The sequence below is a fragment of the Streptomyces sp. NPDC104381 genome (assembly GCF_055583745.1).
In genome coordinates, this window is sequence record NZ_JBVJNK010000002.1 from 1,022,918 (window position 1) to 1,080,588 (window position 57,671).

Consider the following 57,671-nt stretch of genomic DNA (forward strand, 5'->3'; position numbering starts at 1 on the left):
GCGCGAGGACGGCCATGTGTGGCTGCTCCCGCACAACTCCGCCTATCAGCCGATTCCCGGTGACGAGGCGACGATCCTGGGCAAGGTCGTGGCGGTGCTGCGGCGGGTGTGAGCTCCGCCGGTTCGGACTGGGCCCCGGGATCCCTGCGCCGATCTCGGGGCCCTGACGCGTCCGCCGGCTGAGCGTGGGACACCGGCGGGCCGCTCGCGCTCCCCCGGCGGCCCGCCCCCGCTCACTGCGCGGCTTTGGCCGCAGCGTCGATGGCCGCGAGCGAGCGCCGCGCCTGATTACGGTCCGTGGTGTACCAGAAGTCGGGCAGCGAGGCGCGGAGATAGCTCCCGTACCGGGCATTGGCCAGACGGGGGTCGAGCACGGCGACCACGCCCTTGTCGCCCATGGCCCGGACGAGCCGGCCGGCGCCCTGGGCCATCAGCAGTGCCGCATGGGTCGCCGCCACCGCCATGAACCCGTTACCGCCGGCGTCCTCGACGGCCTTCTGCCGGGCGCTCATCAGCGGGTCGTCCGGCCGGGGGAACGGAATCCGGTCCATGACCACCAGCTGACAGCTCGGGCCGGGGACGTCGACGCCTTGCCAGAGCGACAGCGTCCCGAACAGGCAGGTCTCGGGGTCCGCCGCGAAGTTCTTGATCAGCTCCCCGAGCGTCTCCTCGCCCTGCAGCAGGATCGGCTTGTCCTGGCGGCCACGCAGCTCCTCGGCCGCCGCCTGGGCGGCCCGCATCGACGAGAACAGCCCCAGGGTGCGCCCGCCCGCCGCGTCCACCAGCTCGGCGAGCTCGTCGAGCATGTCCGTACGGGAGCCCTCCCGGCCGGGCAGAGCCAGGTGCCGGGCGACGTACAGGATGCCCTGCCTCGGGTAGTCGAACGGCGAGCCGACGTCGAGGCCCTTCCACTGCGGGATGTCGTCGCCCGCCGTGCCCTCGGGCGCGAGCCCCAGGGACGCGCCCACCCCGTTGAAGTCGCCGCCGAGCTTCAGCGTCGCCGAGGTCAGCACCACCGAGCGGTCGGCGAAGAGCTTCTCCCGCAGCAGCCCGGACACGGACAGGGGCGCGACCCGGACCGACGCCCCGAAGCGGTCGTGACGCTCGTACCAGACGACGTCGTACTCGGAGCCCTGGGTGATGCGCTCCGCGACACCGTGGATGGACTCGACCGACGCCATGGCCTGCTTACGGACCGCGTCCTCGTCCTGGACGGCCTTGTCCCGGGTGCCGCCGAGGGCGGAGATCACCGTACGCGCGGCGTCGCGCAGGGCCATCAGCGCGTAGCCGAGGTCTTCCGGCACCTCTTCGAGGCGTCCCGGGAGCGCCAGCTCCATGACCCGCTCGAACCCCTCCGACGCGGTCAGCAGGGCGTCGGCCGCCTTCTCGTTGACCAGCTTCGCCGCGCGGCGCACCGCCCGGTTCACCTGGCCGGGGGTGAGCTCGCCGGTGGCCACCCCGGTGACCCGGGAGACCAGCTCATGGGCCTCGTCGACGATGAGCACCTCGTGCTTGGGGAGCACCGGGGCGCCCTCGATCGCGTCGATGGCGAGCAGGGCGTGGTTGGTGACGACGACATCGGCGAGCTTGGCCCTCTCCCGGGCCGCCTCCGCGAAGCACTCGGCGCCGTACGCGCACTTCGTGGCGCCGAGGCACTCCCGCGAGGACACCGAGATCTGGGACCAGGCCCGGTCCGAGACGCCGGGCGTCAGGTCGTCCCGGTCACCGCTCTCCGTCTCGTCCGACCAGTCACGCAGACGCAGCAGGTCCTGGCCCAGCTTGCTGGACGGCGCGGCCGCCTCGAACTGGTCGAAGAGCCCCTCCTCCTCGTCCTGCGGCGCCCCCTCGTGGAGCCGGTGCAGACAGAGGTAGTTCGACCGGCCCTTGAGCATCGCGAACTGCGGGCGCCGCCGCAGCAGCGGGTGCAGCGCGTCGACCGTACGCGGAAGGTCCCGCTCGACCAGCTGGCGCTGGAGGGCCAGCGTCGCCGTGGCCACCACGACCCGCTCGCCGTGGGCCAGCGCGGGCACCAGGTAGCCGAGGGACTTGCCGGTGCCGGTGCCGGCCTGGACGAGCAGATGGGCGTTGTCGTCCACGGCGTCGGCGACGGCCTCGGCCATGGAGACCTGGCCGGGGCGCTCCGTACCGCCGACGGCGGTGACGGCGGCGTGGAGGAGCTCGGGGAGAGATGGCTTCGTCATAGCCCGACCACCCTACGGCGCCCCACTGACAGCATCGATCGGTCCCGGACTCACGCGGAGGGGTGCAGCGGGTTGGGGACGGTGCCGTGGACGGCGGCGTGCGGGCGGTTCGGCCGGTCGCGGTAGCCGTCCAGATGCAGACGGTTGCGGTTGAGACACAGGCGCTCGATCCTCGGCGTCAGCATGTCGAAGATCTCGAAGCGCTCCTTGAGATCGGGAAAGCGTGCGTGGTGCCGCAGGATCTCGGCACGGACGAGTGACCAGAATTCACCCTCCGGTACGTCCAGCTGTTCCTCGCACAGGGGGGACAGATAGCGGAACACGCCCACGAAGAGCCCCGAGTGGATGAACTGGGTGAGGAAGGAGGGCTCCTCCGTGAGCAGGATGTCCCGGACGTCCTGCGGCATCGTGTCGTGTTCGGGCAGCCGCCTGGCGCTGACGTTCACGTCGTCGACGAAGTCCTTGATCGCGAGCCGCACCGGCACGTCGTTCTCGTCGAAGACGACGATGGCGTTCTCGCCGTGCGGGGAGAAGACGGTGCCGTAGCGGTACAGGAAGTGCAGCAGCGGCGGCAGCAGGGCGGTGAAGAGCCGGGTCAGCCAGGCCGTCGGGGTCAGCCCGGAGCGGGCGACGAGCTCCGCCGTGAAGGAACGGCCCTCGGGATCCGTGTGCAGCAGCGAGGCCAGGGTGCGGGCGCGTTCGCCGGGGGCGAGCCGCGGCTGGAGCGGCTCCCGCCAGATCGCTCCGAGGATCTCCTTGAACTGGTACGGCGTCTCCGGGAGGTGGTCGTAGAGCGGGTGCTCGACGGCCACCGACGCGACCTCGCCGAGCAGGATGACCCCGCAGGTGTCCCGGAGGAAGGGGTCGCCGTCGCACAGTCCCTGGACCCACGCGGTGACGGCCGGGGCGGCGAGCGTGCGCTCGGTCGGAAGGCCCCGCCAGACCAGGGTGTTGAGGATCGACAGCGGCAGCTTGACCGTGTGCCGGTCGGGCCGGCCCACGTTGGTGAAGGTGCGGATGGACTGCTGCGGCAGCCGGAGGTCGTCGTCCTCGTGCAGGGGCACGATCTCGCCGTCGGCGATCGCGGGGGCGAAGAGCGGGACGATCCACTCGTCCCACTGCCACGGGTGCACGGGGAGGAACAGGTAGTCGGCCGGTTCGAGGCCCCGTCCGCGCAGGACCTCGTCGAACGACTCCCGGACGCCCGGGTCGAGTTCCTGGTCGTAGAGGTCTCCCGGGGTGGCGACACGGCCCACTCCCCGGTACCCCGCTATGCGGGTGCTGACAGCGATCCAGGGCAGGGGGGCGGCGGACCTGGCCTCCGGTGTGAAGCGGGCGGCGTCGGCGGCGGAGAACCCGAGCCGGCCCTTGTTCGCCACGAGCCAGGGGTGCCCGGTCTGATGGCCTTCGAGCTCGGCGTACGGCAGCTCGGCGAGCTGCGCGGCGGTGAGCGCGGTGCGGTCGAGGCGGGCGTCGGCGGCGAGGGTGGCGGTGAGCTCCCGGACGAGGTGGCCGAGCGTGGCGCCGTCGAGCCCGAGGAGTCGGCGGCCACGGGCGAGGAAGCGCAACGGGTCGCGGAAGGGTGTGCCGCCGGCGCCGGGCTTCCCGTGCGCGTCCCCGTCGTCCGCGGCGGTGGTCTCCCGGATCGTCGCGGGGTCGACGCGCCAGCTGCCGTAGACGCCGCGCCTGGCGTGGAAGCTCAGGATGGCGCCGTCGTCGAGCGGCAGGGTGTAGTCGCCGGTCCGCCCCGCGCCGCCGTCCGCCCGGGGCACGGGTTCGACGACTTCCTCGTAGGCGAACTCACCGAGCATCTTGGCGAGGAGTTTCGCCGCCACCCGGTCCCAGAGGGTCCGGTCGAGTTCCGGGGTGTCGAGCGGCGTATGGGGCTTCGCCGGATGATGGCTCGCAGGATATGTCGGCACGGGGACTCCTCCGGGTGGGACCGATGGGGTTCGAGCGGGCGGTGCGGTGCGGCGAGTGGTTCACAGGCGGTCACGGTGTGCTCGGTCGCGGACCATCAGGGCGGCCCGCTTGTCGGGAAGGTCCACTTCCGCGCAGAAGCGGAAACCGGCGCTCAGGAAGGCGGACACGGACGGGGTGTTGCGCAGGTCCGGCTCCGCGACGACCCGTCCGCAGAGCGGCCGGTTGTCGAGGACGAGGTCGGAGACGGCTCGGAGCAGCACGGTGCCGATGCCACGGCCCCTGTTCCCCACACCGCCGATGAGGAGGTGGAGCCCCATGTCGTGGGGCCGCGCCGGGTAGTGGCGGGAGAGAGGGTCCAGATCGGCGCGGTAGATCTCCCAGTAGCTCATGGGTTTTCCGTCGAGGAGCCCGAGGCAGGGGACGCTGCGGCCGTCCCCCGTGAGCTGGCGACGGAGGTGCTCCGCGGTGACCTGCTCCGGTCCGGCGAGCTCCCAGAAGGCGGCGACCGCGGGATCGTTCATCCAGCGGCTGATCACCCCCAGATCGCGTCCGGGATCCACGGCGACGAGCTGGAACGGCCCGGCGGGGGTGGCGACCGGGCGCCATGCGCCGGGGTCGCCCACGAGGGCGGAGGGGTCGGCCTCCGCGGCGGTCACCGCGGGGCCGTCACCGAGCAGGGCGAGGAGCTCCTCGGTGAGCCGAAGCTCCAGGGTGTCCTCGGTGCCGGTGTCGTCGGACGGGACGGCACCGGCCCCGGTGGGGGCATCGGCTTGATGCACCGTGGCGCTCTCCTCTCGTGGGTTCGGACGGTCAGGCCCGGTCGCTGCGGAGGGGGTTGGCGATGGTGACGTACACGGACTGGGTGTCGACCGGTCCGACGAGCTCGTCGAGGCCGTGCATGCGGGTCAGCAGGTTGGCCTTGCAGCGGAGCTGGCCGGTCTCCAGGAGGTAGCCGGGCAGGGAGGAGCCCAGTCCGACGGCACCTTCGAGGAAGCGGCGGAACGCGGCGAGCAGCAGCTGTTCGTCGGCGAGCCGCTGGGAGCCGAAGGCCCCGATCAGCCCGAACACGTTGTTGATGCCGAGGTAGTAGGCGAGGCGCTCGTCCGTGACGGCGTCGGAGACGAAGGTGTCGCTCACGGCGCCGATGCCCGGGAGACGGCGTTCCAGCGCCTCGCGGTGGGACTCCCGGAAGTAGTAGCCCTGGTTGTCGCGGTACCTGCCGCCGACGGGCCAGCCGTCCGGGTCGAGGAGGACGAGCGTGTTCTGCTGGTGGGCCTCCAGGGCGACACCGGCGTGGGCGTCGAGCCAGAGGACGGGCAGCACCACACGGTCGAGGTAGCGCAGGAACCACTCGGCGCACACCGCCCCGGTCGTCCTGCCGGTGCGGGAGGCCAGCGAGGAGATCGTGTCGGCGAGCCGCGAGTGCGTGCCGGGGCGGCCGGGCCACGGGCGCGGGGCGGTGAGACCGGCGATGCAGACCGCGTCGTCGGCCGGGCCGAACGGGTTGTGACGGAGCATCACGTCCAGGCCGGGTACGGGGCTGCCGTCCGGCTGGTCGACGGCCAGCCAGGCGGGGTCCCGGACGATGTCGAAGCCCGGGTGCGCCGCCCGCCACCGGTCGGCCAGGCCCGTGCGCAGCAGCCGGTGGACCTCGGCGCCGCGGTGGAGCTCCTTGCGGAGGTTCTCCCGGCGGGAGTTGGTGATGCGGACGCCCAGGGACAGCTTCAGCATCAGGTCGGAGCCGGGCCGGTGCACGGTGCGGACGGAGGAGGTGGGGTGCCAGTTCCGGCCGTACGGTCCGAGGTCGTGCAGGAGTCCCTTCTCGCAGAGGGCGACGACCTCGGGGCGGCGCAGGACCTCCGCGGCCTGCCACGGGTGCAGCGGCAGGGCCGTGGTCCCCTCGGGGAGGCTCAGCCCTTCGGCGTGGGGTGCGAGGAGCGCCTCCGCGGGGACCGGCCTGCCTGCCTTCGTCCACGCGGAGTCGGTGGCCAGGACGGAACGGTCCACGGCCATCCAGTGGAGCGGGAACGAGCCCCGCAACTCGGGTGAGTAGAGGAGCGCTTCGGACTCGGAGAGGCCTTCGCGGCTCTTGGGCGTGGGGTGCAGGGGGTGGCCGAGGACGAGGGACTGCTCGGCGGTGAGGAAGAGATCCGCCTCGGACGACGCGGTGGGGGTGCGCCGCCTGGCCGCGATGAAGGCCGCCGTGTGCCGTACGGAGTCGGCCACCCTGGCCACCAGGTCGACCGCGGTGTCGCGCTCGCTCTCGCGGCTCAGCAGCGCGGCCACGGTGACGGCGTCGGCTCCCGGGGCGCCCTCGGGGGCGTTCTCCAGGGCCGGTGTCCCGAAGCGGTGCCAGCCCGTCGCGGACCAGTGGGTGACCGGGACGAGCAGGGCGGTGCCGCTCGCCGGGAGCGGGATGCGCAGGGTGTCTCCCTGCGGCCGGGGCAGGTCGTTCTCCCGGGTCCAGCAGCGCAGGAGGTTCTCCGTACCGGCGGTGTCCGCGGCCCGGAGCGGGTCCGGGTGGTCCAGCGGATCCTGCTCCGTGGGGCCGGGGTGGCCCGCCGGGGCGGCGCCGGCGGGTGTGTCCGCCCCGGTACGCGGGGTTCCGTGCGGACCGGCCTTCTGGCGCGGCACGGACGTCGACTCGACGGCCAGGGGGCCCTCCGGCAGCTCATGTCCTCGCTGCTGGCTGGTGAAGGGGCCGTCGGCCTCGGGCGCAGGGGTGGGGTTCACGGCGGTCTTCCTTGTGAGGGGTCCGGGATCAGCGGGTCGGCCCGGCAGCGGCCCGGCGGTACGGAGAGAGCTCCGCCGCTCCCAGCGCGTCGGCGAGGCGGTCGACGACCGCTGTCGCCTGTTCGTCGGTGAGCGTGAGGGGAGGGAGCAGCCGGACCACGGCGTTGTGGCGTCCGCCGAGTTCGACGATGAGGCCGCGGCGCAGGCATTCCTGCTGCACCACCGCGGCGAGGGCGGGATCGGGGGGCGGGGCGGAGCCGTTCTCGGTGGTGACGGTGAGCGGCTCGGCCTCGGGGTCGACCAGTTCGATGCCGATCATCAGGCCGCGGCCGCGGACGTCACCGATGCTCGGGTGGTCCGCGGCGAGCGCCTGGAGCCTGGCGAGCATGCGGGCTCCCAGCGTCCCCGCACGCTCGGCGAGCCCGTTCTCCCGCACATGGGCGAGGGTCGCGGCGCCGGCCGCCATCGCGAGCTGGTTGCCCCGGAAGGTGCCCGCGTGGGCGCCCGGCTGCCAGAGGTCGAGCTCGGCGCGGTAGACGATCACCGCGAGGGGCAGCGAGCCGCCGATGGCTTTCGAGAGCACCATCACGTCGGGCACGATACCGCTGTGCTCGGTCGCCCAGAAAGTACCCGTCCTGCCGACGCCGGTCTGCACCTCGTCCGCGATCAGGGCGATGGACCGCTCCCGGGTGATCTCCCGCATCCGCCGCATCCAGCCGTCCGGGGCGGGATTCACCCCGCCCTCGCCCTGGACCGGCTCCAGGATCATGGCGGCGGGGGCGGGCAGGCCGCCCTTCGGGTCGTCCAGGAGGTATTCCGTCCAGCGCGCGGCGAGCTCCGCGCCCCGCTCCCCGCCGACCCCGAAGGGGCAGCGGTAGTTCTGCGGGAAGGGCAGCCGTGTCACCCGTACGTCCGTGGCGCCGCCCGAGGCGGCCAGGGCACCCGCTGTCATCCCGTGGTACGCGCCGGTGAAGGCGAGGAGTTCGCTGCGGCCGCTCGCCGCCCGGACCAGCTTGAAGGCCGCCTCGACGGCGTCGGTGCCCGCCGGACCGCAGAACTGGATCCGCGCGTTGTCGGCCAGCTCCCGGGGAAGGGTGGCGAACAGCTCGGTCGTGAAGGCGTCCTTGACGGGGGTGGCCAGATCGAGGACGTGCAGCGGTGCGCCGGAGTCGATGACCTTCCTGATCGCCTCGAGCACCACGGGGTGGTTGTGTCCGAGGGCCAGGGTGCCCGCGCCTGACAGACAGTCGAGGTAGCGCCGCCCGTCGGCTCCCTCGATGGTCATGCCCCGCGCGCGCACCGGCACGATCGGCAGGGACCGCGCATAGGTGCGGGCCGCCGACTCACGGAGCGCCTGGCGTCGCAGGATCCCCTCGTGCGCAGGGGGGAGTGCCACCGGAGCTGGTTCGGTCACGGCCACGGCTGTTCGGTCCTCCTGCGGTAACAGTTGCGTTGCGCATCGGTACGTCGACCTGGGGGCGGACTGCGCCGATGAACGCTGTCCGGGTGTCCCTCGTACGTACCAACGACGCCGAAGGCGGAAGATCACGGGTAAATCGGAAGATCCTTGCGCAGCCGGAACCGTGGCCCTGCCGCGCGCCGTCCCCATCGGCACCGGCATAGTAGGGGCCGCACTCGGGAGGAGCCGCCGCTCCGGGAGTCCGCGCCACGGTCCGCCCGGGCCGTGCCGCACACCGCTCAAGTCCGCAGTGCGGTACCGAAGTCAGTGACGAAGTCCCAGGGGGATCACCAGATGCGACCCATGCGCCCGATCGATACCGCACGCCGCGGGGGGAGCGCCCGCCGCACCCCTCGGGTGTTCGCGGCGGCCGCCCTTGCCACCGTCCTCACGCTCACCGCCGCGGCCTGCGGGCCGGAGGAGGACGGCGCGATCAGCGAGCCGAGCAGCTCCACCGGCCAGTCCTCCGACGGGAAGGTCGTGATCCCGGACGATCTCAAGGACCGGCTCAAGGAGCACGGGATCGACCTCGACGAGTGGCGGGACGGCGAGTGGAAGAACTGGGACAAGGACACCTGGCTGCGTGAGGCCAAGGACTACGTCAACCCCATCATCGAGGGCCTCTGGGACCCGGACCGGATGCGGGAGGCCGAGAAGCCCCCGGAGAACCCCGTCGACCCCGACATCTCCGGCGACGAGGGCGTGACGGACCCGACCCCCGCGCCGGTCGAAGCGGCCGGGCTGCAGACGCCGTACCACGACAGCGCGCCCGAGTCGGGCAAGCTCCTGTTCGACGGCCCCGAGGGTTCGATGGTCTGCTCGGCGACCGTGGTCCAGGACCCGGCGCACCCGGGCAAGTCCAACATGGTCTGGACGGCCGGGCACTGTGTCCACGCGGGCAAGAACGGCGGCTGGTACCGCAACATCGCCTTCGTCCCCTCGTACAACGACACCGGTCTTTCGGGCGCCGAGCTGGAGAACCCGTCGAGGGAGCAGATCGCTCCGTACGGCGTGTGGTGGGGCCAGTGGGCGCAGACCTCGGACCAGTGGATCGAGCAGGGTGCCTCGACCGGGGGCCAGGGCGCCCCGTACGACTTCGCGGTCCTGCAGGTCGCGCCCGAGAAGGGCTCCAACGGCAAGTCCCTGGAGGAGACGGTCGGTTCGGCGCTGCCCGTCGAGTTCAACGCCCCGGCCACCCCTGAGATCGACAGCATGACGGCGACGGGCTATCCGGCCGCCCCGCCGTTCGACGGCCAGAAGGCGCTCCAGTGCACCGATCAGCCGGGCCGGCTGGCCGTCTTCGAGAACCAGCCGACGATGTACCGCATCGGCTGCACGATGACCGGGGGTTCCTCCGGTGGCGGCTGGGTCGCGAAGGGCCAGGACGGTAAGCCGGCGCTGGTCTCCAACACCTCCATCGGCCCGGTGACGGCGGGCTGGCTGGCCGGCCCGCGCCTGGGCAAGGAGGCCAAGGGCATCTACGAGGCCGTCAGCAAGAAGTACGCCGGACAGTAGGGGCACGCATGTGAGGGGGCCCGGGTGGTGATCGCCGCCCGGGCCCCCTCACGTGGAACGGCACGCGCAGGAGGCCGGGTTCCCGTCACGGGGAGCCCGGCCTCCTGTGTCCTACGGCGTCAGTGGGCCACCGGCACGAAGACCGCGAGCTCCGCGGCGAGCTCCTCGTGGACCCGCGCCTTGAGGAGGGTGCCCTCCGGGGTGTGCTCCTCGGAGATCACCTCGCCCTCGGCGTGCACCCGGGAGACGAGCGCGCCCTGGATGTAGGGCACGAGCGCCTCGATCTCCACGGACGGCCGCGGCAGTTCGGCGTCGATGAGCGCGAGCAGCTCGTCGATCCCGGCGCCGGTCCGCGCCGACACCGCGATCGCGTGCTTCTCGGTGCGCAGCAGGCGCTGCAGCACCAGCGGGTCCGCCGCGTCCGCCTTGTTGATCACGACGATCTCGGGTACGTCGACCGCGCCGACCTCCCGGATCACCTGGCGTACGGCGGCGAGCTGCTCCTCCGGCACCGGGTGGGAGCCGTCCACCACGTGCAGGATCAGGTCGGACTCGCCGACCTCCTCCATCGTGGAGCGGAACGCCTCGACCAGGTGGTGGGGAAGGTGCCGCACGAACCCGACGGTGTCGGCCAGGGTGTAGATCCGGCCGCTCGGTGTCTCGGCCCGGCGCACGGTCGGGTCGAGGGTCGCGAACAGGGCGTTCTCGACGAGGACGCCCGCACCGGTGAGCCGGTTGAGCAGCGAGGACTTCCCCGCGTTGGTGTATCCGGCGATCGCCACCGAGGGCACCTTGTTGCGCTTGCGTTCCTGGCGCTTGATCTCCCGGCCGGTCTTCATCTCCGCGATCTCCCGGCGCATCTTCGCCATCTTCTCGCGGATCCGTCGCCGGTCCGTCTCGATCTTGGTCTCACCGGGACCACGGGTGGCCATTCCGCCACCGCCGCTGGAACCGCCGCCGCCCATCTGACGGGAGAGCGACTGACCCCAGCCGCGCAGGCGCGGCAGCATGTACTGCATCTGTGCCAGCGACACCTGCGCCTTGCCCTCGCGGGACTTGGCGTGCTGGGCGAAGATGTCGAGGATCAGGGCGGTCCTGTCGACCACCTTGACCTTGACGACGTCTTCCAGGTGGATCAGCTGGCCGGGGCTGAGCTCACCGTCGCAGACGACGGTGTCGGCCCCGGATTCGAGAACGATGTCACGCAGCTCCAGCGCCTTGCCCGAGCCGATGTAGGTCGCCGGGTCGGGCTTGTCGCGCCGCTGGAACACGGCGTCGAGCACCTGGGCGCCCGCCGTCTCGGCGAGGGCCGCGAGCTCCGCGAGGGAGATCTCCGCGTCGTGGACGGTCCCCGATGTCCAGACACCGACGAGCACCACGCGCTCCAGGCGCAGCTGCCGGTACTCGACCTCGGTGACGTCCTCGAGCTCGGTGGAGAGTCCCGCCACGCGACGCAGTGCCGCGCGCTCGGAACGGTCGAACTGCTCGCCGTCCCGCTCTCCGTCGATCTCGTGGCTCCAGGCGACGTCCTCTTCCATCAGGGCGTCGGCCCGAAGGCCATCGGTGAGGCTCTCGGAGGTTGCTTCCGTGGCGCTCTGCGCGTCCTGCGCGTCCTGGGGAAGGGAAGAAGAGGAGGTCATTGGATCCTTACGTCGATAGAAGTCCGATACGTCAATCACAACGCGTGATCCCGCCGGAAGATTCCCGTGGAGGGGTTCCGCCGGCCGGCCGCCGTGCCGACGGGTCGATAGTGGCATGTCCCCGCCCGGATCGTCACTCGGGTTTCGGTGCCCGTGCGGGCCCCTGCCCGCCTGCGGCGGCCCGGGGGGCCTCGGTGCGCCAGTCCGGGTGCCCCGGCATCGGCGGGGTCTTCGTGCCGTACAGCCAGCCGTCGAAGAACGCCGTCAGGTCCCGCCCCGCGATCCTCGACGCCAGGTCCGTGAACTGCCGGGTGGTCGCCGAACCGTTCCGGTGGACCCGCACCCAGGTCCGCTCCAGCCGGTCGAAGGCGGCCTCGCCGATCTCCTCGCGCAGCGCGTAGAGGATGAGCGCGCTCCCGTCGTAGACGACCGGCCTGAACAGGCTGATCTTGTGGTCGGGGGTGGGCACGTCGGGGCGGGCGGGCGGCCCGCCCGCCGCGCGCCAGGTGTCGGAGCGGGCGTAGGCCTCGCGCATCCGCCGCTCCATGGGCTTCTGCGCGTGCTCCTCGGCGTAGCGGGCCTCGTACCAGGTGGCGTGGCCCTCGTTGAGCCAGAGATCGGACCAGGACCGCGGGGAGACGCTGTTGCCGAACCACTGGTGGGCCAGCTCGTGCACCATGACCGAGTCGACGTACCACTCCGGGTAGCCGGTCCCGGTGAACAGGGAGCGTTCGAAGAGCGAGAGGGTCTGCGTCTCCAGCTCGAAACCCGTCTCGGTGTCCGCGACCAGGAGTCCGTACGTCTCGAAGGGGTACGGGCCGACCTGCTGTTCCATCCACTCCAGCTGTCCCGGGGTCTTCTTCAGCCAGGGCTCCAGCTTCTCGCGGTCGGCGGCGGGCACCACGTCGCGTACCGGCAGTCCGCGCGGACCGGTGCGGTGCAGGACGGCGGAGGTGCCGATGGACACCTGGGCGAGCTCCGTCGCCATGGGGTGCTCGGTGCGGTAGGTCCAGGTGGTCGCGTCCCCGTGGTCCCGCTTCCCGGCGGGAAGTCCGCCCGCCACGACCGTGAGGTTCTTCGGCGCGGTCACCCGGAAGGTGAAGAACGCCTTGTCGGCGGGGTGGTCGTTGCCGGGGAAGACCCGGTGCGCGGCGTCGGCCTGGTTGGCCATGGCCAGGCCGTCGGCGGTCGGTACCCAGCCCCCGTTGGCCTTGTCGCCCGAGGGGTCGCTCGTGTGCCGGACGGTGATGCGCACGGGCATCCCGGCCGGGAGCCGGGAGGGCGGCTCGACGACCAGGTCCTCGTCCGCCGTGGCGAAGTCGGCGTGCAGACCGTTGACTTCGACCGAGCGGACGGCGCCCCGCGCGAAGTCGAGGTTGATCCTCTCCAGCGGCTCCGTGGTCCGCGCGTCGATGGTGGTGACGGCGTCGAGGGGCTCGGTGTTGCGGCCCTTGTAGGTGAGCGCGATGTCGTACGAGAGGACGTCGTAGCCCGGGTTGCCGAGGTGGGGGAAGAGGCGGTCGCCGATGCCGAGCGCTTGCGGTGCGGGCAGTGTGGCGGCGACGAGGGTGACCGACGCGGTGGCCAGCAGAGCGGCACGCAGTCGGCGGGAGGTGAGCGGCATGGACTACGGCTACCAGCGCGCACGGATCACACCGGGGCGGCGCGCGCCGCACCACCCGAACGGGGTCGCCGCGAAGCGGCAGGAAGAGCCCCCGGGGCGGGGGGTCAGCCCGTGGCCGCGGGCTGCTGGGCTGAGCCCCCGGGGCGGGGGGTCAGCCCGTGGCCGCGGGCTGCTGGGCGCGGCTCACGTCGTACACCCCGGGTACGTCGCGCATCGCCCGCATGAGGCCCGGCAGGCCTGCCGCGTCCGGCAGCTGGAGCGTGTAGGTGTGCCGGACCCGCTGTTCGCTGGGCGGCTCGACCGTCGCCGAGACGATGGCGGCCTCGGCGGTCGCGATGGCCTCGGTGAGGTCGGCGAGGAGCCGGGGGCGGCCGAAGGACTCGGCGACGAGGGTGACCCGGTAGTCGGGGGTGTCGCTCCGGTCGTCCGGGGCGTTCCAGCGGGCCCCCACGGCCGCCCGGCCGATCGCCCGCATCCTGGCGACCGCGGGACACTCCTCCCGGTGCACGGTGACGGAGCCCCCGCGCACGGTGAAGCCGATGATGCCGTCCGGCGGGACGGGGGTGCAGCAGCCGGCCAGGCGGACGGGCGCGCCCGGGGTGTCGACGGCCACGATCGGGGCCCGGCCGGGCTGCCTGCCCCGGCCGGCCGAAGCGTCGTCGGCGGGCTGGGCCTGCGGCCTCGGGGCGTCGGGCCGGCTCCTCTGCGGCCCCTGTGCGCCGTCCGGGTGGGCGTCGAGCCATGCCGTGATGGCGATCCTGGCGGCCGGGGTGCGGGCGTGGTCCAGCCACTCCGGGGAGGGCCCGGAGGAGGCGTCCTGGGCGAGCAGCAGCTGCACGGTGTCGCCGTCGTTCAGCACGGTGCTCAGGGTGGCCAGCCGGCCGTTGACGCGGGCTCCGATGCAGCCGTGCGCCTCCTCGCCGTACTGCGCGTAGGCGGCGTCGACGCAGCTGGCGCCCGCGGGGAGGCCGAGCGTCCCGCCGTCGGTGCGGAAGACGGTGATCTCCCGGTCCTGCGCGAGGTCGGCGCGGAGCGTGGCCCAGAACGTGTCGGAGTCCGTCGCGGACTCCTGCCAGTCCAGGAGGCGGGAGAGCCAGCCGGGCCTGGTCGGGTCGGCGCGCTCCCCGTCCGCGGGCTCGGCCTGGTGCGCGGCGGTGGTGCCGTCCTGGGTGTACGGGTTGCCCAGTGCGACGACGCCCGCCTCGGCGACCTTGTGCATCCGGTGCGTGCGGATCAGCACTTCGGCGACCGCGCCCTCGGGACCGACGACCGCCGTGTGCAGCGACTGGTAGAGGTTGAACTTGGGCGCGGCGATGAAGTCCTTGAACTCCGAGACGACCGGGGTGAAGCAGGTGTGCAGCTCGCCCAGGACCGCGTAGCAGTCGGCGTCCTCGCCGACCAGCACCAGCAGCCGCCCGAAGTCGGTGCCCCGCATCTCGCCGCGTTTGATCCGGACCCGGTGCACCGAGACGAAGTGGCGCGGTCTGATGAGCACTTCGGCGGTGATGCCGGCGTCCCGCAGGGTCGCTCTGACGCTGTCGGCGATGTCGGTGAGCGGGTCCTGCGCGCCGCTCCAGGAGGAGATCAGGGTCTGGGTGCGCTCGTACTCGTCGGGATGGAGGATCGCGAAGACGAGGTCCTCCAGCTCCGTCTTGAGGGCCTGCACACCGAGGCGTTCGGCGAGCGGGATGAGCACGTCCCGGGTGACCTTGGCGATCCTGGCCTGTTTCTCGGGGCGCATGACGCCGAGCGTCCGCATGTTGTGCAGCCGGTCGGCCAGCTTGATCGACATCACCCGGACGTCGTTCCCGGTGGCGACGAGCATCTTGCGGAAGGTCTCGGGCTCGGCGGCGGCCCCGTAGTCGACCTTCTCCAGCTTGGTGACGCCGTCGACCAGATAGCAGACCTCGTCGCCGAACTCGTCCCGCACCTGATCGAGGGTCACCTCGGTGTCCTCGACCGTGTCGTGGAGCAGCGAGGCGGTCAGGGTCGTCGTCTCCGCGCCGAGTTCGGCGAGGATCAGGGTCACCGCGAGCGGATGGGTGATGTACGGCTCGCCGCTCTTGCGCATCTGACCGCGGTGGGAGGTCTCGGCGAGGACGTACGCCTTGCGCAGGATGGCGAGGTCGGCGTCCGGGTAGTGCGCCCGGTGGGCCTCGGCGACATGCCCGATGGCGTCGGGCAGCCGGTCACGGGAGACCGGCCCGAGCAGGGCGACACGGCCCAGCCTGCGCAGATCGATCCGTGGACGACCGCGCTTGCGAAGGGGAGCACCTGGATTGGTGGCCTCTGCGCTCATGGGGCACCTCCGGCAACGTCGACCGGCGGTGGATGCGGATACACCCCCGGGCCGGTGCTTGATGCTATCGACCCCACCACGTGGCGCAGTCCAGCTCTCGCCCAGCGTGAAACGGATCACCCATTCGAGCGAAGCTCTAACCGATCATCGTTTCGAGCCAGGCGGGGTCGATCACGCCTTCCGCGACGATGACGGCGGGCCCGGTCATGTCGATCCCGCCGTCCGGGTATTCGGTGATCACCAGGGTGCCGCCGGGCAGGTCCACGGTGTACGTCGCGGGGGCGCCGGTCCGCGCGGGGTCCGCGCCGTCCCTGCGTGCGGCGGCGACGGCCACCGCGCAGGCTCCGGTGCCGCAGGACCGGGTCTCGCCGGAGCCGCGCTCGTGGACGCGCATCGCGACGTGCCGGGGCCCGCGGTCCACGACGAACTCGATGTTGACCCCGTCGGGGTAGACGGACTGCGGGCCGAACGGCGGTACGGAGCGGAGCTCCCCGGCGTGTGCCAGGTCCTCGACGAACGCGACGGCGTGCGGATTGCCCATGTTCACGTTGCGGGCTTCCCAGCTGCGGCCGTCCAGGGTGACGGTGACCCCCTCCTCGGGCAGCACGGCGCGTCCCATGGAGACCGTGACGTCCCCGTCCTTGGCGATGTGCACCCGCTTGATCCCGCCCCGGGTCGCGACGGCGAGATCGCCCTCGGCGACGTGCCCGGCGCGCTGGAGGTGGCGGGCGAAGACCCGCACCCCGTTGCCGCACATCTCGGCGACCGAGCCGTCGGCGTTGCGGTAGTCCATGAACCACTCCGCCTGCTCGGCCATCCCGCGCGCCTCGGGGTGCGCCGCGGACCTCACGACGTGCAGCAGCCCGTCGCCGCCGATGCCCGCCCGGCGGTCGCAGAGCCGGGCGACGACGGAGGCCGACAGGTCGAGGGCGTTGTCCGGGTCCGGGACGATCACGAAGTCGTTCTCGGTGCCGTGCCCCTTGAGGAAGGCGATCTGCGAAGTGCTCACGAACCCACTGTACGAGGCACCGCCGACAGTCCGCCGGGCCGGGCCGCATCGCGGACCCGGGCGCCGGCACCGCTCAGCGGAGCCGGGCCACGCGCCAGACGGCCAGGGCCACCACCACGGCGCAGACGGCCACGTACAGGGTGATCACGCGCCAGTCGGGGCGGTCGTTCGATCCCCTGGCCGGCAGACCGGGCCAGGTGTTGCCGACGCGGCGCGCGGCCATCATGCCCCAGCCCGCGGCGCAGCAGCTGATCAGCAGTCCCAGCATCGCCACGACGGCCCCGCCGCCGCCGAACTCGAACGCGAGCGGGAAGGCGAACATCAGGGAACCGACCGCCGCCAGCCCCACGATCGGTGCGAGCTGCCAGATCCGCAGCCGGCGGGCGGGACGGAGCTCGACCTCGACCTCGGGGGCCACGTCGTGCTCGTCCGGCCCGTCAGGGCTCAGGCGTCCTGCCAGGTGCTGCGTGTCCGGTGCGTCTCTGTCTGTGTCGCGGGGGCCGGCCTCCATCGCCACGCGCCCTCCCAACTCGGACTCCACTGGTCGATCGATGCTCGATGATGGCACGGCCCCGGCTGCCGAAATGACGGGCGGAGCGTCCCGATGCCATCACGTGATCAGGCTGTAACCGCTCGTTCGACCAACGCCAGCGCGCGGTGCGGGAGTTCCCCGCGGTGCTCCTCGGCACCACTCAGCCATCGGACGCGCGGGTCGCGCCGGAACCACGAGTCCTGGCGGCGCGCGAAGCGTTTGGTGGCGCGCACGGTCTCGGCGCGGGCCTCGTCCTCGGTGCACTCCCCCGCGAGCGCCGCGAGCACCTGCTGGTAGCCCAGCGCGCGCGAGGCGGTGCGCCCTTCACGCAGCCCCCGGGTCTCCAGAGCGCGGACCTCGTCCACCAGCCCGGCCTCCCACATCCGGTCCACGCGGGTGCTGATCCGTTCGTCGAGTTCGGGGCGTCCGACGTCCACACCGATCTGCAGGGCGTCGTAGACCGCTTCCCCGGTGGGGAGGTTGGCCGTGAACGGCTTGCCCGTGATCTCGATGACCTCCAGGGCGCGGACGATCCTGCGGCCGTTGCCGGCCAGGATCGCGCGGGCCGCCTCGGGGTCCGCTGCTGCGAGCCGGGCGTGCAGGGCGCCGGAGCCGTGCTCCGTCAGCTCCTGTTCGAGCCGGGCCCGGACGGCGGGGTCGGTGCCCGGGAAGTCGAGGGCGTCGATCGCCCCCTTCACGTAGAGGCCGGAACCGCCCACGAGGACGGGGGTGCGGCCCTCGGCCAGCAGCCGGTCGATCTCGGCCCGGGCGAGCCTCTGGTACTCGGCGACGCTCGCGGCCTCGGTGATGTCCCAGATGTCCAGGAGGTGGTGCGGAACGCCGGCGCGCTCCGGGAGAGTCAGCTTCGCCGTGCCGATGTCCATGCCCCGGTAGAGCTGCATGGAGTCGGCGTTGACCACTTCACCACCGAGCCGCTGGGCGAGGAACACTCCCAGGTCGGACTTTCCGGCGGCGGTGGGACCGACGACGGTGATGACGCGGGGGGTGGGAGCTGGTCTTCTCACCGGGACAGTCTCCCAAACTTCGCGGGCCCCTCCGACCGGACGGAGACCGGGTACGGACGGACACGGCGAGTAACGCGAGTTTGCTCACGGACGGGTAAAATGTGACCCACAGTCCCCCCAGCACGGAAGGTGACCCATGGGTTTCCTGGACAACCTGAAGGCCAAGCTGGCCCCGGCCAAGGAGAAGGTCGGCGACCTCGCGCAGCAGCACGGGGGCAAGATCGACCAGGGCCTCGACAAGGCTGCCCGTACGGTCGACGAGAAGACCAAGGGCAAGTACAGCGACAAGATCGTGTCCGGCACGCAGAAGGCCAAGGACGCGGTCGACCGCCTGGGCCAGAAGAACGAGGGCGGTACGCCGCCGCCCCCGCCCGCGCACTGACCCGGGCACCCGGCGCGACCGAGGGCCGTGGAGCGATGTCGCTCTGCGGCCCTCAGCCGTGCCGGTGAGGGGTGCGCGGAGGCGTCACGACCAGGCGGCGACGACGTACCCCACGCCGTACGGGGCGTCCTCGTACAGCAGCCGCCCGCCGAGGCCCGCGCCCCGGGCCGCGCCCGCGAGCACCTGCCAGGGCGCCCGGCCCGCCGCCTTCAGTTCGTACGCCAGCGACTCGTCCAGGGCGCTCAGCGCGGTCACGTCCGCGTCGCCCACCGCGCGGGCCGCCGCCGCGTCGAAGTCCACCGCCCGCTCGTCCAGGTAGCCCGGCGCCTTGACCGTACGGCAGGCGCTGCCGTCGCCCATGACCAGCAGGGCCACCCGCTCCGCCCTGGCCGCGACGTCCGCCCCGGCGCGCAGGCAGCGGTCGGTGGTGAGCGGCTCCCCCACGCCGAGCCCTTCGACCGGGGCGGCGTCCCACCGGGTGCGGTCCAGCAGCCAGGCGCCTACGGCGAGGGAGGCGGGGAGCGGACGCAGCGGTGCGGGGGACCCCGCGGGCGCCTCGCCCAGCCGCACGGTGAGGTCCACGCCGAACCCCGCGAAGGACCCGGCCGAGCCCGGAGGGAACGGCCCCCGGTCCGCCGGCTCGGCGGGGCCCGCCACGATCAGCAGATCCGGTCGCGAAGCGGCGAGCACGCCCACCGCGTCGAGGCACGCGTTCCTCGCGGCGTCGAGCTCGGGCCCGGCTCCCGCGGCCACCTCGGGGACCAGGACCGGCGGGCAGGGGCAGACGGCGGCGGCGACAAGCATGCCGGTCAGCGTACTCAGCCCCGTCGCCGTCAGTCGCAGCCGCACCCCGGGGTGGCGGCCACGGGCAGCGGGGCGGGTGCGCCGATCCCGGGCAGCCCGAGCATGACTCCGGCGGGCTGCGCGGCGGGACCCGCGTTGCGCTTCTCCCAGGCGTCCCCCGAACGGGTGCGGCGGACGCCCAGGGGGGCGCCCTCGGCGAGCAGGTGGTGCGGGGCGGCGTAGCTGATCTCGACGGTCACCACGTCGCCGGGGCGTACGTCCTGGGCGGGCTTGGTGAAGTGGACGAGGCGGTTGTCGGGGGCACGGCCGGAGAGCCGGTGCGTGGCACCGTCCTTGCGGCCCTCGCCCTCCGCGACCATGACGTCCAGGGTGCGGCCGACCTGCTTCTTGTTCTCGTCCCAGGAGATCTCCTCCTGGAGGGCGGACAGGCGCATGTAGCGCTCCTGGACGACCTCCTTGGGGATCTGTCCCTCCATGTCGGCGGCGGGCGTCCCGGGGCGCTTGGAGTACTGGAAGGTGAAGGCGTTCGCGAAGCGGGCCTCGCGCACGGCGTGCATGGTCTGCTCGAAGTCCTCCTCGGTCTCCCCGGGGAAGCCGACGATGATGTCGGTCGAGATGGCGGCGTCCGGCATGGCGGCGCGCACCTTCTCGATGATCCCCAGGAAGCGCTCCTGGCGGTACGAGCGGCGCATGGCCTTGAGGATCGTGTCCGAGCCCGACTGCATCGGCATGTGCAGCTGGGGCATCACGTTCGGTGTCTCGGCCATCGCCGCGATCACGTCGTCGGTGAAGTCGCGCGGGTGCGGCGAGGTGAAGCGGACGCGTTCCAGGCCGTCGATCGTCCCGCAGGCCCGCAGCAGCTTGGAGAATGCCTCGCGGTCACCGATGTCGGAGCCGTAGGCGTTGACGTTCTGGCCGAGCAGCGTGATCTCGCTGACCCCCTCGGCGACCAGGGCCTCGATCTCGGCCAGGATGTCGCCGGTGCGGCGGTCCTTCTCCTTGCCCCGCAGCGCCGGGACGATGCAGAAGGTGCAGGTGTTGTTGCAGCCGACGGAGATCGACACCCACGCGGCGTACGCGGACTCGCGGCGGGTGGGCAGCGTCGAGGGGAACGCCTCCAGGGACTCCGCGATCTCGACCTGTGCCTCCTCCTGGACGCGGGCGCGCTCCAGGAGCACCGGCAGCTTGCCGATGTTGTGCGTACCGAAGACGACGTCGACCCAGGGGGCGCGTCGCACGATGGTGTCGCGGTCCTTCTGGGCCAGACAGCCGCCGACGGCGATCTGCATCCCGGGGCGCTTCGTCTTCATGGGGGCGAGGCGGCCGAGGTTGCCGTACAGCTTGTTGTCGGCGTTCTCGCGGACCGCGCAGGTGTTGAAGACCACGACGTCGGCGTCACCGTCGGAGCCCTCGGGGGCGCGTACGTATCCGGCGTCCTCCAGCAGCCCCGACAAGCGTTCGGAGTCGTGGACGTTCATCTGGCACCCGTAAGTGCGTACCTCGTAGCTCTTCTGGACGTCCACTGCTTCGCTCCGGTTGCCGCTGGTCATGGGACAAGGGTAGGCGGTGGCGGCGCCTCCCCCGCCGCCGGAGCCCACCCCCGGGTCCGGCCTGGCCAGGACGGGGCACGGCCTGGCAGGATCGCGCCATGCTGCACGCACTGTCCCGGTTCGGCCGGCGTCGCACCCTTCAGGGGGGCGCCGCCGCCGTGCTCGTGCTCGGACTGCTGCTGTGGTGGGTGCTGCCGCTCGGCGGCGGGGAGCCGAGCGGTTCGCTGACGTTCTCCACCGGCGTACGGAGCGGGGTCTACCAGCGCTACGGGCAGCGGCTGGAGGGTGCGCTGGCCAAGGACATGCCGAAGGTGTCGATACGGCTGCGGACCAGCGAGGGCTCGCAGCAGAACATCGAGCGGGTCGCGACGGGGAAGGCCGACTTCACCATCGCCACCGCCGACGCGGTCGCCACCTATCTGCAGAGCGGGAAACCCGGCGCCGACCGGCTGCGCGGCTGCGTCCGGCTGTACGACGACTACATCCAGCTGGTCGTCCCCCGTGACTCCGATATCCGGGAGGTCGCCGATCTGCGGGGCAAGCGGGTGGGTGTGGGGCAGAAGGGGTCCGGGGTGCTCCTCGTCGCGGACCGGCTGATGCGGGCGGCGGGCGTCGATCCGGCCGCGGACATCACGCCCGTCCAGGCGGGGATCGACACGATGCCGGAGCGGCTGACGGACGGCCGTCTCGACGCGTTCTTCTGGTCCGGCGGGCTGCCGACCGCCGCCGTGCAGAGCCTCTCGGAGAAGTTCGCGATCCGGCTGGTGCCGCTGGAGGACGCGCTGGTCACCGAGCTCCAGGCCGTCGGCGGGTCCACGCGCTACTACCGCTCGGCCGTCATGCCGGCCGACGCCTACCCGCAGGCGCAGCAGGGGGAGGCCGTGCCGACCGTCGCGGTGTCGAATCTGCTGATCACCACGGACCGCACGGATCCGCTGACGACCGAGGCGTTCACCCGGACCGTGATCGACAGCCGGGACCGGATCGGCCGCGAGGTGCACTCCGCGCAGCTGGTGGACCTGCGGACGGCCATCTACACCGACCCGCTGCCGCTGCACGAGGGCGCCAGGCGCTACTACCGCTCGGCCAAGCCCTGACCGTACGGTGCCGGGCTCATGCGTGCGGAGGGTTGCGCGGCACGGTGACCGTCACCCGCAGGCCGTGCGGTTCGTGGGTCCCGTAACGGATCGAACCGCCGCCCGCCGCGAGCAGGGCCCGGGAGATGGACAGCCCGAGACCGGATCCCTTGATGTTCTGGTGACGTCCGCTGCGCCAGAAGCGGTCGCCGACGCGCTCCAGCTCCTGCTCGGTCAGGCCGGGCCCCCGGTCGGCCACGACGACCGTGGCGCCCTCGCCCTCGGAACCCGCCGTGACCCGGACCTCCTCGCCCTCGGGGGTGAATTTGAGCGCGTTGTCGATGACCGCGTCCAGCGCGCTGGAGAGGGCGATCGGGTCCGCCCAGCCGGTCACCGCCGGAGCCCCGTCCAGGGTGAGCCGTACGCCCTTCTCCTCGGCCAGCGGACGCCATGAGGCGACGCGTTCACCGGCGAGCGCGGCGATGTCCGTGAGCTGGAGATCGGCCTCGGTGTGCTCGGCCAACGCCAGGTCCAGCAGGTCGTCGAGGACCTGGGCGAGCCGCTTGCCCTCCGTGCGGACCGAGGCGATCTCCTCGTTGCCCTCGGGGAGTTCGAGGGCGAGGAGCTCGATCCGGAGCAGCAGCGCGGCCAGCGGGTTGCGCAACTGGTGCGAGGCGTCGGCGACGAAGGCGCGCTGCTGCTCCAGCACGTCCTCGACATTGTCGGCCATCTCGTTGAAGGAGCGGGCGAGCCTGCGGAGTTCCGGCGGCCCGCCGGAGGCCGCGACCCGGGACCTCATCCGGCCGCTGGCGATGTCGTGGGTCGCCGCGTCCAGGACCCTCACCGGCAGGAGGACCCATCCGGTGAGCCGGAAGGCGGCGCCGACCGCCACCAGCATGGCCAGACCCTCGCCGAGGGCGATGAGCAGCCAGCCGCGCAGGGTCCGGGACCGCATGTCGCCGGTGGGCGAGTCGGTCACCACGACGGCGACGACGTCCCCGTCGCGCACGACCGGGGAGGCGACGACGATCCGGCCGTCCTGCCAGGGCCAGACCTGGGACGGGTCGTGGGAGCGGCGGCCCAGGAGCGCCTCCTTGAAGGCCTCCCTGCCCTCCCCCTCGGCGGGCAGGGTCCAGGAGCCGGGGGCCTTGGCGAGGGCTCTGTCGTCGCGGTAGAAGATCCCGGCCCTGATCCCGTACACCGAGTCGTACGCCTCGAGTTCGGTCTGCAGGATCCGCTGCCGTTCGTCGGTGGCGCGGACGGGCTCGTCGACGAACTGGGCCAGCGCGCCGAAGCGCGCCGTGTCGTCGATGCGGTCGATGACGACCCGCTGCTGTTCGGCGGCGGCCACCCGTACGGCGAGCGGGAAGCCGAGGGCGAGCAGAACGGCGGCCATCAGGACGATGAGCAGGGGGAGAAGCCTGGTGCGCACGGGGAGCGGACGTCCTCAGGCCGACGGGGGGACGAGGCGGTAGCCGACGCCCCGCACGGTCTCGACCAGCGCGGGGAGCCGCAGCTTGGAGCGGAGCGACGCGACGTGCACCTCCAGGGTGCGTCCCGTGCCCTCCCAGCTCGTCCGCCACACCTCGCTGATGATCTGCTCCCGGCGGAAGACCACGCCGGGTCGCTGGGCGAGCAGTGCGAGCAGGTCGAACTCCTTGCGGGTGAGCTGGACCTCGTTGCCGTCGACACTGACCCTGCGGGTGGGCAGCTCGATGCGGACCGGGCCGAGCCGCAGAGCGGCGAGCGGGGTCGCCCCGGTGTCCTCGCCGGCCGACCTGCGCCGGGCGACGGCGTGGATACGGGCCAGCAGCTCACCGGTGTCGTACGGCTTCACGACGTAGTCGTCGGCGCCGAGGTTGAGGCCGTGGATCCGCGAGCGGACGTCGGACCGTGCGGTCACCATGATCACCGGGATCGCCGAGCGCTTGCGGATCTTGCCGCACACCTCGTAGCCGTCCTGGTCGGGCAGCCCGAGGTCCAGCAGCACGACCCCGAAGGGCTCCTTGTCGGCCGGCAGCAGTGCCTGCAGGGCCTCGTCGCCGCTGCGGGCGTGCACGACCTGGAAGCCGTGGCGCGAGAGCACGGCGGACAGGGCAGCCGCCACGTGGTCGTCGTCCTCGACGAGCAGCAGTCTCATGGCCCCCCTCTCCACTCTTCTCATGGTCCTGACGACCGGGGACCGTGCGTGACGATCCACCGGTGTTCCGACGGACGGTCGATTCCGTACCCCGGGGATTCACGTGATTCCCGTACCAGGGCATCCACGCCGATGACGGGTACGTCAGTCAAGCCCCCGCCGGTTACCACCAGGTTTCCGTTACCCACCCGGTACGCCGCCGAGCAGGCCGTGGCGTCCCCTTCACACGGAGTGTCCGGTTGCGGCCGGATCGTTATGCTCAATTTCCGCTCAGATGTAATGACGCTGGTCGCACTGCGTCACTAGGGTCCTTGCCTAACCGAGGAGGACGGAGCAAGAAGCCGATGAGCGGAGTTTCAGTGACCAAGGCCGCCGAGGATGCCGCACCTGCGGGAGACGACCTTGTCGTACTGAGCAACGTCAACAAGCACTTCGGCGCGCTGCATGTGCTCCAGGACATCGATCTGACCATCGCCCGTGGCGAGGTCGTCGTAGTCATCGGGCCCTCCGGGTCCGGGAAGTCCACGCTGTGCCGCACGATCAACCGCTTGGAGACGGTCGACTCGGGTGCGATCACGATCGACGGCAAGCCCTTGCCCCAGGAGGGCAAGGAGCTGGCGAGGCTGCGTGCCGATGTCGGCATGGTCTTCCAGTCGTTCAATCTCTTCGCACACAAGACGGTGCTCGAGAACGTGATGCTGGGCCAGGTCAAGGTCCGCGGCACGGACAAGAAGGCCGCCGAGGAGAAGGCCCGGAACCTGCTCGACCGCGTGGGGGTGGGCGTGCAGGCGGACAAGTACCCGGCGCAGCTCTCCGGCGGTCAGCAGCAGCGCGTCGCGATCGCGCGTGCGCTGGCGATGGACCCCAAGGTCATGCTCTTCGACGAGCCCACGTCGGCTCTCGACCCGGAGATGATCAACGAGGTGCTCGAGGTCATGCAGCAGCTGGCCCGGGAGGGGATGACCATGGTCGTCGTCACCCACGAGATGGGCTTCGCCCGCTCGGCGGCCAACCGCGTGGTCTTCATGGCGGACGGGAAGATCGTCGAGGAGGCGACCCCCGACCAGTTCTTCAGCAATCCGCGCAGCGACCGGGCCAAGGACTTCCTGTCGAAGATTCTTCACCACTGATACCGACGACCTACGACATGAGGATTGTTCACATGAAGCTCCGCAAGTCGGCCGCCGTTGCGGCCATCGCCGTGCTCGCCCTGACCGCGACCGCGTGCGGCGGCAAGGAGGGCTCCGCCGGCGACAAGCCGTCGGGCGTCAAGCCCGGTTCGTCCGAGGCCCCCGAGCTGCCGAAGTACACCGTGGCGACCGGTGTCGACCTCGACTCGCCGGCCTTCAAGGAGGCGAAGAAGCGCGGCAAGCTGGTCATCGGCGCCAAGGCCGACCAGCCGTACCTCGGCTTCGAGGACCAGTCGACGAAGGAGCGCTCCGGCTTCGACATCGAGATCGCCCGGATGATCGCGGCGGACCTCGGCTTCTCGGAGAAGCAGATCGAGTGGAAGACGGTCGACTCCGGCATCCGTGAGACGGCCATCTCCAAGGGCCAGGTCGACTACTTCGTCGGCACCTACACGATCAACGACGAGCGCAAGAAGCAGGTCGGCTTCGCGGGCCCGTACTACAAGGCCGGCGCGGACCTGCTGGTGCGCAAGGACGACAGCTCCATCACCGGCAAGGAGTCGGTGAAGGACAAGAAGGTCTGCTCGATCGTGGGTTCCACCCCGCTCCAGGAGATCAAGAAGCCCGAGTACGGCGCGAAGGTCGTCGAGCTGGCGAAGTACTCGGACTGCGTCCAGCAGCTCCTCACCAAGCAGGTCGACGCCGTCACCACCGACGACTCGATCCTCAAGGGGTACGCCGCCGCCAACTCCGGCAAGCTCAGGGTCGTCGGCAAGCCGTTCACCGACGAGCCCTACGGCGTCGGCCTGAACAAGGACGACAAGGTCCTCCGCGAGGCGATCAACAAGTCGCTGGAGAACCACGTCAAGGACGGCACGTACAAGAAGATCTACGAGGCCACGCTGGGCCTGTCCGGTTCGGACTACACCGAGCCGCCGGCCATCGAGCGCTACTGACGCAGCCTCGTCGCTGACGTCCTGTCACTGACGCCCCACATGTGAGTGAAACGTCCCGTACGCCGCCGTCACCGATCGCGGCGGCGTACGGGGCGCCGCTTCCCCTGCCCTGATGCCGCTGACCGCCGACGCGGAGACCCCATGAACGTATTGCTCGACAACTTCCCGGAATACCGCGACGGCTTCATAGGCACCGTGTCGATCACCGCCATCAGCTCGGTCATCGCTCTGGTCCTCGGTGTCGCGATAGCCGGCTTCCGTGTGTCGCCCGTGCCCCCGCTGCGCTACTTCGGCACCGCCTGGGTGACCCTGCTGCGCAACACCCCGCTGACGCTGCTGTTCCTGATCTTCTTCTTCGTGGTGCCGGAGATCCTCTTCCCGGGGATGAGCCCCTTCCTGCTCGGCTCGCTGGCCCTCGGCTTCTACACCTCCTCCTTCGTGTGCGAGGCGGTGCGCTCGGGTATCAACACCGTCCCCCTGGGGCAGGCCGAGGCCGCTCGCTCCATCGGTATGACGTTCGCCCAGACGCTGCGGATCGTGGTCCTCCCGCAGGCCACCAGGTCCGTCATCCCGCCGCTGAGCAGCATCTTCATCGCGCTCACGAAGAACTCGGCGATCGCCGGCGCCTTCAGCGTCGCCGAGCTCTTCGGATGGCAGAAGCTCATGAGTGACCGGGGCTACGAGATCATGCCCGTCTTCATCTGGGTGGCCCTCGGCTACCTGGTCGTCACGTTCGTCATCAGCGGTCTCTTCCGTCTGCTGGAGCGCCGTATGGAGGTCGCCCGATGAGTGCCAGCGTTCTCTACGACGCCCCGGGTCCCAAGGCGGCTGTCCGCAACCGGATCTACGCCGTGGTCGGAAGCCTCGCCATCCTGGGGCTGATCGCGATCAGCCTGGTGCGGCTGTCCGACAAGGGGCACCTCGCCCCCGAGATGTGGGACATCTTCAACTACGCGGGCATCCGGCAGAACATCGCCGACGCCGTGCTCGCCACGCTGAAGGCCTTCGGTCTGGCCGCGGTCGGTTCGCTGATCCTCGGCGTCCTGCTCGCCGTCGGCCGCCTCTCCGACCACAAGCCGATCCGCTGGACCGCCACCACGTTCATCGAACTCTTCCGTTCGATCCCGCTGCTGATCACCATCTACGCCATCTGGGTCGGCTTCCTCACCGACTACTCGATGTGGGCCCTGGCGCTCGGGCTGTCCGTCTACAACGGCTGTGTCCAGGCCGAGGTGCTGCGCGCGGGCATCAACTCCGTGCCCAAGGGCCAGAGCGAGGCCGCCTACGCCCTCGGGATGAGCAAGACCCAGGTCATGGTCAGCGTGCTGATACCGCAGGCGGTCCGCGCGATGCTGCCGACGATCATCAGCCAGCTGGTGGTGACCCTCAAGGACACCTCGCTCGGCTTCATCATCCTGTACCCGGAGCTGCTCCAGACCGCGCGTCTGATCGCCTCCAACACGCAGGTCAACAGCCAGTACCCGTACGTCTCGACGATCGCGGTGATCGGCACCATCTATGTGGCGATGTGTCTGCTCCTGTCGGCGCTGGCCACCTGGATCGAGAAGCGCGGCCGCCGGGCCAAGACCGGTATCGCGGTGGCCGCGGCCGCCGAGACCCCCGGGATCCTTCCCGTCGGCAGCCTCGCGGCGCCCCCGGCGGCAGAGGACGGGCCGGCGGAGGGGCCCGACGCGAACGGCGCCGACGGTGCGAACGGTACGAACGGCGGAGTCTCCAAGACCGACTGACGGGCCGTGAGGTCCGGTCCTCCCGCAACGGGGAAGGGCCGTTCCCCCTCCCGTTCCGCTACCAGACAGCCCCGCCGGTGCGACACCGGCGGGGCTGTCCTGTGGCACGGGAGCTGCATGGGTTGCGTGAGGCGGCAACGCGGGCGTCCCGCATGGCTGTCGCTTGACGCAAGCACCGGCAGTGGGTTGCATTCGTTCTGTGATCGCGTCCCGAACCACCGCCGCCGCACCCTCCTCCTCCCCACCGGCCTCCGCGACCCCGAAGGCCACTTCCACCGGCGCCGGAGGGTTCACACCGTGGACCCGGTGATCGTCGTCGGCGCGGGCCCGGTCGGGCTGGCGCTGTCGCTCGCCCTCGCGGCGCAGGGCGTTCCCTCCGTCCTTCTCGACGAAGGGCCGGGGAAGGACGAACCGCGCCCCGCCCGCACCGTCGTGCTGCGCGAGGACACCGCGGATCTGATGGAGCGGCTCGGCTGCCCGGCGCTCCACGACGAGGGCCTGCGGTGGGCCGGCTGGCGGTCGGTGCGGCGTAAGCAACTGGTGCGGGCCGTACCGCTGGGCGAGGTGGAGGGCTCCGTCCCGCTGCCCTCGCCGGTCCACCTGCCCCAGCACGCCCTCACCGGAGCGCTGCGGGCCGCGGTCGCCGCGCACGACCTGGTCACCATGGTGCCGTTCAGCAGGATCGACACACTGGAGCAGGACGCGCACGGGGTGACGGTGCACACCCGGGAGCCCGGATCGACCTGGTGGCGCGGGAGTTACCTGGTGGGCTGCGACGGTGCCCGGTCCACCGTGCGCAAGCTCCTCGACATCAGGTTCCCCGGCCGTACGGCGGTCGAGCGGCACGCCGTAGCCGCACTCCGCGCCGAACTCCCGTGGCCGGGTGAGGCGGTGCTGCACCGGGCCCCGCCGTGGCGCACGGGCGGAGCCGAGGTCACCGCCCGGCCACTGCCCCACGGCGTCTGGCGGCTGGACTGGCTGCTTCCACCGCGCGGCGAACTCGTCACCCCCGACGCCCTGATCACCAGGATCCGCGACACCCTGGAGGGCTGGTGCGGCGAGACGCCGGCTTACGAGCTGCTGGACACCGGCGTCTACACCCTGCACCACCGGCTGGCCAGGCGCTGGCGGTCCAAGCGTGCCTTCCTCGCCGGGGACGCCGCACATCTGCTGGGCGCGCTCGGGACCCAGGGCCTGGACGAAGGGCTGCGGGACGCCGAGAACCTGGCCTGGAAGCTGGCACAGGCCTGGCACCAGAGCGCCTCCGAGCTGCTGCTCGACAGCTACCAGGCCGAGCGCAGGGCCGCCGTCGCCGCACGGCTGCGCGCGGCCGACCAGTCGCTGCCGATACTGCGGGGCGGAGCGGGCCTGCGGACGCTCGTGCCCGGCGCCGCGCGGGGGCACGACACGTTGCTGGCCGACGGTCATCTGGGGTGCGGGCCCTTGGGCGCGCCCCCCGCGTACGCGCACTCGCCCCTTTCACCTCGGCGCACCGAGGCGCACGTGTCGGTGGGGACAGCTCCCGGTGCGCCGGTGACCGACGTGCGCGTGACCGCTCCCGACGGGAAGACGGTGCGGCTGCGCGACCGGCTGGGGCTGGGGCACCTGCTGGTGATCCTGGTCGCACCGGGCACGGGGGTGTGGGACAGGCGCCACTGGCTGACCGCGGGTGTCATGCCGCGGCTCATCGACGCGGTGAACTCGCTCCCCGTGAACGCCGAGCTGCTGGTGACCGAGAGCTACCCGGGCGCGACGGCCCACACGGTGCTGCTGGTCAGGCCGGACGGGCATCTCGTCGCGGCCTTCAGCGGTGTACGGCCGACCGAGCTGTTCGCTGCGGCCGACACGGCGCGCGGGGGTGGCGCGGACACGGCGCACGGTGACACGTCACGCACCACCACGAGCTCCGACCGGACCGCGGACGTCAATTGACCGTCGCAGGCGCACATGGTGTACTCCAGATCATGACCGACACCGATGTGCGCCTGTGGCGGAGGGTCCATATGGACCTCGTCCGCTATGCGGGCTGCGTGTGTCGCCCGTCCTGCTGATTCGCCTTTCCTTCGCACGCCGTGCTGTCTCTCGCGCGGCTGTGCTTCCACGCGAACTTCTCAGGACGGTCCCTGTGTCTGCATCCTTCCCCTCCCTTCCCACGCCCACGTCCGCCACCGACGCCGAGGCTCCGACGATCGCGGAGCTGCTCGATTTCGTCCGCCGGACGGCGGAGGACGCCGAGCTCGTCGCCTCGCTCCCGCTCGACCCCGAGGGACGCACCTGGCTGAGGCTGGAGGGTCCCGGCGGCAGCGAGGCATGGCTGATCAGCTGGCCGCCCGGCACCGGCACGGGGTGGCACGACCATGCCGAGTCGACGGGGGCGTTCACCGTCGCGGCGGGTGCCCTCAGGGAACACTCGCTGGCCGCGCGGCTGCCCACCGCGGGCTGGACGACCCTCGAACTGAGCGAGGGCATCGACCGCGACCGGCACCTGGCGACGGGCCAGGGCAGGGCCTTCGGCCAACACCACGTCCACGAGGTCCTCAACGAGTCCGGCCACGAGCACGCCATCTCGGTGCACGCGTACTACCCGCCCCTGCCGCAGATCCGCCGCTACAGCCGCACGGGAGCGATCCTGCGCCTGGAGCAGACCGAACGCCCGGAGGACTGGCAGTGAGCGAAGGCAACCAGACCGGCCCGGACCAGGAGGGCCAGGACCAGGAGGGCCAGGACCGGAAGGACCCGGACCGGGAGGGTCAAGGCCAGGAGGGTCGAGGCCGGGGCGTTCAGGGTCCGGTGGGCATCGACGAACTGCTCGACCGGGTACGGGCCGGCTACGAGCGGGTCGGGCCCGACGAGGCCGCCGCCGCGGCTGCCGAAGGCGCGTTGCTGGTCGACATCCGTTACGCGGCGCTGCGCGAGCAGGACGGCCTGATACCGGGCGCCCTGGTCGTCGAGCGCAACGAACTGGAATGGCGGCTCGACCCACAGGGGAGCCACCGGGCGCCCCAGGCGGTGAGCCACGATCTGAGGATCGTGGTGATCTGTAACGAGGGCTACGCCTCGAGCCTCGCGGTCGACTCCCTGCGTCAGCTGGGACTGCACCGGGCCACGGACCTCACCGGCGGCTTCCAGGCCTGGCGCGCCGCCGGGCTCCCCGTCACCCGCTGACCACGAGCGCCTCGGTCCCCCCTGCCCCGGAGGGGGGACCGAATGGCGCTGTGTCCCACCCGAACGCTGCTCTGCGGTGGAGCAATCCTCGCGCGCGACGGACATTCACCTCATCACTGAGGACCTGAATGTACGGAGATGTCGCGCCGATGGAGACCGTTCAGCTCACCCCGGACCAGCTCGACGCACAGGCCTCCCGGCTCCATGACACCGATGCGTGGCAGAGCATCGTCACCGGGTGGGAGCGGACCGCCCGGGAGCCCGTATCCGAGGTCCCTCCCACCTCCTCGGCGCCCCCGGCCTCCCCCGCGCCCCCCGCGCCGCCGGCAGCCGTGCCGGATCCCGGAACCCCGCCCCTGCCCCTGTCCCTGCCCTCGCATCCGGTGGCCGACTGGCGGGATCTGCTGTCCGTACCCGTCGACCGGCTCGTCGAGGACTCCCTGCGGGCCCTGCCGCCACGGCGGCCGCACGAGCGCCCGCTCCCGGGGCGCCTCGGCGCCGTACTCCCCGAGCGTCTGCACGCATGGCGCCGCATCGGGCAGCCCGATGTGCGCCCGTCCGTCCATCTCGGCTACGCGCGGCAGATCCTGACCGAGTGGGGCTGGCAGAACACGCCCTACCGCCTGCGCAACGCCCGTGGTGCGCGTTGTCTCTGCGGGGCCATGCTGACCGCCCACCGGCTCGGCTACGGATCGCTCGGCACCGTCGACCGCGCCGGCGCCTGGCTCATCACCGAGCTGCGCTCTCAGGGCTGGCCCGGCCTGATCGGCCCATGGAACCGGCAGCCGGGTCGTACCGCCGACGATGCGCTGTCCCTCATCGACGCCACGATCCACCGGGCATCCCTGGCAGGCCACTGAGCCCGGCCGTCACGCCGTTGTCCCGCTCCGGGGCCGGGCTCGGTCTGCGGCGATGGCGCCCCCTCCGCCACCGCCGCAGGCCCGTTCAGGTGGCTTGCGCACTGATCCCCCGCTCGCCGTTTCCCCCGTGCCCCCTCGCTCGCCGTCGAGCACCGCACTCTCCCCCGCGCCCTCCGGCCGTGTGTTCCCCCGCTCCTCCCGGCTCGCGCCCCCGGTCCGCTTCCCCCGCTTCTTCCGGCTCGCGCCCCGTCCACTCTTCCGGTCTCTCCCCCGGTCCTCTCCCCCGGCCGCCCCCGTTCGCCGGTCAGCCGGTCAGCCGGTCAGCCGGTCAGAAGGGCTCGTCCAGCCCTTCCATGTCCTCCCCCTCCGCCTCGATCGCCTGGCGCACCACGCGCAGGGCCATCCCCTCGCCGTACCCCTTGCGTGCGAGCATCCCCGCCAGCCGGCGCAGACGCTTGTCGCGGTCCAGCCCCCGGGTGGAGCGGAGCTTGCGGGCCACGAGCTCCCTGGCGGTCTCCTCCTCCTGCTCGGGGTCGAGCTGCCCGACCGCCTCGTCGATCACCGTCGGGTCCACCCCCTTGGTGCGCAGCTCCCTCACGAGGGCACGTCGGGCCAGCCCTCTGCCGTGGTGCCGGGACTCGACCCAGGCGTCCGCGAACGCCGCGTCGTCGATCAGTCCCACATCCTCGAACCGCGAGAGCACTTCCTCCGCCGCCTCGTCGGGGATCTCCCGCTTGCGCAGCGCGTCGGCCAGCTGCTTACGGGTGCGCGGAGTCCCGGTCAGCAGCCTGAGACAGATGTTGCGCGCCTGCTCGACCGGGTCTCGCGGTTCCCCCTTCTCGGCCCTCGACGAGGAAGGGGAACCGCTGCTTCTGGAGCGGGAGCGGGAACGACGGCCCGCTCCCTCGCCGAACCCGGCCCCCCGGCCGGGCTCCGGGGAACCCCCGGACGGTTCTGCGGCGTACTCGGGGCCGGGGTCCGCACCGGTGTCGGCGCCCGGCCACTCCGTGCGTCGCGTCACGGCCTAGCTCTTGGCCGCTGCGGCCTTGGCGGGCTTGGCCTTGGTCGCGGGAGCCGGTACCGACTTGGCCGCTCCCTCTGCCGGGGTGCCTGCGGCGGACGCGGCATCGGTGGCGGACTCCGCCGCGGCATCCTCCGGACGGACACCGACGCCGAGCTTGTCGAGGATCTTCTTCTCGATCTCGTTGGCCAGGTCGGGGTTGTCCTTGAGGAAGTTGCGGGAGTTCTCCTTGCCCTGGCCGAGCTGGTCGCCCTCGTACGTGTACCAGGCGCCGGCCTTGCGGACGAAGCCGTGCTCCACGCCCATGTCGATCAGACCGCCCTCACGGCTGATGCCCTGGCCGTAGAGGATGTCGAACTCGGCCTGCTTGAACGGCGGTGCCACCTTGTTCTTGACGACCTTGACGCGCGTGCGGTTACCCACCGCGTCCGTGCCGTCCTTCAGGGTCTCGATCCGGCGGATGTCGAGACGCACCGAGGCGTAGAACTTCAGCGCCCGGCCACCGGTCGTGGTCTCCGGCGAGCCGAACATCACGCCGATCTTCTCGCGCAGCTGGTTGATGAAGATCGCGGTGGTCTTGGACTGGTTGAGCGCGCTGGTGATCTTCCGGAGCGCCTGGCTCATCAGACGCGCCTGCAGACCCACGTGGGAGTCGCCCATCTCGCCCTCGATCTCCGCACGGGGCACCAGGGCCGCGACGGAGTCGATGACGATCAGGTCGAGCGCGCCGGAGCGGACCAGCATGTCCACGATTTCCAGCGCCTGCTCGCCGTTGTCCGGCTGAGAGAGGATGAGGCTGTCGATGTCGACGCCGAGCTTCTTCGCGTACTCCGGGTCCAGCGCGTGCTCCGCGTCGATGAACGCCACCGAGCCGCCGAGCTTCTGCGCGTTCGCCACGGCGTGCAGGGTCAGCGTCGTCTTACCGGAGGACTCCGGTCCGTACACCTCCACCACACGGCCGCGGGGCAGCCCGCCGACGCCGAGCGCGACGTCGAGCGCGGTGGACCCGGTGGGGATCACCTCGATCGGCTCGTTCGGCCGCTCACCGAGACGCATCACCGCGCCCTTGCCGAATTGCCGTTCAATCTGTGCGAGTGCGGCGTCCAGCGCCTTCTCGCGGTCGGTTCCTGCCATGGGTTCCACCCGATTTGCTTGAGTCGATCGCTTCACGTGACAGACGCTAACCCCTGCCACTGACAATGGGCCTCGGCGTCCTCCCGGCCTGTGGACAACTCCACCGTCGGACCCGGCAAAACCCGGCCGGAATCCCATGAGAATGGATGTTCGATTTTGGTGTCAAGCGCACCACGCCAGGCCGACGCGACCGAGAGTAGCCGCTTATAGCAGCCCAGGTCACACAGGTCAATTGTCCGTGAGGCGCCTCACGCTGTCACGTGCCGCCCTCGGTCCGGTCCGTACCGTCCCCGCCGCCCCTCACGGCGCTGCGGATCCTCGACACCACCGGCCGGCCGCGGCGCCAGCGGTGGCCGCCGAGCACCCGCGGGTCGTCCGTCACGTCGTAGCGCTTCACATAGGCGCCCAGGAACGCCTGGAGCGTCGCGACCGCCGGAATCGCGATCAGGGCGCCGACGGCCCCCATCAGCGCGGTGCCCGCGACCACCGAGCCGAAGGCGACCGCGGGATGGATGTCGACCGTCTTGGACGTGAGCTTCGGCTGCAGCACGTAGTTCTCGAACTGCTGGTAGACCACGACGAAACCGAGGACCCACAGCGCGTACCAGGGGTTGACGGTGAAGGCGATCAGCATGGGCAGCGCGCCCGCCAGATACGTACCGATCGTGGGGATGAACTGCGAGACGAGACCGACCCAGACCGCCAGCGCCGGGGCGTAGGGCACTCCGAGGGCCACCAGCAGGATGTAGTGCGCCACTCCGGAGATCAGCGCCATCAGCCCGCGCGAGTAGATGTAGCCGCCGGTCTTGTCGACCGCGATCTCCCAGGCGCGCAGCACCTCGGCCTGCCGGGCGGGCGGCAGTACGGAGCACAGCGCGCGCCGCAGCCGGGGCCCGTCGGCGGCGAAGTAGAACGAGAACAGGAAGATCATCAGCAGCCGGAACAGCCCGCCGAGCACCGTGGTGGAGACGTCGAGCACACCGGTGGCGCTGTTCTGCACGTACTTCTGGAGCCAGTCGGAATGCAGGAGGCTGTCCTGCACCTCGACCCGCGAGAGCTCCGTGTGGAAGGTCTGGTTGACCCAGTTGATCACCGAGTCGAGGTACTTGGGGAACTCCTCGACCATGTCGACGATCTGGCCGGCGAGCATCGAGCCGAGCAGCACGACGAAGCCGATCCCGGCGATCAGCACGGCGAGGAAGACCAGGAAGGTGGCGAGGCCCCGGCGCATCCCGTGTCCGGACATGCGGCTGACGGCCGGCTCGATGGCCAGCGCCAGGAAGAAGGCGATCAGGATGTTGGTCAGCAGCCCGATGAGCTGGTAGAAAGCCCAGCTGCCCAGCTGGAAGCACCCGTAGAGCGCCAGTGCCATGACCATCGCGCGCGGCAGCCAGCCGGGCATACGGACGGGGCCGGTTCCGGGCGGCGGACTCGGTGGTCCGGCCGGCGGGAGAGGCGGCAGGGCGGGCTGCTGGGTCTGGGCGGTCTCGTCTGTCGGTGCCACGGGACAAGTCTCGCTCACCGCGGTGACAGTCGGCCGCCCGGCCCGGCAAGGCCCCGGGCGGGTGACACGGGCCGGCCGCCGGGGCGGACGGGCCGTGCCGCTCAGCGCTTGTCCGGAGGCACTCCGACCGCGGAGCAGACCCCACGCCAGACGTCCTTGGCCTCCCAGCCCGCGGCCAGGGCCTCGTGCACCGTCCGGCCGCCGAGCTCCGCCATGACGTGATCGCGTGCGAAGGAGTCGGCGTACGCCTCGCCGAAGTGGTCCGCCATCCGTTCCCAGAAAATCGTCAACCGCATGCCCCCAGTATCCCGCTCCTGAGAGTGCAGCCGGGCCGGGACCACCCTGCCGGTGGCACTTTCCCCTCTACGGTCGGTCCATGGCTGGAACCGGAGCAAATCCCCTCGCCCGCGCCGAGCAGTTCATCTGGCTCACCGCACGCGTCCTCGAACAGCGGCGGTTCGCCCATCTCTTCCTGGAGGGGGGTGCGGACATCGTCGAGACCGCGCTCGCCGCCTACCGGAACGAGGACGGCGGCTACGGTCACGCACTCGAACCCGATCTCCGTGGGCCGGTGAGTCAACCGCTGCACACCGCTCACGCCTTGAGCGTCCTCGACTCGATCGGTCGCTGCGACGGTCTGCGCGTGGAACGGATCTGCCGCTATCTGACCGACGTGTCGACCAAGGAGGGCGCCCTGCCGGCGCTGCACCCCTCCCAGCGCGGCTATCCCGCGGCACCTTTCATCCCCGTCGTCGACGACCCGCCCGCCGAACTGCTGACGACGGGCCCCGTGGTCGGGCTGCTGCACCGCAACCAGGTCTGGCACGCCTGGCTGTTCCGGGCCACCGACTTCTGCTGGGCCGCCGTCGACGCGCTGGAGCAGTCCCATCCGTACGAGATCGAAGCAGCCGTCGCCTTCCTGGACGGCGTCCCCGACCGCGGACGTGCGGAATCCGCTGCCGACCGGCTGGGGCAACTGGTGCGTGAACAGCGGCTGGTGGTGCTCGATCCCTCGCGCCGCGCGGAGTACCCGGTGGCTCCCGGTTACGCCCCGGGGGAACACCACTTCCCGTACGACTACGCCCGCACCCCCGGGTCGCTCGCCCGCCGCTGGTTCAGCGACGGCGAGGTGGAGACGTCCCTGGACCACCTGGCGGCAGAACAGGAGGAGGACGGCGGCTGGCCCGTCAACTGGCGCCGGTGGGCACCGGGGACGGCCCTGGAGGGGCGTCCCATCGTGACGCTCAAGGCGCTCCAGACCCTCCGGGCGTACGGCCGTGGTCCGCTCTGATCCGTCCCGGCTCAGAGCAGGGCGCGCGCGACGGCGGTGACCACGACGGCGACGCCGACGACCACGAGGAAGGGAGCCCGCAGGACGAGGGCGAGCGCCGCCGCGGCGAGCCCTGCGGCCCTGGCGTCCAGCACCAGCTGCTGCCCGTCGGCGAAGGTCTGCTGTGCGGTGAGCGCCGCGAGGAGCGCCACCGGCATCAGGGCCGCCAGCCGTTGCACGAGGGGGCGCTCCAGGCCCCCGGCCGGGACCAGGAGCCCCAGGAGCTTCGCGAGGTAGCAGCCGACGGCGGTGAGCCCGATGGCGATCCAGATGTTCATCGGCCCTCCCCGGGCTCCGTGCCTTCGGTGACGGTGGCGTCCGTGGTGCCCTTGCCCCGGCCCTTCAGGAAGAGGACGAGCGGAGCCGCCAGGGCGGACACGAGGACGGGCGCGCCCGCCGGCAGGAGCGGCAGGAGGCCCAGCGCGAGCAGGATGGCGAGACCCGCCGTGACGCGCTCCGTGGTGCTCTTCAGCATCGGTGCGAGCAGGGCGAGGAACACGGCCGGGCCGGCCGCGTCCAGCCCCCAGGCGTCCGTGTCGCCGAGCGCCTTCGCCCCGAGCGCCCCCACCAGCGTGGTCAGGTTCCACAGGACGTAGAGGGTGAGCCCGGTGACGGTGAAGCCGATACGGGCGGCACGCCTGGTGGGCTGGGGCAGGGTGACGGCGGTCGTCTCGTCGATGACCCATTGGGCGGCGAGGGGGCGCAGGAAGCGCGGCAGCGCGAGGAGCTGTGACAGCCGGAGTCCGTAGAAGGCGTTGCGGATGCCCAGGAAGAACGCTCCGGCCGCCGCGGTGTAGGGGTTGCCGCCGGCCGCGAGAGCCCCCACGAGGGCGAACTGGGAGGCTCCGGTGAAGACGAAGAGGCTCAGCGCGCAGGTCTGGAGGAGGCTCAGCCCGGAGCCTGCCGAGGTCACGCCGAAGGCGAATCCGGAGAGGCCCACGGCGATGCCCACGCCGAGCGCGTCCCGGACCACGGCGCTGTCCGGCTTCTCCGTGCCCGTGTCCCGCGCATGGGGGGCATCGGTGCGTATAGGGGGTGCTGTCTGTTCTGCCACGCCCGGAACGCTACGGGGAGATGTCTCTGCCGGTCTTGTACGTTCTTGCGCGCTCGCGCTGGTAGGCGCCCGGAGGCACCCCGACGATCCGGGTGAAGTGACGGTTGAGATGGGGCTGGTCGGTGAAGCCGACGGCGGTCGCGGCCTCGGCGGGTGCGGTCCCCGCGTCGAGCATGCGCCGCGCACGGCGCACCCGGGCGTCCGTGAGCCAGGTGTGCGGGGGCATTCCGTACTGCTTCTTGAAGGCCCTCAGCAGCGCGAACGGGCTGGTGCCCAGCTCCGCGGCGAGCGCTTCCAGGGTGGGGGGCCGCTCCATCCGCTCCTCCAGGGCGCTCCTCGCCCGGGCCGCGTCACGGGCTCCGGCGGACCCTGAGGCCTTGGCGGGCAGGACGCTGCCGTGGCGGTCGAGCAGCCGGGCGACCAGGACCCGCAGGACGCTGTCGGCCGCCAGGGCGTTGCCCTCCTCGGCCGCCCGGTGGACCTCGGTGATCAGCCGGGCGGCGTACAGGTCCCTCACGCTGCTCTCCGCGAAGCCGACCGTGCCGCGCAGGCTCGTCACGTCGGCCGCGATGTCGTTGATCACCTGGGCGGACGGGTAGAGCGTGGCGTACACCCAGCCCTCGGGAACCCCGGCCCGGGCGGTGTGCGGCACCTCCGGGTTGATCATGACCACGGTGCCGGGGCCGGCGTGCACGGTGCCGGCGGGGAGGCCGACGTCCTCGACCCCGCTGGTGATCGTGCCGAAGACGTAGCCCTCGTGACTGTGGCGCGGGAAGGTGTGACGGACGTACCGGGCGCGCAGGAGGTCGAGGTCGGGCAGTTCCGCGTACTGCCAGTACCTCGCCCATTCCCGTGTCGTGTCCACCTCCGCCATGCTCGTATTCTCGCAGGTCCGGGCCGTGCCCGAAGTCCGGGAAGGTGGGCGGCGGGCACGTCCACCGGCCGTTGTCAGTGGTGGGGTGCACGATGGGGGGCATGGCCGGTTCCGCGCTCGACTCGTTCTCTCCCGCGACCCGCAGCTGGTTCGCGGCGGCCTTCGACGCGCCCACCGCGGCGCAGGAAGGTGCCTGGCGGGCCATCGGCGAGGGCTCGGACGTGCTGGTCGTCGCGCCGACCGGCTCGGGTAAGACGCTCGCGGCCTTCCTCGCCTCGCTGGACCGGCTGGCGGCCGTCCCTCCACCCGCCGAGGCGAAGAAGCGCTGCCGTGTGCTGTACGTGTCGCCGATGAAGGCGCTCGCCGTGGACGTGGAGCGGAATCTGCGTTCGCCGCTGACCGGGCTCCGTCAGGAATCGGTGCGGCTCGGCCTGCCCGAGCCGGAGGTGCGGGTGGGGATCCGTTCCGGCGACACCCCTCCGGCCGAGCGCCGCTCGATGGCGACGAAGCCCCCGGACATCCTGATCACCACCCCGGAGTCCCTGTTCCTCATGCTCACCTCCTCCACCCGGGACGCGCTCGCCGGGGTCGAGACGGTGATCATCGACGAGGTGCACGCGGTCGCCGGCACCAAGCGCGGCGCGCACCTCGCCGTGTCCCTGGAGCGGCTGGACGAGCTGCTGCCGCGCCCCGCTCGGCGTATCGGGCTGTCGGCGACGGTCCGCCCGGTCGACGAGGTCGCACGGTTCCTGTCGCCGCAGCGGAAGGTGGAGATCGTCCAGCCCCCGTCGGCCAAGGAGTTCGACCTCTCCGTGGTCGTCCCGGTGGAGGATCTCGGCGAGCTGGGCGGCTCCCCCGCCACCGGCGACGAGGGCGGCCAGGCGGAGAAGCCGTCGATCTGGCCGCATGTCGAGGAGCGGATCGCCGATCTCGTGCAGTCGCACCGCTCCACGATCGTCTTCGCCAACTCCCGGCGGCTGGCGGAGCGCCTGTGCAACCGGCTGAACGAGATCGCCTACGAGCGGGCCACCGGCACCGCTTTCGAGGAGGAGCCGGAGGCGGGGAGGCCGCTGCCCGAGGCCCACTCCCCCGCCGAGATCATGGCCCAGTCCGGAGCCGCGAAAGGGGCGCCGCCCGTCCTCGCCCGCGCGCACCACGGCTCGGTGTCCAAGGAGCAGCGCTCCCAGGTCGAGGAGGACCTCAAGGCGGGCCGGCTGCCCGCCGTGGTCGCCACCTCCAGTCTGGAGCTCGGGATCGACATGGGCGCGGTCGACCTGGTGATCCAGGTCGAGTCGCCGCCGTCCGTGGCCTCGGGGCTGCAGCGGGTGGGACGGGCCGGGCACCAGGTCGGCGCCGTGTCGACCGGGGTGGTCTTCCCCAAGTACCGGGGCGATCTGGTGCAGGCGGCCGTCGTGACCGAGCGGATGCGCGAGGGGGCCATCGAGGCTCTGCGGATCCCGTCCAACCCGCTGGACGTGCTCGCCCAGCAGATCGTCGCCGCGGTCGCGCTCGACAGCTGGCAGGCCGACGACCTGCTGGCGCTCGCTCGCCGGGCGGCCCCCTTCGCCTCGCTCCCCGAGTCGGCGTTCACCGCCGTGCTCGACATGCTCGCCGGGCGCTATCCGTCCGACGCCTTCGCCGAGCTGCGGCCCCGTGTGGTGTGGGACCGCGTCACCGGTACGGTCACGGGCCGCCCCGGCGCCCAGCGGCTCGCCGTCACCTCGGGCGGCACCATTCCCGACCGCGGGCTCTTCGGCGTCTTCCTGGCGGGCGCGGACCCGAAGAAGGGCGGGGGGCGCGTCGGCGAGCTGGACGAGGAGATGGTCTACGAGTCGAGGGTCGGTGACGTCTTCACCCTGGGCACCACGTCCTGGCGGATCGAGGACATCACGAGGGACAGGGTCCTGGTCTCACCCGCTCCCGGCGTCCCGGGCCGGCTGCCGTTCTGGAAGGGCGACCAGCTGGGCCGCCCGCTGGAGCTGGGGCGCGCGCTCGGCGCGTTCCTCAGGGAGATCGGCGGGCTGTCCGCCGAGGACGCCAGGCTCCGGCTGCTCGCCGCCGGGCTGGACGCCTGGGCCGCGGACAACATCCTGTCCTACCTCGACGAACAGCGCCGGGCCTGCGGCCACGTCCCCGACGACCGGACCGTCCTCGTCGAGAGGTTCCGGGACGAGCTGGGCGACTGGCGGATCGTGGTGCACTCACCGTTCGGCGCCCAGGTGCACGCCCCGTGGGCGCTCGCCCTGTCCGCCCGGCTCGGCGAGCGGTACGGGATGGACGCGCAGGTCATGCACGCGGACGACGGCATCGTGCTGCGGCTGCCCGACGCCGATCTGATGGGGCTCGACCTCCTCGACTTCGATCCGGTCCAGGCGGACGCGGGCGGCGACACCGGAGGCGGTGCGGGAGGCGGCGCCACCGGCCAGGTCTTCCCGGCGGGTGGATACGACAGTGACCAGCCCCCCGTCGGCGCCACCGACGTGGTGTTCGACAAGGGCGAGATCGGCCAGGTCGTCACCGAACAGGTCGGCGGATCCGCCCTGTTCGCGTCACGGTTCCGCGAATGCGCCGCGCGCGCCCTGCTGTTGCCCCGGCGCAGCCCCGGGAAGCGCACACCCTTGTGGCAGCAGCGCCAGCGGGCATCCCAGCTGCTCCAGGTGGCCTCCGAGTTCGGCTCGTTCCCGATCGTCCTCGAAGCAGTGCGCGAATGCCTCCAGGACGTCTTCGACGTCCCCGGGCTCACCGAGCTGATGGGCGACCTGGAGGCGCGCCGCATCCGCCTGGTGGAGGTGACGACACCCGAGCCGTCCCCGTTCGCACGCTCCCTCCTCTTCGGCTACGTCGCACAGTTCCTGTACGAGGGCGACTCGCCGCTCGCCGAGCGGCGGGCCGCGGCGCTCTCGCTCGACTCCCACCTGCTGGCCGAGCTGCTCGGCCAGGCGGAGCTGCGGGAGCTGCTGGACGCCGATGTCCTCGGCGAGCTGGAGCGGGAGCTCCAGTGGCTGACCGACGACAGGAAGATCAAGGATGTCGAGGGGGTCGCCGATCTGCTGCGCGTGCTCGGCCCCCTCACCGATGCCGAGCTGGCGGAGCGTGGTGCGGAGCCCGGCTGGGCCCCGGAGCTGGAGACCTCCCGGCGCGCCATCCAGGTCCGCATCGGAGGAGCCGCTCACTGGGCGGCCGTCGAGGACGCGGGCCGCCTGCGCGACGCGCTCGGCACCGCCCTGCCGGTGGGGGTCCCCGAGGCGTTCACCGAGCCGGTCAAGGACCCGCTCGGCGATCTGCTCGCCCGGTTCGCCCGTACACACGGGCCGTTCACCACCACGCAGGCGGCGAGCCGTTTCGGCCTCGGCACCGCCGTCACGGACGGCGCCCTGCAGCGGCTCGCCGCGTCGGGCCGCGTCGTCCAGGGCGAGTTCCATCCCGCGGGCATCGGCCAGGAGTGGTGCGACGCCACCATCCTGCGACGGCTGCGCCGGCGCTCGCTCGCCGCGCTCCGCCAGGAGCTGGAGCCTGTGCCGCCCGCCGCACTGGCCGGCTTCCTCCCGCAGTGGCAGCACCTTGGCGACAACAGCCTCCGGGGCATCGACGGACTGGCCCGCGCCATCGAGCAGTTGCAGGGCGCGCCGGTCCCCGCGTCCGCCCTGGAGAAGCTGATCCTGCCGAGCCGAGTCGCGGGGTACACCCCGGCGATGCTCGACGAACTCACCACCACGGGCGAGGTCGTCTGGGCAGGCGCGGGCGCCCTCCCCGGCAAGGACGGCTGGCTCTCCGTCTACCTGGCGGACAGCGCGCCGCTGCTGCTCCCCGCGCCGCTCCCACTGGAGGAGACGGCGTTGCACGAGTCGGTGCTCACGGTGCTCTCCGGCGGGTACGGGATGTTCTTCCGGCAGATCGCCGATCAGGTCCGGGCGACCACCCACCCCGACTGCACCGATCCGCAGCTGGCCGACGCGCTCTGGGACCTGGTCTGGTCCGGCCGTCTGACCAACGACACGCTGGCCCCCCTGCGTTCGCTCCTCGGCTCGGGGCGGACGGCCGGCTCCACGGCACACCGCGCGAGACGCAACGTGCCGCGCGGCCGTTACGGGACACTCACCGCGTCGGCCCGTCCCACGTCCCGCACCGGCCCGCCGACCGTGTCGGGACGCTGGTCGCTGCTGCCTCCGGCCGAGCCCGAGCCGACCCATCGCGCGCATGCCCTGGCCCGGACGCTGCTCGACCGCCACGGTGTGGTGACCCGCGGCGCGGTGCAGGCGGAGGGCGTCGAGGGCGGCTTCTCGGCGGTCTACCGGATCCTCGCCGCGTTCGAGGACAGCGGGCAGGCCCGCCGTGGTTACGTGGTCGAGGGGCTGGGTGCGGCGCAGTTCGCCATGGACGGTGCGGTGGACCGGCTCAGGGCGGTCTCCACCGCACGCGACCGCGCGGATCCCGGCTCGACACCCCGCGCCCTGGTCCTCGCGGCTGCCGACCCCGCCAACGCGTACGGTGCCGCCCTGCCCTGGCCCGAGTCGCCGGACGGCGCGGGACACAAGCCGGGCCGCAAGGCGGGCGCGCTGGTGGTCCTGGTGGACGGCGAGCTCACGCTCTACATGGAGCGCGGCGGCAAGTCACTTCTCGCGTGGCCGACGGATCCCGCCGACCCGGCGCTCCGCGCGGCCGCGGAGGCTCTGGCGTCGGCGGCCCGTGCGGGGACGCTCGGCACGGTCACCGTGGAGCGGACCAACGGCGCCTCCTCCCTCACCTCGCCTCTGGGCCGCACCCTGGAGGCCGCCGGTTTCCTGGCCACGCCACGGGGTCTGCGGCTGCGCGCCTGAGAGCCGGTCCGGAACTGTCCGAGGAGGCGGCTTCGGCGCGGCCGGGAGACCATGGGCGGCCCCGTCCGCGCATCATGGACGCATGCCCGAAGGTGACACCGTCCTGCAGACCGCCCGCCGTCTCGACGAGGCGCTCTCCGGCCAGGTGCTGACGGTCTCCGACCTGCGGGTCCCCCGGTACGCCACGGCCGACCTGACCGGCCGGACCGTCCTGGGTGTCACGGCGCGCGGCAAGCACCTGCTCGCCCGCTTCCAGGGCGGCCTCACCCTTCACAGTCATCTGCGCATGGAGGGCGCCTGGCGGGTGTACGACCCGGGCGAGCGCTGGAGAGGCGGACCGGCCCACCAGATCCGCGCCGTACTGGCCAATGCGGAGCACACCGCGGTCGGCTACCGGCTGCCCGTCCTCGAACTGCTGCGCACCGAGGACGAAGCACAGGCCGTGGGCCATCTCGGCCCCGATCTCCTGGGCCCGGACTGGGACCCGGACACCGCTCTGCGCAATGTGCTCGCCGATCCCGGCCGCCGGCTCGGCGACGCACTCCTGGACCAGCGCAACCTGGCCGGTATCGGCAATGTCTACATGTGCGAGCTCTGCTTCATGGCTCGCGCGACGCCGTGGCTCCCGGTGGGCGAGCTGCCCCCGGCCGTGGCACCCCGGCTGATCAGTACGGCACGACAGCTTCTGGAGGCCAACCGCGACCGCCCCATGCGGACCACGACCGGAGCGACCGCGGCCATGTCACGCAGCCGCACACGGGAGCGTCTCTTCGTCTACGGGCGGGCGGGCAGACCGTGCCTGCGCTGCCGCACACCCATTCGCGTGGCGGACCGCGACGATCGCCCCACCTTCTGGTGTCCGCACTGCCAGTCCGGACCCACCAGCTGATTCCGGGCCCCTCAGGACCCGCGGCACCCTCTCCGGCCTACGCCGAGGGGCTAGGAGGATATGTCCGTCCGGCCCGTCGGATCCGTCCGGCCCGTCGGGTCTGCCCGGCCCACCTGATCCGCCCGGTCCGTCACGGCCTCATCGGCGTCCTGCTCCGGCCTCACCGCGGAGGCCACATGGACGGGCAGCAGACTCAGTCCCCATCCGCCGGCCGCCACCGCGCCCTCGACCAGTCCGGCGTGCTCCGGCTCCAGCGCCAGCCGCAGCACCGCCCACCACCACATCCCGCCGAGGACGAGCGCCGGCACCCATCGCCGCACCATGGCTGCCTCCTCCGGCCGACGCTAGTACGGCACGATCTCCTGACGGGAGGGCGCATCGGTGCACTACCGGCGTGCACGGTGCGAGCAGAACGGCGGTGCGCGCTCTCTCCTGAGGCCGATGTGGGGAGATGTACGTCCCGGCCCCACGCCCCGGCCCTCCCCCGCAGTTTCCCCCGGCTCGCCGCCGGCTGCATCCCGCGCCCCCGGGCTCCCGCCCCCTCCGACCACACCCAGCCCCGCACTTCGGATCCCCCGGCCCCGCACTTCGGGTCGCCCGTCCCCGGACATGCCGGTGCCCCCGGGATCGGAATCCGCGGGGGCACACCGGTGGTGCGGCGTCTCTGCTACTTGTCGTCGTCGGTCAGGGAGTCCTTCACACCCTTGGCGCGGTCGCCGGTGGCACCCATGGCGCCTTCCGCCTTGGCCTTGACCTGGTCGGACTTGCCTTCGGCCTCCTTGCGACGGTCTCCGGTGACCTTGCCGGTCGCCTCCTTGGCCTTGCCCTTGAGCTTGTCCATGGCGTTCTTGTTGTCCGTCACGACGATTCCTTCCTGAGGTGCGGGAGAGCGCGGGTTCAGGCGCTCTCGGCCTGGAACATCCACGCGTGCTTCTCGAGGTCCGCAGTGAGCGTGATCAGGATGTCCTGGCTGATGGGGTCGGGTTCGTCGGTCGCTTCGATCCGCTCCCGCATGCGGTCGATGATCACGCGGAGCGCGTCGACGAGGACACGTACGGCGTCCACGTCCTTGATCCAGCCGTCGGGCACGACGTCGATCGCCGTGGTCTTCGCGAGCGTCCGGGAGCGGCCGTCGGGGTTGATGCCGACCGCGGAAGCCCTCTCCGCGACGGTGTCCGAGTGCTGCCGCGCCGTGTCGACGACCTCGTCGAGCTGAAGGTGCACCGAGCGGAAGCGCGGGCCGACCACGTTCCAGTGGACCTGCTTGGCCACCAGGGAGAGATCGACCAGGTCGACCAGCGCGCCTTGCAGCGCGTCTCCCACGACCTTGCGATCGCCGTCGGACAGGGCGCTCTTCACGACAGACATGCACTTCTCCGTTCAGGTAGCTCTTCGACTTACCATCTGTCCACAATGTCACATATGAGGCGAACCGGGCATCCGGGTGGTTGTCCCGAACTCGCCCTCCGGCCTCACTTCGCGCCTGCCCCGCGAAAGGCCCCGCACACACCGGGCACGCAAAAGCCCCGGCCGGCCCATGAGGGCCGACCGGGGCTTCGTCACGCACGAACCGTGCGGTCAGGCGGCGACGACGTCCACCGCTTCCGCGGGCGCCTTGATGGTCACCCGTCCCGTCGGTACGCCGGCGACCGACGCAACAGAGACGGAATTGAGCATCGGGCGTACCGGTACAGGCACTGCATCACTGGCTGCTGCCGACTCGGCCAGCTCGGCCAGGGACAGTTCATCGCTCACTTCACGCATGAGCTCGGACATCCGTACGTCCAACGCGTCGCAAATGGCGGAGAGCAGTTCGGAGGATGCCTCCTTCTGCCCCCGCTCCACCTCGGAGAGATAGCCGAGCGAGACTCGGGCGGACGAGGAGACTTCGCGCAGAGTACGGCCTTGGCGCTGGCGCTGCCGACGCAGCACGTCACCAAGCAGGCGACGGAGCAGAATCATCGGTGGCTCCCTCCTCGGACCGCGTAGCCGCATCCTTCACGCCCCACCGTACCGCCTCGCGCTGCGGCCGTGCGGGGAGCGATGTCGTGTTCACTCAGGGCTGCAAACATCAATTCCCCCCGTTCTGTTCCGTATCCTGTGCCCTCGCGTTTTCGCCGAGTTCGCCGGAGAGCAGTTCGAGCAGGCTCCGCACACTCTCCTTACGGATGTCCGCCCTCCCGCCGTTCAACCTCAGCTCGGCGACTTTCTGTATGCCGCCCGGCCCGGAGACGGCGACGAAGACCGTTCCCACGGGCTTGCCGTCCTGCGGCTCGGGGCCGGCGACCCCGGTGGTCGAGACTCCCCAGTCGGCGCCGAGAACCCGGCGTACGCCGTCGGCCATCGACTGGGCGACGGCAGGGTCCACCGCACCGCGCTCGGCCAGGAGCGTGCCGTCCACGCCCAGCAGATCACGCTTCAGAGGCGTGGCATACGCCGTGACGGACCCGCGGAAGCATCGCGAGGCCCCGGCGACGGAGGTGAGCTCCGCGGCCACCAGACCGCCGGTGAGGGACTCCGCGACCCCGAGCGTCTCACCGCGCCCCTGGAGCCGCCGCAGGACCTCCGCCGCCCCGGACGTCACCGTTCCGCCTCCGCGGGCCCCCGGCTGCCCGCCACGCGCTCCCCCACGGGCTCCCCGATCTTCTCTCCGAGAGGCTCCACCGAGCCCCCGGCCGTCGCGTCGGCGTCGTCCGCAACGGTGCGCGCCCCCACGGCGCCGTCCACGTCCGCAGCCGCCGTGACCGCCTCCATGGCGGCCGCGGCCCGCTCGGCGGCGAGCCCGCGGCGGCGCAGCACGACGGCCTGGCGCACGTAGTCGAGGCCGGTGACGACCGTCAGGACGACGGCCGCCATCATCACCCAGAAGCGCAGGGTCGCCAGGGGCCCCGTCAGCGCCAGGACGTACATGCCCACGGCGATGCCCTGGGCGAGCGTCTTCACCTTCCCGCCGCGGCTGGCGGGGATCACCGAGTGCCGGATCACCCAGAAGCGCATCAGGGTGATGCCGAGCTCACGGAAGAGGATCACTCCGGTGATCCACCACGGCAGGTCCCCGAGCGAGGAGAGACAGATCAGGGCCGCGCCCATGATCGCCTTGTCCGCGATGGGATCCGCGATCTTCCCGAAATCCGTGACCAGGTTGTACGTGCGAGCCAGATGGCCGTCGAACACGTCGGTGATCATCGCGATGGCGAAGGCCGCCCAGGCGAAGGAGCGCCAGACCGGGTCGTATCCGCCGTCGTGCAGGAGGAGCATGACGAAGCCCGGGACGAGCAGCAGCCTCACCATCGTGAGGATGTTCGCGATGTTCCACAGACCGGCCTGGTTGACGGCCGCCGCGCCCAGCTTGCCGCCGCGGGGCGCCGGCGTCGAGCCGGAACCGCCTGCCGCGGATGCCGGGACTCCCGTCATCTGGCTGCCTCCGCAAGCTCGTGGTGTTCGGCCACGAGGTCCACTCCCTCGGTGCCCACTGCCTTCGCTTCGACCATACGGCCCGGCGCGAGCCCTTCGCGTGCGGTGAAGACGACCTGGCCGTCCGTTTCCGGCGCCTGGTGGGCGGCTCGGCCCACCGCCACGGGTCCGTCCTCCTCCGACTCCACGGACTCGACGAGCACCTGGAGGGTCTCGCCGACCCGCTCCTCGGCTCGCTGCGAGGTCAGCTCCTCGGCGAGCTGCGAGATGTGCGCGAGGCGCTCGGCGATCACGTCGGCGTCCAGCTTGTTCTCGTAGCCGACGGCCTCGGTGCCCTCCTCGTCGGAGTAGCCGAAGACCCCGATGGCGTCCAGGCGCGCGCCGGTGAGGAAGCGTTCCAGCTCGGCGAGGTCGGCCTCCGTCTCACCGGGGAATCCCACGATGAAGTTCGACCGCGCACCGGCCTCGGGCGCCTTGGACCGAATGGTGTCCAGGAGTTCGAGGAAGCGGTCCGTGTCGCCGAACCGCCGCATCGCGCGCAGCACCCCGGGGGCGGAGTGCTGGAAGGAGAGGTCGAAGTACGGGGCGACCTTGGGCGTCGAGGTGAGGACGTCGATCAGCCCCGGCCGCATCTCGGCGGGCTGCAGGTAGCTGACGCGGATCCGCTCGATCCCGTCGACGTCGGCGAGCTCCGGCAGCAGGGTCTCCAGGAGCCTGATGTCGCCGAGGTCCTTGCCGTACGAGGTGTTGTTCTCGGAGACCAGCATGACCTCCTTGACGCCCTGCTCGGCGAGCCAGCGGGTCTCTCCGAGGACGTCGGAGGGGCGGCGGGAGATGAACGAGCCGCGGAAGGACGGGATGGCGCAGAACGAGCAGCGCCGGTCACAGCCGGAGGCGAGCTTCACCGAGGCGACCGGGCTGGTCCCCAGCCTCCGGCGCAGCGGTGCCCGCGGCCCGGAGACGGGTGCGACACCCTCCGGAAGGTCCGCGGGGGCCGGTGCGATCTCCTGGGCGTGCCCCGGCAGCGCGACGGCGGCGTCCTGCCGCTCGGCCGGCGTGATCGGCAGCAGCTTGCGCCGGTCGCGCGGGGTGTGGGAGGCGTGGATGCCCCCGTTGAGGATGGTCTGCAGACGGTCGGAGATGTCGGCGTAGTCGTCGAATCCGAGGACGCCGTCCGCTTCCGGCAGGGCCTCGGCCAGGTCCTTGCCGTAGCGCTCGGCCATGCAGCCGACGGCCACCACGGCCTGGGTTCTGCCGTGATCCTTCAGATCGTTGGCTTCCAGCAGGGCGTCGACGGAGTCCTTCTTGGCGGCCTCCACGAACCCACAGGTGTTGACGACGGCGACATCCGCGTCCGTGGCGTTCTCGACGAGCTCCCAGCCGTCCGCTGCCAAGCGGCCTGCGAGCTCCTCCGAGTCCACCTCGTTACGGGCGCAGCCAAGAGTGACAAGGGCGACGGTACGGCGTTCGGGCATGGGCTCAAGACTACTTTGTCCCCGCACTCCCCCTGCCGCGCAGGGTTCACCGCTACGGGGAGTGACCGAACAGTCGGTGAAATGGCGGAAAGCAGGACGGTGGGTACCCGGCGTCTGCCGGGTACCCACCGTCGAGAAGCACAGGTGGAGAGGTCAGCCGACCTCGGGGTCACCCTTGGTGTACGAGAGCCGCTCGACCTGACCGGATTCGAACTGGTCGTCGACCTTCTTGCCGTTGACGAAGAGATCGATGGCCCCGGCGTCTCCGAGGACGAGGTCGACCCGCTCCTTGTCCTGGAAGGTCTTGGAGTCGCCCTTGGCCAGCAGACCGTCGAAGAGCAGTCGCCCGTTGTGGTCCTTGGCGGAGATCCAGCTCTTGCCCTCGGTGGCGCTCAGCCTGACCGTCACCTTGTCCCGCGGGGCCGCGGCGATGGCGCTTTCGGAGGGAGCGGGCTTGGGGTCCGCGGGCTTGCTCGTGGTGGGCTTGGGAGTGGTCTTGTCGGGAGTCGAGCCTTCCGCGACCTGTGCCGAGCCCGATCCCTCGTCCTCACCGCTGAAGAGCGTGAAGCCGACGAAACCGACCACGGCTACGATCGCGGCGACCATGGCCGCGGTCCAGTTGGGCCGACGGGGTTCGGAGCGGATCCGCTCCGCCTCGAACAGCGGCGCCGCGGGTGTGGGCGCGGGGCGCCCACCGTGCTCGGCGTCGAACTCGGCGATCAGTGGATCGGGGTCGAGCCGGACGGCCCGGGCGAGCATACGGATATGGCCGCGGGCGTACACGTCGCCGCCGCAGCGGGAGAAGTCGTCCTCCTCGATCGCGTGCACGATGGGGATGCGCACCCGGGTGGAGCTGCTGACTTCCTCGACCGTCAGACCTGCGGCGATACGAGCCTGCTGAAGCGCGCGACCGATCGAAGGCCGGTCGTCTTCGGGGGAGTTGCCGATGGACACGGGGGCGCCTTTCGAGCGTGAGCCACCTGCTGGATGTTCAGTCTAGGGGTGGTACGAAAGGGTGGGGCAACCGGGAGCGACGACTTTGTACGCCATCGGGTTCGCCGGGCAGCCCCTCGGGCAGGACGGAGGACGGAGCACCGGACGGATCATTCCGCTGCTCCTCCTTTCAACTTGACGTACGGCCGGGCGAAACGGTTGCCCGCAAAACTCTTACGAAGCGGTTTCCCCGCGAATGACGGCCAACACACCGTCGAGCTCGTCCGGTTTCACCATGACATCGCGCGCCTTGGAACCCTCGCTGGGACCCACGATGTTGCGCGACTCCATCAGGTCCATCAGCCGACCGGCCTTCGCGAAGCCGACGCGCAGCTTCCGCTGGAGCATCGATGTCGACCCGAACTGGGTCGACACGACCAGCTCGGCCGCCTGGCAGAGCAGATCGAGGTCGTCGCCGATGTCCTCGTCGATCTCCTTCTTCTGCTTGGTGCCGACCACCACGTCGTCGCGGAAGACCGGCGCCATCTGATCCTTGCAGTGCTGGACGACCGCCGCGACCTCGGCCTCGGTGACGAAGGCCCCCTGCATGCGGGTCGGCTTGTTCGCCCCCATCGGCAGGAACAGGCCGTCGCCCTTCCCGATGAGCTTCTCGGCGCCGGGCTGGTCGAGGATGACCCGGCTGTCGGCGAGCGAGGAGGTGGCGAAGGCGAGCCGGGAGGGCACGTTCGCCTTGATCAGACCGGTCACGACGTCGACGGAGGGACGCTGTGTGGCGAGCACCAGGTGGATGCCGGCCGCGCGCGCCAGCTGGGTGATGCGGACGATGGAGTCCTCGACGTCACGCGGGGCCACCATCATGAGGTCGGCCAGCTCGTCGACGATGACCAGCAGGTACGGGTAGGGCGAGAGCTCGCGCTCGCTCCCCTCGGGCGTCTTGGCCTTGCCCGTGCGCACCGCGTGGTTGAAGTCGTCGATGTGCCGGAAGCCGTAGGCGGCGAGGTCGTCGTACCGGAGGTCCATCTCCCGCACGACCCACTGGAGGGCTTCGGCGGCCTTCTTCGGGTTGGTGATGATGGGCGTGATGAGGTGCGGGATGCCCTCGTAGGCGGTGAGCTCGACGCGCTTCGGGTCGACGAGCACCATCCGTACGTCCTCGGGGGTCGCCCGCACCATGATCGAGGTGATCAGACAGTTGATGCAGGACGACTTACCTGAGCCGGTCGCACCGGCGACCAGGACGTGCGGCATGTTCGCCAGGTTGGCCATCTCGTAGCCGCCCTCGACGTTCTTGCCGAGCGCGACCAGCATGGGGTGGTCGTCCTCGGCCGCGTCCGCCAGCCGCAGCACGTCGCCGAGGTTGACCATCTCCCGGTCGGAGTTGGGGATTTCGATGCCGACGGCGGACTTGCCCGGGATCGGGGAGATGATCCGGACGTCGGGGCTGGCGACGGCGTAGGCGATGTTCTTGGTGAGGGCGGTGATCCGCTCGACCTTGACGGCCGGGCCGAGTTCCACCTCGTACCGGGTGACGGTCGGGCCGCGGGTGAAGCCGGTGACGGCGGCGTCGACCTTGAACTCCGTGAAGACGGTGGTCAGTGAGGCGACGACCGCGTCGTTGGCGGCGCTGCGCGTCTTGCCGGGGCCGCCGCGCTCCAGCAGGTCGAGCGAGGGCAGCGAGTAGGTGATGTCACCGGAGAGCTGGAGCTGCTCGGCCCGGGCGGGAAGGTCCCCGGTCCGCTCGGGGGCCGGCTTCGTCAGGTCGGGCACGCCGCCGCCGGAGGACGTGGTGCTCTTCTCCTCCTTCCCTTCGCCGGCCGGGGCCTTCTCCGCCGACCGCGCGCCGGGCACGGGAGTCCCGGTCCGCTCGCGGTCCGTGGAGACGCCCTGGGTGAGATCGGCGACGACCGGGGACGGGGGCATCCCGTTGAGCACCGCTCCGTCGAGGGCGGCGGCCGCCGCGGCCGCGACGTCAACGGCGTCCATGGTGCGGTTCATCGCGGGCTGGGCGGACGCCTTACGGGGGCGGCGCCGCTTGGCCAGGGCCTCGCCCTCGGCCTGGTCCGGGTCGTACACCCCGTCCGTCTCCGAGCCGCGCGCCGAGGAACGTCGCGTGCGCCCGGGCAGCGCCTCGCGCCACTGTTCCTCGTAGCGCTCGTCGTCGCTCCCGTCCTCCTCGCCCGGTACGTACACGGGGTCGACGATGCCGAGCCTGACGCCGAGCTGGCGCAGCCGGCGGGGGATGGCGTTGACCGGGGTGGCGGTGACGACCAGCAGGCCGAAGACGGTCAGCAGCAGGAGCAGGGGGACCGCGAGCACCTCGCCCATCATGAAGACGAGGGGCTGGGACGCGGCCCAGCCGATCAGACCGCCGGCGTCCTGCATGGCGCCCGTGCCGTCCTCACGCCCCGGTGACCCGCACGCGATGTGGACCTGGCCGAGCACGCCGATGACGAGGGCGGAGAGTCCGATGACGATACGGCCGTTGGCCTCGGGCTTCTCCGGATAGAGGATCAGCCGCACCCCGACGGCGCCCAGCAGTATCGGAACCAGCAGATCGAGCCGGCCGAACGCCCCGGTGACGAGCATCTCGACGAGGTCGCCGACGGGACCCTGGAGGTGCGACCAGGTGCCCGCCGCCACGACCAGCGCGAGCCCCAGGAGCAGCAGGGCCAGTCCGTCCTTGCGGTGTGCCGGGTCAAGTCCCTTCGCACCGCGCCCTATGGAGCGGAAGACCGCCCCGACGCCGTGCGCGGTACCCAGCCAGAGCGCGCGGACGAGCCGGTACACGCCCCCCGTGGGGGACGGCGCCGGCTTGGGCGCGGTCTTCTTCGCGGCCGCCTTCTTGGCGGGTGCTTTTCTGGCGGGCGCGGCTTTCTTCGCCACCGCCTTCTTGGCGGGCGCCGCTTTCTTCGCCGGTCCCTGGGTACGGCCGGCGCGCTTCGCGGTGCCCGCCGTGCCCAGGGAACCCTTGCCGGACGTACGTGAGGCCATGTGACTGAGGTTACCGGTGTCGACGCCGGTGGACACGTGTGCCTACGGCTTCACCCGTCCGTGTCGCCCGCACATGGCGCCGAACTGACGCCGCCTCAGCCGAGGTGGGTCAGCTCTGCGAGGGCAGAGGGGCCGTCGAACCGCCCGTGCCGGGCTCCAGCGCGTCGAGCGCGCGGCGCAGTCCGGTGAGCTTCCGCTCCAGATGGGCGGCGGTGGCCACGGCCGCCGCGTCCGCCGACTCGTCGTCCAACTGCTTGGAGAGCGCCTCCGCCTGCTCCTCGACCGCGGCGAGCCGCGCCGAGAGCTCGGCGAGCAGACCGGCCGGCTCCTTCTCGTGGGAGCCCTGAGGGGCGCCGCCTTCGAGCTGGAGCCGCAGCAGCGACGCCTGTTCGCGGAGCTGGCAGTTCTTCATGTACAGCTCGACGAAGACCGACACCTTGGCGCGCAGCACCCAGGGGTCGAAGGGCTTCGAGATGTAGTCCACCGCTCCCGCCGCGTAACCGCGGAAGGTGTGGTGCGGACCGTGGTTGATCGCCGTCAGGAAGATGATCGGGATGTCCCGGGTCCGCTCCCGCCGCTTGATGTGCGCGGCCGTCTCGAATCCATCCATGCCGGGCATCTGCACATCCAGCAGAATCACCGCGAAATCGTCCGTGAGCAGCGCCTTGAGCGCCTCCTCCCCTGACGATGCCCGTACCAGTGTCTGATCGAGCGCAGAGAGGATGGCCTCCAGCGCCAGCAGATTCTCCGGCCGGTCATCGACCAGGAGGATCTTGGCCTTCTGCACCATGGCCCGCCCTCCTCGCCCCGGAATCGCACCGGGTGCCGCCCCAGGGGACGACTCCCTTACGCCGTCCGTCCTTGTGCCGGTCATGGTAGCTGCACCCCGCCCGTCACCACACCCTGTCACCGCGATGTCACTGTGCACATAACGAAAACGCGGTCGAAGACCAGAAGGTTCCCCGGAATCCGCTCGCTCACACCCTCCCACGCACAGTCGGTCGACGGATTTCGGTGTGCCGCTCCCCCGCCGGTCACTCTCCGCGCATCCACTTCTCCATCACCGACAGCAGATGATCGGAATCGACCGGCTTGGTCACGTAGTCGGAGGCTCCGGAGTCGATCGCCTTCTCGCGGTCACCCTTCATCGCCTTGGCGGTCAGCGCGACGATGGGAAGCCCCGCGAACTGGGGCATACGACGGATCGCCGTGGTGGTCGCGTAACCGTCCATCTCGGGCATCATGATGTCCATCAGAACGATCGTCACATCATCGTGCTGTTCGAGGACTTCGATGCCCTCGCGTCCGTTCTCGGCGTACAGCACCGAGAGTCCGTGCTGCTCCAGCACGCTGGTGAGGGCGAAGACATTGCGGATGTCGTCGTCGACGATCAGCACCTTCTCGCCGTGGAAGCGGAACGTCCTGCGGGGCTCCTGCTCCTCCTGGGGGCTCTGGACCCACTCCTCCGGTGTCGCGCTCTCCTCCTCGGACCTGCCGTTGGCCAGGGCGGGGCGCTGTGCCGCTCCCCCCAGGGCCTTGCGGCGGCGCCGGAAGACCCCTGCGGAGTTGGCCGGGTCCCCCAGGGGCTGCTCGGTCCCGGTGCCCTGCGACGTCTCCAGGTGCAGCGCGCCCTCGGCGGAGTTCCCGTGGACCTCGATGGGGCCGGGCCCCATCTGCGGGTAGCCCTGCGGAGGGAGCTCGCTCGGGTGCAGGGGCAGGTACAGCGTGAAGGTCGAGCCACGTCCCGGCTCGCTCGCCGCGTGGATCTCACCGCCCAGCAGACGGGCGATCTCCCGGCTGATGGAGAGGCCGAGGCCCGTCCCCCCGTACTTGCGGCTGGTCGTGCCGTCGGCCTGCTTGAACGCCTCGAAGATCACCAGCATCTTGCTGGACGCGATGCCGATTCCGGTGTCGGTGACCGAGAAGGCGATCAGGTCGCCGTCGGCGTCACGCAACGAGCCGGCCTCCAGCAGGTGTTCCCTGATGGCGTTCGGCACATCGGCCCCGGCCGGCCGGATGACCAGCTCCACGGCGCCGCTGTCGGTGAACTTCACCGCGTTCGACAGGAGGTTGCGCAGGACCTGGAGCAGCCTCTGCTCGTCCGTGTGCAGCGTCGCGGGGAGCTCCGGGGAGACCCGTACGGAGAAGTCGAGCCCCTTCTCCGCGGTGAGCGGCCGGAACGTGGCCTCCACGTAGTCGACCAGCTGCACCAGGGCGATCCGGGTCGGGCTGACGTCCATCTTGCCCGCCTCGACCTTGGACAGGTCGAGGATGTCGTTGATCAGCTGGAGCAGGTCGGAACCCGCCCCGTGGATCGTCTCGGCGAACTCCACCTGCTTCGGCGAGAGATTGCCCTCGGCGTTGTCCGCGAGCAGCTTGGCCAGGATGAGCAGCGAGTTGAGCGGCGTGCGCAGCTCGTGCGACATGTTGGCCAGGAACTCGGACTTGTAGCGCATCGAGACGGCGAGCTGTTCGGCGCGCTCCTCCAGGACCTGCCGCGCCTCCTCGATCTCGGTGTTCTTCACCTCGATGTCGCGGTTCTGCTGGGCCAGCAGCTCCGCCTTCTCCTCCAGCTCGGCGTTGGAGGCCTGGAGCGCCTTCTGCCGGTTCTCGAGCTCCTGCGAACGGTCGCGCAGCTGCTCGGTGAGCTCCTGGGACTGTTCGAGGAGCTTCTCGGTCTTGGTGTTGACGCTGATCGTGTTGACGCTCGTGGCGATCATCTCGGCGAGCTGGTTGAGGAAGTCCCGCTGGATGTGCGTGAACGGCTGGAACGAGGCCAGCTCGATGACCCCGAGCACCTGGCCCTCGAAGAGCACCGGAAGCACGATCACGTGCGCGGGCGGCGCCTCGCCGAGACCGGAGGAAATCTTCAGGTACCCCGGCGGCACGTTGTCCACCTGGATGGTCCGCTTCTCCTCGGCGGCCGTGCCGATGAGCGTCTCACCGGGCCGGAAGGAGGTCGGCATGGAGCCCGCCGAATATCCGTAACTGCCGCGCATGCGCAGCTCGTACGAGCTCTCCCGGCCGCTGTCCGACCCGACCTCGTCACCGTCGCCGGTGGTCATGGCCAGGAAGAACGCACCGTGCTGGGCGGAGACGACCGGCGTCAACTCGCTCATGATCAGCGAGGCGACGTCGTCCAGGTCGCGGCGGCCCTGCATCAGACCGGAGATGCGGGCGAGATTGCCCTTGAGCCAGTCCTGCTCCTTGTTGGCGAGCGTGGTGTCGCGCAGGTTGGCGATCATCGTGTTGATGTTGTCCTGCAGCACCTGGATCTCGCCGGCCGCGTCGACGTCGATCTTGAGGTTGAGATCGCCGCGGGTCACCGCGGTGGCGACGGCCGCGATGGCACGCACCTGACGGGTCAGGTTCCCCGCCATCTCGTTCACCGACTCGGTGAGGTCGCGCCAGGTTCCGTCGACGTCCCGGACCCGGGCCTGACCGCCGAGCTGCCCCTCGGTGCCCACCTCGCGGGCCACCCGGGTCACCTGCTCCGCGAAGGAGGAGAGCTGGTCGACCATCGTGTTGATGGTGTTCTTCAGCTCCTGGATCTCGCCCCGGGCGTCGATGTCGATCTTCTTGGTGAGGTCGCCCTTGGCGATGGCCGTGGTGACCGTGGCGATCTGGCGCACCTGGCCGGTCAGGTTGGACGCCATCGAGTTCACGGACTCGGTGAGGTCCTTCCAGGTGCCCGAGACGCCCGGTACGCGCGCCTGGCCGCCCAGCTCTCCCTCGGTGCCCACCTCGCGGGCCACCCGGGTCACCTCGTCGGCGAACGACGACAGGGTCGTCACCATGGTGTTGACGGTGTCGGCGAGTTCGGCGACCTCGCCGCGCGCCTCGACCGTCACCTTCTTCGTCAGGTCTCCGTTGGCGACCGCCGAGGAGACCCTGGAGATGTTGCGCACCTGACTGGTCAGGTTGTTGGCCATCAGGTTGACGTTGTCGCTGAGGTCCTTCCAGATGCCCGTCGCACCGCGCACCCGGGCCTGCCCGCCGAGGATGCCCTCGGTACCCACCTCACGGGCGACCCTCGTCACCTCGTCGGCGAAGTTGAGCAGCTGGTCGACCATCGTGTTGACCGTCGTCACCAGTTCGAGGATCTCGCCCTTGGCGTCGACGGTGATCTTCTTGGAGAGATCGCCCTTCGCCACCGCCGTGGTCACCTCGGCGATGTTGCGCACCTGGAGGGTGAGGTTGTTGGCCATGCCGTTGACGGACTGGGTGAGGTCCTTCCACGTACCGGAGACGCCCTGCACCTCCGCCTGGCCGCCGAGGATGCCCTCCGTGCCCACCTCGCGGGCCACCCGGGTCACCTGCTCCGCGAAGTTCGAGAGCTGGTCCACCATCGTGTTGAGGGTGTTCTTCAGCTCCAGGATCTCGCCCCGGGCGTCCACGTCGATCTTCTGCGACAGGTCACCCCGCGCCACCGCCGTGGCGACC

General features: G+C 71.3%; 49 protein-coding genes (2 of these 49 running past the window's edge). 16 read left to right on the top strand and 33 right to left on the bottom strand.

Annotation, left to right across the window (positions count from 1 at the left end; translation table 11 throughout):
* Positions 1-112: the 3' end of a transcriptional repressor LexA gene (lexA, locus tag ACZ607_RS09280; protein ID WP_099176479.1), read on the top strand. It extends 686 nt beyond the left edge of the window; the window shows 112 of its 798 coding nt (coding positions 687-798); its start codon lies beyond the left edge, outside the window; its stop codon occupies positions 110-112.
* Between the two features lie 121 nt (positions 113-233).
* Here the strand turns inward: lexA and ACZ607_RS09285 are convergent, their stop codons facing one another.
* The 5 genes from ACZ607_RS09285 to ACZ607_RS09305 are packed head-to-tail and all read right to left on the bottom strand — an operon-like array spanning position 234 to position 8,277.
* The gene (locus ACZ607_RS09285) at positions 234-2,201 is read right to left on the bottom strand and encodes an ATP-dependent DNA helicase (RefSeq protein ID WP_469733310.1); all 1,968 of its coding nucleotides are present in this window, start codon (positions 2,199-2,201) and stop codon (positions 234-236) included.
* 50 nt (positions 2,202-2,251) lie between these two features.
* On the bottom strand, positions 2,252-4,123 hold the full coding sequence (locus tag ACZ607_RS09290; RefSeq protein ID WP_469733311.1) for an IucA/IucC family protein: 1,872 nt from the start codon (positions 4,121-4,123) through the stop codon (positions 2,252-2,254).
* Between the two features lie 60 nt (positions 4,124-4,183).
* A complete protein-coding gene (locus ACZ607_RS09295) occupies positions 4,184-4,903 on the bottom strand; it encodes a GNAT family N-acetyltransferase (protein WP_469733313.1) in 720 nt (239 codons plus the stop codon).
* Positions 4,904-4,934: 31 nt separating this feature from the next.
* Positions 4,935-6,857: an IucA/IucC family protein gene (locus tag ACZ607_RS09300; RefSeq protein ID WP_469733315.1), complete on the bottom strand. Its 1,923-nt coding sequence runs from the start codon at positions 6,855-6,857 to the stop codon at positions 4,935-4,937.
* A 28-nt stretch (positions 6,858-6,885) separates the two neighbouring features.
* Positions 6,886-8,277, bottom strand: coding sequence for a diaminobutyrate--2-oxoglutarate transaminase family protein (locus tag ACZ607_RS09305; protein WP_469733317.1), 1,392 nt, complete (start codon positions 8,275-8,277; stop codon positions 6,886-6,888).
* 342 nt (positions 8,278-8,619) lie between these two features.
* Here ACZ607_RS09305 and ACZ607_RS09310 point away from each other — a divergent pair, with 342 nt between their 5' ends.
* A complete protein-coding gene (locus tag ACZ607_RS09310) occupies positions 8,620-9,831 on the top strand; it encodes a trypsin-like serine peptidase (protein WP_469733318.1) in 1,212 nt (403 codons plus the stop codon).
* Between the two features lie 119 nt (positions 9,832-9,950).
* Here the strand turns inward: ACZ607_RS09310 and hflX are convergent, their stop codons facing one another.
* The 6 genes from hflX to miaA form a co-directional block, all read right to left on the bottom strand.
* Positions 9,951-11,471, bottom strand: coding sequence for a GTPase HflX (hflX, locus tag ACZ607_RS09315; protein WP_469733320.1), 1,521 nt, complete (start codon positions 11,469-11,471; stop codon positions 9,951-9,953).
* Between the two features lie 133 nt (positions 11,472-11,604).
* Positions 11,605-13,095, bottom strand: coding sequence for a M1 family metallopeptidase (locus tag ACZ607_RS09320; protein WP_469733322.1), 1,491 nt, complete (start codon positions 13,093-13,095; stop codon positions 11,605-11,607).
* 151 nt (positions 13,096-13,246) lie between these two features.
* Positions 13,247-15,394, bottom strand: coding sequence for a RelA/SpoT family protein (locus ACZ607_RS09325; RefSeq protein WP_469733324.1), 2,148 nt, complete (start codon positions 15,392-15,394; stop codon positions 13,247-13,249).
* A 136-nt stretch (positions 15,395-15,530) separates the two neighbouring features.
* Positions 15,531-16,403: a diaminopimelate epimerase gene (gene dapF / locus ACZ607_RS09330; RefSeq protein ID WP_469733326.1), complete on the bottom strand. Its 873-nt coding sequence runs from the start codon at positions 16,401-16,403 to the stop codon at positions 15,531-15,533.
* Positions 16,404-16,476: 73 nt separating this feature from the next.
* The gene (locus ACZ607_RS09335) at positions 16,477-16,914 is read right to left on the bottom strand and encodes a hypothetical protein (RefSeq protein WP_469733451.1); all 438 of its coding nucleotides are present in this window, start codon (positions 16,912-16,914) and stop codon (positions 16,477-16,479) included.
* A gap of 107 nt (positions 16,915-17,021) precedes the next feature.
* The gene (gene miaA / locus ACZ607_RS09340) at positions 17,022-17,960 is read right to left on the bottom strand and encodes a tRNA (adenosine(37)-N6)-dimethylallyltransferase MiaA (RefSeq protein WP_469733327.1); all 939 of its coding nucleotides are present in this window, start codon (positions 17,958-17,960) and stop codon (positions 17,022-17,024) included.
* A 136-nt stretch (positions 17,961-18,096) separates the two neighbouring features.
* Here miaA and ACZ607_RS09345 point away from each other — a divergent pair, with 136 nt between their 5' ends.
* Complete coding sequence (locus ACZ607_RS09345; RefSeq protein ID WP_382983530.1) at positions 18,097-18,342, top strand: antitoxin; 246 nt, start codon at positions 18,097-18,099, stop codon at positions 18,340-18,342.
* An 84-nt stretch (positions 18,343-18,426) separates the two neighbouring features.
* Here the strand turns inward: ACZ607_RS09345 and ACZ607_RS09350 are convergent, their stop codons facing one another.
* Positions 18,427-19,146: a class III extradiol dioxygenase subunit B-like domain-containing protein gene (locus tag ACZ607_RS09350; protein WP_469733329.1), complete on the bottom strand. Its 720-nt coding sequence runs from the start codon at positions 19,144-19,146 to the stop codon at positions 18,427-18,429.
* A 29-nt stretch (positions 19,147-19,175) separates the two neighbouring features.
* Positions 19,176-20,696 (bottom strand): tRNA (N6-isopentenyl adenosine(37)-C2)-methylthiotransferase MiaB, encoded by a 1,521-nt coding sequence (gene miaB, locus ACZ607_RS09355; RefSeq protein WP_469733331.1) that lies wholly within the window; start codon positions 20,694-20,696, stop codon positions 19,176-19,178.
* 98 nt (positions 20,697-20,794) lie between these two features.
* Here miaB and ACZ607_RS09360 point away from each other — a divergent pair, with 98 nt between their 5' ends.
* Complete coding sequence (locus ACZ607_RS09360; protein WP_469733333.1) at positions 20,795-21,793, top strand: TAXI family TRAP transporter solute-binding subunit; 999 nt, start codon at positions 20,795-20,797, stop codon at positions 21,791-21,793.
* A 16-nt stretch (positions 21,794-21,809) separates the two neighbouring features.
* Here the strand turns inward: ACZ607_RS09360 and ACZ607_RS09365 are convergent, their stop codons facing one another.
* Both ACZ607_RS09365 and ACZ607_RS09370 read right to left on the bottom strand, forming a co-directional pair.
* Positions 21,810-23,204 (bottom strand): sensor histidine kinase, encoded by a 1,395-nt coding sequence (locus ACZ607_RS09365; protein ID WP_469733335.1) that lies wholly within the window; start codon positions 23,202-23,204, stop codon positions 21,810-21,812.
* Between the two features lie 15 nt (positions 23,205-23,219).
* Positions 23,220-23,912 (bottom strand): response regulator transcription factor, encoded by a 693-nt coding sequence (locus ACZ607_RS09370; protein ID WP_469733337.1) that lies wholly within the window; start codon positions 23,910-23,912, stop codon positions 23,220-23,222.
* A gap of 344 nt (positions 23,913-24,256) precedes the next feature.
* Between ACZ607_RS09370 and ACZ607_RS09375 the strand changes: the two genes are divergently transcribed.
* From ACZ607_RS09375 to ACZ607_RS09415, 9 genes are all read left to right on the top strand, one after another.
* Entirely contained in the window at positions 24,257-25,042 is a 786-nt protein-coding gene (locus ACZ607_RS09375; protein ID WP_469733339.1) for an amino acid ABC transporter ATP-binding protein, read from the top strand.
* 32 nt (positions 25,043-25,074) lie between these two features.
* A complete protein-coding gene (locus tag ACZ607_RS09380) occupies positions 25,075-25,998 on the top strand; it encodes a glutamate ABC transporter substrate-binding protein (protein WP_469733340.1) in 924 nt (307 codons plus the stop codon).
* A gap of 141 nt (positions 25,999-26,139) precedes the next feature.
* The gene (locus tag ACZ607_RS09385) at positions 26,140-26,787 is read left to right on the top strand and encodes an amino acid ABC transporter permease (protein WP_469733342.1); all 648 of its coding nucleotides are present in this window, start codon (positions 26,140-26,142) and stop codon (positions 26,785-26,787) included.
* Positions 26,784-27,746: an amino acid ABC transporter permease gene (locus tag ACZ607_RS09390; RefSeq protein WP_469733344.1), complete on the top strand. Its 963-nt coding sequence runs from the start codon at positions 26,784-26,786 to the stop codon at positions 27,744-27,746. The genes ACZ607_RS09385 and ACZ607_RS09390 overlap by 4 nt, the downstream gene beginning before the upstream one ends.
* A gap of 297 nt (positions 27,747-28,043) precedes the next feature.
* Positions 28,044-29,678 (top strand): FAD-dependent monooxygenase, encoded by a 1,635-nt coding sequence (locus tag ACZ607_RS09395; protein WP_469733346.1) that lies wholly within the window; start codon positions 28,044-28,046, stop codon positions 29,676-29,678.
* A gap of 71 nt (positions 29,679-29,749) precedes the next feature.
* Complete coding sequence (locus tag ACZ607_RS09400; protein ID WP_309506048.1) at positions 29,750-29,797, top strand: hypothetical protein; 48 nt, start codon at positions 29,750-29,752, stop codon at positions 29,795-29,797.
* A 74-nt stretch (positions 29,798-29,871) separates the two neighbouring features.
* Positions 29,872-30,417: a cupin domain-containing protein gene (locus tag ACZ607_RS09405; protein WP_469733348.1), complete on the top strand. Its 546-nt coding sequence runs from the start codon at positions 29,872-29,874 to the stop codon at positions 30,415-30,417.
* 119 nt (positions 30,418-30,536) lie between these two features.
* The gene (locus ACZ607_RS09410) at positions 30,537-30,911 is read left to right on the top strand and encodes a rhodanese-like domain-containing protein (RefSeq protein ID WP_469733453.1); all 375 of its coding nucleotides are present in this window, start codon (positions 30,537-30,539) and stop codon (positions 30,909-30,911) included.
* 149 nt (positions 30,912-31,060) lie between these two features.
* Positions 31,061-31,771, top strand: coding sequence for a DUF6197 family protein (locus tag ACZ607_RS09415; RefSeq protein WP_469733350.1), 711 nt, complete (start codon positions 31,061-31,063; stop codon positions 31,769-31,771).
* A 328-nt stretch (positions 31,772-32,099) separates the two neighbouring features.
* Here the strand turns inward: ACZ607_RS09415 and recX are convergent, their stop codons facing one another.
* The 4 genes from recX to ACZ607_RS09435 form a co-directional block, all read right to left on the bottom strand.
* Positions 32,100-32,792 (bottom strand): recombination regulator RecX, encoded by a 693-nt coding sequence (recX, locus tag ACZ607_RS09420; protein WP_469733352.1) that lies wholly within the window; start codon positions 32,790-32,792, stop codon positions 32,100-32,102.
* A 3-nt stretch (positions 32,793-32,795) separates the two neighbouring features.
* Positions 32,796-33,926, bottom strand: coding sequence for a recombinase RecA (gene recA / locus ACZ607_RS09425; protein WP_469733353.1), 1,131 nt, complete (start codon positions 33,924-33,926; stop codon positions 32,796-32,798).
* A 256-nt stretch (positions 33,927-34,182) separates the two neighbouring features.
* Positions 34,183-35,328, bottom strand: a complete 1,146-nt coding sequence (locus ACZ607_RS09430; protein ID WP_469733455.1) for an AI-2E family transporter — start codon at positions 35,326-35,328, stop codon at positions 34,183-34,185.
* 203 nt (positions 35,329-35,531) lie between these two features.
* The gene (locus ACZ607_RS09435) at positions 35,532-35,726 is read right to left on the bottom strand and encodes a DUF3046 domain-containing protein (RefSeq protein ID WP_104789542.1); all 195 of its coding nucleotides are present in this window, start codon (positions 35,724-35,726) and stop codon (positions 35,532-35,534) included.
* Between the two features lie 80 nt (positions 35,727-35,806).
* Here ACZ607_RS09435 and ACZ607_RS09440 point away from each other — a divergent pair, with 80 nt between their 5' ends.
* The gene (locus ACZ607_RS09440) at positions 35,807-36,721 is read left to right on the top strand and encodes a hypothetical protein (RefSeq protein WP_469733355.1); all 915 of its coding nucleotides are present in this window, start codon (positions 35,807-35,809) and stop codon (positions 36,719-36,721) included.
* Positions 36,722-36,732: 11 nt separating this feature from the next.
* On the opposite strand, the gene ACZ607_RS09445 is transcribed toward ACZ607_RS09440, so the two are convergent.
* The 3 genes from ACZ607_RS09445 to ACZ607_RS09455 are packed head-to-tail and all read right to left on the bottom strand — an operon-like array spanning position 36,733 to position 38,688.
* Entirely contained in the window at positions 36,733-37,038 is a 306-nt protein-coding gene (locus tag ACZ607_RS09445; protein WP_469733357.1) for an AzlD domain-containing protein, read from the bottom strand.
* Entirely contained in the window at positions 37,035-37,814 is a 780-nt protein-coding gene (locus tag ACZ607_RS09450) for an AzlC family ABC transporter permease (protein WP_469733359.1), read from the bottom strand. The genes ACZ607_RS09445 and ACZ607_RS09450 overlap by 4 nt, the downstream gene beginning before the upstream one ends.
* A gap of 10 nt (positions 37,815-37,824) precedes the next feature.
* A complete protein-coding gene (locus tag ACZ607_RS09455; protein WP_469733361.1) occupies positions 37,825-38,688 on the bottom strand; it encodes a helix-turn-helix transcriptional regulator in 864 nt (287 codons plus the stop codon).
* 101 nt (positions 38,689-38,789) lie between these two features.
* On the opposite strand from ACZ607_RS09455, the gene ACZ607_RS09460 reads away from it, so the two are divergent.
* Positions 38,790-43,505: an Lhr family ATP-dependent helicase gene (locus ACZ607_RS09460; RefSeq protein ID WP_469733363.1), complete on the top strand. Its 4,716-nt coding sequence runs from the start codon at positions 38,790-38,792 to the stop codon at positions 43,503-43,505.
* A gap of 82 nt (positions 43,506-43,587) precedes the next feature.
* Entirely contained in the window at positions 43,588-44,394 is an 807-nt protein-coding gene (locus ACZ607_RS09465; protein ID WP_469733365.1) for an Fpg/Nei family DNA glycosylase, read from the top strand.
* Between the two features lie 50 nt (positions 44,395-44,444).
* On the opposite strand, the gene ACZ607_RS09470 is transcribed toward ACZ607_RS09465, so the two are convergent.
* From ACZ607_RS09470 to ACZ607_RS09520, 11 genes are all read right to left on the bottom strand, one after another.
* On the bottom strand, positions 44,445-44,717 hold the full coding sequence (locus ACZ607_RS09470; RefSeq protein WP_469733366.1) for a hypothetical protein: 273 nt from the start codon (positions 44,715-44,717) through the stop codon (positions 44,445-44,447).
* Between the two features lie 344 nt (positions 44,718-45,061).
* Positions 45,062-45,235, bottom strand: coding sequence for a CsbD family protein (locus ACZ607_RS09475; RefSeq protein WP_469733457.1), 174 nt, complete (start codon positions 45,233-45,235; stop codon positions 45,062-45,064).
* Between the two features lie 56 nt (positions 45,236-45,291).
* On the bottom strand, positions 45,292-45,762 hold the full coding sequence (locus ACZ607_RS09480; RefSeq protein ID WP_469733368.1) for a Dps family protein: 471 nt from the start codon (positions 45,760-45,762) through the stop codon (positions 45,292-45,294).
* Between the two features lie 210 nt (positions 45,763-45,972).
* The gene (locus ACZ607_RS09485) at positions 45,973-46,356 is read right to left on the bottom strand and encodes a helix-turn-helix domain-containing protein (protein ID WP_014153702.1); all 384 of its coding nucleotides are present in this window, start codon (positions 46,354-46,356) and stop codon (positions 45,973-45,975) included.
* Between the two features lie 109 nt (positions 46,357-46,465).
* Positions 46,466-46,978 carry a CinA family protein gene (locus ACZ607_RS09490; protein WP_469733370.1) on the bottom strand — a complete coding sequence of 171 codons (513 nt, stop codon included), beginning with the start codon at positions 46,976-46,978 and terminating at the stop codon, positions 46,466-46,468.
* Positions 46,975-47,808, bottom strand: a complete 834-nt coding sequence (gene pgsA, locus ACZ607_RS09495) for a CDP-diacylglycerol--glycerol-3-phosphate 3-phosphatidyltransferase (RefSeq protein WP_469733372.1) — start codon at positions 47,806-47,808, stop codon at positions 46,975-46,977. Before pgsA ends, ACZ607_RS09490 begins: the two co-directional genes overlap by 4 nt.
* On the bottom strand, positions 47,805-49,283 hold the full coding sequence (gene rimO / locus ACZ607_RS09500; RefSeq protein WP_469733373.1) for a 30S ribosomal protein S12 methylthiotransferase RimO: 1,479 nt from the start codon (positions 49,281-49,283) through the stop codon (positions 47,805-47,807). Before rimO ends, pgsA begins: the two co-directional genes overlap by 4 nt.
* A gap of 153 nt (positions 49,284-49,436) precedes the next feature.
* Positions 49,437-50,237 carry a helix-turn-helix domain-containing protein gene (locus ACZ607_RS09505; protein ID WP_469733375.1) on the bottom strand — a complete coding sequence of 267 codons (801 nt, stop codon included), beginning with the start codon at positions 50,235-50,237 and terminating at the stop codon, positions 49,437-49,439.
* 213 nt (positions 50,238-50,450) lie between these two features.
* Positions 50,451-53,228 carry a DNA translocase FtsK gene (locus ACZ607_RS09510; protein WP_469733376.1) on the bottom strand — a complete coding sequence of 926 codons (2,778 nt, stop codon included), beginning with the start codon at positions 53,226-53,228 and terminating at the stop codon, positions 50,451-50,453.
* A 109-nt stretch (positions 53,229-53,337) separates the two neighbouring features.
* Positions 53,338-54,018, bottom strand: a complete 681-nt coding sequence (locus ACZ607_RS09515) for a response regulator (RefSeq protein WP_469733378.1) — start codon at positions 54,016-54,018, stop codon at positions 53,338-53,340.
* Between the two features lie 244 nt (positions 54,019-54,262).
* Positions 54,263-57,671: the 3' portion of a HAMP domain-containing protein gene (locus ACZ607_RS09520; protein WP_469733380.1), read on the bottom strand. It continues 2,024 nt past the right edge of the window; only the last 3,409 of its 5,433 coding nucleotides appear in the window; its start codon lies beyond the right edge, outside the window — the gene reads right to left on this strand; the stop codon is at positions 54,263-54,265.

Coding starts and splice junctions, on each gene's coding strand:
- ACZ607_RS09285 (WP_469733310.1), bottom strand. CDS start 2,201: ATGACGAAGCCATCTCTCCCCGAGCTCCTCCACGCCGCCGTCACCGCC.
- ACZ607_RS09310 (WP_469733318.1), top strand. CDS start 8,620: ATGCGCCCGATCGATACCGCACGCCGCGGGGGGAGCGCCCGCCGCACC.
- hflX (WP_469733320.1), bottom strand. CDS start 11,471: ATGACCTCCTCTTCTTCCCTTCCCCAGGACGCGCAGGACGCGCAGAGC.
- ACZ607_RS09320 (WP_469733322.1), bottom strand. CDS start 13,095: ATGCCGCTCACCTCCCGCCGACTGCGTGCCGCTCTGCTGGCCACCGCG.
- ACZ607_RS09325 (WP_469733324.1), bottom strand. CDS start 15,394: ATGAGCGCAGAGGCCACCAATCCAGGTGCTCCCCTTCGCAAGCGCGGT.
- ACZ607_RS09335 (WP_469733451.1), bottom strand. CDS start 16,914: ATGGAGGCCGGCCCCCGCGACACAGACAGAGACGCACCGGACACGCAG.
- ACZ607_RS09345 (WP_382983530.1), top strand. CDS start 18,097: ATGGGTTTCCTGGACAACCTGAAGGCCAAGCTGGCCCCGGCCAAGGAG.
- ACZ607_RS09350 (WP_469733329.1), bottom strand. CDS start 19,146: ATGCTTGTCGCCGCCGCCGTCTGCCCCTGCCCGCCGGTCCTGGTCCCC.
- miaB (WP_469733331.1), bottom strand. CDS start 20,696: ATGACCAGCGGCAACCGGAGCGAAGCAGTGGACGTCCAGAAGAGCTAC.
- ACZ607_RS09360 (WP_469733333.1), top strand. CDS start 20,795: ATGCTGCACGCACTGTCCCGGTTCGGCCGGCGTCGCACCCTTCAGGGG.
- ACZ607_RS09370 (WP_469733337.1), bottom strand. CDS start 23,912: ATGAGACTGCTGCTCGTCGAGGACGACGACCACGTGGCGGCTGCCCTG.
- ACZ607_RS09375 (WP_469733339.1), top strand. CDS start 24,257: ATGAGCGGAGTTTCAGTGACCAAGGCCGCCGAGGATGCCGCACCTGCG.
- ACZ607_RS09380 (WP_469733340.1), top strand. CDS start 25,075: ATGAAGCTCCGCAAGTCGGCCGCCGTTGCGGCCATCGCCGTGCTCGCC.
- ACZ607_RS09385 (WP_469733342.1), top strand. CDS start 26,140: ATGAACGTATTGCTCGACAACTTCCCGGAATACCGCGACGGCTTCATA.
- ACZ607_RS09390 (WP_469733344.1), top strand. CDS start 26,784: ATGAGTGCCAGCGTTCTCTACGACGCCCCGGGTCCCAAGGCGGCTGTC.
- ACZ607_RS09415 (WP_469733350.1), top strand. CDS start 31,061: ATGGAGACCGTTCAGCTCACCCCGGACCAGCTCGACGCACAGGCCTCC.
- recA (WP_469733353.1), bottom strand. CDS start 33,926: ATGGCAGGAACCGACCGCGAGAAGGCGCTGGACGCCGCACTCGCACAG.
- ACZ607_RS09430 (WP_469733455.1), bottom strand. CDS start 35,328: ATGCCCGGCTGGCTGCCGCGCGCGATGGTCATGGCACTGGCGCTCTAC.
- ACZ607_RS09435 (WP_104789542.1), bottom strand. CDS start 35,726: ATGCGGTTGACGATTTTCTGGGAACGGATGGCGGACCACTTCGGCGAG.
- ACZ607_RS09440 (WP_469733355.1), top strand. CDS start 35,807: ATGGCTGGAACCGGAGCAAATCCCCTCGCCCGCGCCGAGCAGTTCATC.
- ACZ607_RS09445 (WP_469733357.1), bottom strand. CDS start 37,038: ATGAACATCTGGATCGCCATCGGGCTCACCGCCGTCGGCTGCTACCTC.
- ACZ607_RS09455 (WP_469733361.1), bottom strand. CDS start 38,688: ATGGCGGAGGTGGACACGACACGGGAATGGGCGAGGTACTGGCAGTAC.
- ACZ607_RS09460 (WP_469733363.1), top strand. CDS start 38,790: ATGGCCGGTTCCGCGCTCGACTCGTTCTCTCCCGCGACCCGCAGCTGG.
- ACZ607_RS09465 (WP_469733365.1), top strand. CDS start 43,588: ATGCCCGAAGGTGACACCGTCCTGCAGACCGCCCGCCGTCTCGACGAG.
- ACZ607_RS09470 (WP_469733366.1), bottom strand. CDS start 44,717: ATGGTGCGGCGATGGGTGCCGGCGCTCGTCCTCGGCGGGATGTGGTGG.
- ACZ607_RS09475 (WP_469733457.1), bottom strand. CDS start 45,235: ATGGACAAGCTCAAGGGCAAGGCCAAGGAGGCGACCGGCAAGGTCACC.
- ACZ607_RS09480 (WP_469733368.1), bottom strand. CDS start 45,762: ATGTCTGTCGTGAAGAGCGCCCTGTCCGACGGCGATCGCAAGGTCGTG.
- ACZ607_RS09485 (WP_014153702.1), bottom strand. CDS start 46,356: ATGATTCTGCTCCGTCGCCTGCTTGGTGACGTGCTGCGTCGGCAGCGC.
- pgsA (WP_469733372.1), bottom strand. CDS start 47,808: ATGACGGGAGTCCCGGCATCCGCGGCAGGCGGTTCCGGCTCGACGCCG.
- rimO (WP_469733373.1), bottom strand. CDS start 49,283: ATGCCCGAACGCCGTACCGTCGCCCTTGTCACTCTTGGCTGCGCCCGT.
- ACZ607_RS09510 (WP_469733376.1), bottom strand. CDS start 53,228: ATGGCCTCACGTACGTCCGGCAAGGGTTCCCTGGGCACGGCGGGCACC.
- ACZ607_RS09515 (WP_469733378.1), bottom strand. CDS start 54,018: ATGGTGCAGAAGGCCAAGATCCTCCTGGTCGATGACCGGCCGGAGAAT.